This is a genomic window from Streptomyces sp. NPDC056361 (assembly GCF_042262805.1).
Taxonomy (GTDB): Bacteria; Actinomycetota; Actinomycetes; order Streptomycetales; family Streptomycetaceae; genus Streptomyces.
Map to the genome: position 1 here is coordinate 1 of NZ_JBHJQI010000069.1, position 44,293 is coordinate 44,293.

Here is a 44,293-nt window from a genome sequence, read left to right on the forward strand (position 1 = left end):
CACCGGGCTGGAAGACGTGCGCGTTGGCTGCGGCGAGGGTCTTCCAGGGGGCGGACTGGCTGCCGTCACCGTCCGAGGCGGCCGAGCAGTCCAGGAACCAGGCACGACCGGCAGCCGCCTCGGCAGCGCCGGCCTGTGCCGGCACCACCACGGCCAGCGCCGACACCACCGCGATCGACCACACGGCACGCCCGAACACAGGAGAAAGGAACATGGGGGAACTCCAGAAGGTGAGGAGGGGAGAGGTCAGGGGGTACGGACCCAGAACTCGACGGACAGGGGTGGGACGGTCAGGGTGAGGATCGGTCCCTGCTTGGAGGCGAGCGTCCGGTTGTTGACCGAGGGGCCGTACCGGTGCCCCTGGAACGTCGCGGCGGTCTGCGTGTCCACGGTGTAGGTGAACGGCGTCGTCGTGGACCGGTTGGTGATGGCGAACACCGGCTTCCCCGACGGGGTCTTCCAGGCCATGATCCGGTGGTCCCGGTAGGGGCTGCCGTCGGTGTGGACGGGCTCCTCGACGTGGTGGCGCACGGAGTCCCACGGCATGTACTTCACGAACCCGGCGACGGCGTTCCAGTTCTGCGGATTGAAGGTCCAGTGCCCCGCCGGGAGGTCCGGGAAGCGGCTGAAGTCGGTGTCGTGGGGAGGGCGCCAGAAGCCGAGCGAGTACCCGGGGGACTCGCTGTTGGTAGTGGGCTTCAGGGCGTGGAGCCAGAACCAGGTCGGGGCGTCCTGGAACGTCATCCAGTTCATGATGGACTGGGCGGTGTTCAGCGTGCGGGCGTCCGAGGTCTGCTCGTCGAGATACTCGAACTCGTTGTTGAAGACGGGCCTTCCGACGGCGCCCGAGGTGAAGTCCGTCGCGATCTGCTCGTTGCTGTCCTTGCCGATCCGGTGGTACGTCCAGGCGTCGACGTACGAGAGGGCGGCGGGGTCACCCTTGATGGCCTGGCCACGTGCTCCGCTCCAGCCATCGAGGCTGTTGGCGTGGATCATGACCTGTGGGTACTTCGCACGGATCTTGGGGGCCACCGCCTTGAAGGCGGCCAAATACTGAGCTGTGTCATAGGTGCAGGACGAGTAGCTCGTGGCGAACGACGGCTCATTCTGCAGACCCCACATGGAGATCGGCACCCCGGCCGCGCTGAGATAGTCGAGGTCGGCCACCATCGCGTCGCCGAGCGCGTCGAGGTCGGCTGCGGCGAACGAGGCCAGAGCGCCCTTGATGTACGAGCCGTTGCTCTTCCAGCCCGGCGCGGGGGACCAGTACTCCGCCGAGATGCCTTCGATGCCGGCCTGGCCGATCATGTCGGCGAGCAGGGACGACTGCCCGGGGTAGCGATCCACGATCCGTTTGCGGGACGCATCCAGCCCGCGGTGGTAGAGGCCGAGGGCGAGCCGACAGTAGCGAAACCCGCGGTCCGCGCGGCCGGCCATGAGCATCTGCTGGTAGAAGCGGGTGCGCTCGCTCGCCGTCAGGTCGTAGGGGACACCGCTGACCGTGCTCGGCAGTCCGTCGTTGCTGGATCCGATCGAGTCGGACTGGATCTCGAAGCCCAGACCGAGGATGGTCTGCCGGGCGCCGTTGTCGAACCGGATGGTGTAGTCGCCGGTCGTGATGCGGGCGTGCGCAGGGGAGGCGAGAAGGAAGGGTGATATCGCGGCGCTTGTGCCGACGGCGGCGGTGCCCTTCAGCAGCGCCCTTCGGCTGGTCCGCAGTGGCTCGGAATCGTGCATGGCGCATCTCCTGAGGGTTCGGTTCGGGCCTCACTGCCCGACCGCGCGCACCCCGCCGGTGGTCGTCCGCGACCGAGGGGAGGTGAGGGGTGAGGCGGCGCCCGTATCGTCTGGTCACTTTCGGATCGAAGTCAATAAGGCGATCGAGAATCGGTGAGAGTTGATCGTATGATCGGCAGTCGTTCTCGGTGAGGAAGAACCTGGAGGGGCAGAGCCCACCAGGGGGGCGGCCTCTGAGGTGAGAACGGGACGTCGGGACGATCGGCTCAAGCGGACACCGCGCCGCCGGTCGGGGCCTCAGGCCGGACGAGGGCGGCGAGGGCTTCCTTGGCGATGGCTGCAGGCACGGGTGCTCGATGTCGCGTGAGCGACAGCGTCGGGTCTCCGACATGTCGTGCAGGGATGGTCGTGCGTAGGGTGTAGCCCCTCACTCGCACGGACCCCTACCCGGCGTCACCACCGACCAGGGGTCAGACCCGAACGATCGCAGTCCCTCTCCCTCGAGGACGTCGACCTTCACGACCACAAACCGCGTTGTGAAGGTTCGACGTCGCTCGAAGCCCAATGGGGACCGGGTCCTCAACGCACCGTGGTCGTGACTGACGGGGAGCTGCCCTCGACCACTCGCCGGGGTGTGCCCGATCCGTCGGCGGCGATGGCGTAGACGGAGGTGCCCCCGCTAGCAGTCCGGGCGTACGCGACGGTCTTCTCGTCCAGCCAGGCGGGCTGGTCGTCGATGTCAGCGGTCTCGGCGAGCGGCGTGTCCTCCTGTGTCTGCAGATTCAGTACGTGAAGACGCCAACGGTCGCCGTCCACGCGCTTCTTGTACGCGACGCGCGTCCCGTCGGGGGCGAGTGAGGGGCACTCCACGTTCTCCCTGACGGAGATGAGCGAACGGTCCCGCAGATCGCCGCGCACCAGCCAAGTCTTTCCCCGGCTCGCCATCGTCGCGTAGAAGGTACGGTCGTCCGCGGCGAAAGTGATGCCCCAGAAGTTTCTGTCCTCCTCCTGGTACCGGCTGCCGCCGACGACGACCGTGAAGTCCTCCAGCGATCCGACGTGGGTACCGTCACGTAGATCGTAGAGACCTGCCGTTGTGGAGAAACGGCCCTGTTGCAGGTAGGAGTCGCCGGAGCGAAAGACTGTCCAGGCCACCAGGTTCCCGGACGGCGACACCCGTGCCCTGCTGGGTTCGCCCCACAGAGGCACCGTCACCACGGGGGAGTCTCGGCCGGAGTGGTAGACGCGGACCTCCGAGGAGAACGGCCCGGGGAGGCCCCGCAGACAGACCAAGGTGCCGGCGGCCACGGCAGCCCGCATGCAGTCCGGGCCATCGGCCAGGTGCTTGCCGTCCATGGTCGACTGCTCGACGCGAGGCTCATCGGCGGTCACGGTGACAACGGTTCCCGGCCGCCGAAGATCGAGCGTGCCGCTTCCACGGTCGCTCGCGGCACTACGCCAAGCCACGAGCCCTCCTGCCCCAGCGACCAGGGCAGTCGCGAGGACGAGGCCGACAATGCGGCGGCGATTCATCGGGGACTCCGAGTCAGACAAAGGGTGACAACGGCGACCGAGACTGCCATCCCGATGGCGAAGACGGTGAAGGCCGTTGCGAGCCCACTCCACGCGGCGAGGCCGCCAAAGGCCACTGCACCCACAGCGCGGCAGAGAGCCTGGACGGTCTGCACAGCGGCCAGGCCCGTGGCACGGGATGACTTGGGAATGTGCGGAGCCACATACGCCATCAGCACACCATCAGTCATGGCGTAGAACAGACCGTGCAAGGCAAGAACGAGGGCGAGGGCGGGCCAGCCCTCGAACGGAGCGGCCAGCACGAACGCATAAGCGCCGGCCGGCAGTACATGTCCGGCGATGAACAGCCTCCGCCGCCCCATCCGGTCGGCGAGCCGTCCCATCGGCGCCGCCGCGGCCATGAAGACCAACGCGGTGCCGAAAGGCAGCAGCACGAGGGCTTGGACTGGTGCGTCCAGCCGTTGCTGGATGCCGACGAAGAGGGACATGTCGCCGACCGTGAACACGCCGAGCAGCGCTGTGGTGAGAATGCAGCGCCGGACCTCCGGTACCAACAGCGAGGACACGCCGCCCCGTACGCTCCTCAGCTGTTCCCCTGCCGCTGTGATGCCCGGACCGTCGACGAAGCAGACCATGATCACGACCGCCGCCACGGCCAGACAGAAGCTGACCAGGAAGGCGGTGTCATACCCGCCGGGTACGGCGTACAGAACGGCGAAGGCCAGCACTGGGCCGAGTAGTGCGCCGCAACTGTCCATGGCGCGGTGCACACCGAACGCCGTTCCCAGGTCCTTCTCGGACACGGCCGCGGTAATGAGGGCGTCCCTGGGCGCGGTACGTATGCCCTTGCCGGTGCGGTCGGCCGCCACCATGAGGCTCAGGCCCGCGACCGACGTGCCGGCAGCGGGCAGGCCGAGCCTCGTCAAGGCCGACAGAGCATATCCGGCCGTTGCGACGGCCTTCGGCCGCCGCAGTCTGTCGGCCACAAGACCGCCACCGAGCCGGAACAGAGCCGTGGCACCGGTGTACAGCCCGTCGAGTGCGCCGAGTTGGAGGAAGCTGATACCCAGCCCGTACATCAGGTACATAGGCAGGATGGCGGTGACCATCTCCGACGAGAGGTCGGTAACCAGGCTGACGGTGCCGAGCGCCAGCACTGTGGGCGGTACGGCCGACACGGCGCGGCCGGACAGCTTCCGTTCGGAGCCCGCGCCGCCGGCGTGCCGATCGGCGGCGCGGGTGTGGGACAGATACATAGGCTGGCTCTCTGGGGGTTCCGCGGCCGAATGTGATCAGGGGAGCTTGACGAAGCGCCAGGTCTGCGATGCACCGCCGGTGCGGGGCTGCTGGACCAGTCCGGCCCCGCTGGTCTCGGACTCCGCGGTCAGAGCCAGACCACTGGTCTTGTTGACCAGTTCGTAGCCGCTGCCCCTGGGCAGGATCGACCACTGCTGATCGGTGCTGTCGGCGCAGGGCCACTGGATGATCTCTGCTCCGGCGGAGGTGGAGTGGCCCTCGTTGTCGGCGCACATCCCCGAGGCGACGTTCTTGAGCCGGTAGGTCCCGTCGCCGTTACTGCTGATCTTCCACCGCTGGTTGGAGCCGCCGTTGGCCTGCCACGCGACCAGCTGGGTGCCCTGTGCAGTCGAGTACTTCGGATTGTCGATCGCATGGCCATTGGCGAGCCGGGCCTCGTACGTGGCGCCCGACACGATGGGGGCGTTTCCCCAGGGACCGGACTTGGCATGGCAGCTGCCGCTTACGGAATCCGTGTAGGTTCGGCCGGACACGGGCTTGAAGGAGAACGTGTAGCCGGTGGCGGACAGGTCGAAGCGCCCCACGCCGAAGGTGTTGTTGTTGAAGGCCTCCTTCGGGCCGGAGGTGGTGCTCCGCGAGGAGTAGAGCGCCCGACCGCCCGTACCGATGACGAACGTCCGGAGTCCGTTCGCGGTGTCCTTGGTGCCGTCGGCCATTGCAGGGGCGAAGCGCTCGTAGTGGTGGTCGTGGCCGAAGACGGCGATATCGGCCTTGTGGTCGGTCAGGGCCTTGTACAGCGCGCTGACACTGGAGTTGTCACCGTGCTCGCCGGAAGAGAACCTCGGATGGTGCATGTACGCCATGGTGCAAGGCCTGTCGCTCTCCCCGAGGTCCGCCCGCAGCCACTTCTCCTGGGCGCTCCCGGCGCCGTGGCTCACGTTCGAGTTCAGCGCCACCATGTGCCAGTCGCCGAGGTCGTAGCTGTAGTAGCCCTTGCTACGGTCGCCGGTCGGCACACCCTTGCTCGCGAAGTAGTCGAAGTAACCCGCGGCGCCCTCCGTCTCGTACTCGTGATTGCCGGTTGTCGGGTACGCCTTCGTGTTGAACTTGCCCCAGTTGGGGTCGTACTTGGACGTGAATTCCGAGAGGGTGCCCTTCTCGTAGGCGTTGTCGCCCGTCGTGATGACTGCGTCGGGGGCCATCGCGGTGACGACGTCGTCGGTCTGGTTGCAGGCCGCGCCGCAGAGGTCGCCGGCGGCGGCGACAGTGACCGTGGTCCCTGGGCCCGGTGCCGCGGGGCGGGCCGTGGCCGAGGCGGCGCTCGCCGTCCCGTCCGACGCCACCTGCGAGATGGTCAATCCGGCGGCAACAACAGCGAACGCGGCAGCGGGAGCTACCGCGAAGGTGAAACGCCTTCGGTGTCGGGTGACTGGCGACATGGTCCTTTATCTCCTTGCAGGTCGGGAAAGGGGGGGGGGAAGGAAGCTGACTGGCCGAACCCGCACGGCGGGGTGGCCCATAAGAGCAGGGGTGTTGGGGAAACGGTCCGGCATCGGCGGCAGTGGACTTCGGGGCAGCGACCAGGCGAAGCGCCTGACGACGGTGGCGTCACCCCTCGCGGGATTGGTGATCTTGAGGTAACTGACCGTCCAGCAGTCCTGCTTGGTGAGGGAGGCGGCGCCAGATGCCCCGTCAATGTTGAGGACCGACGGAGTCCTGTGCCGTGTTCGTCAGAGCGACCGATTCGCCCCTTGCTGAGGAGTTGTCTTGCCTGCTTTGTCGGCCGAACGCTGGGAGCGGCTAACGAAGGCAGGTCATGCCCTACGTCCACACCTCTCTGTGGGGACGGTGCGGTGGTTAAGGTAGGCGCGGGGTTTTGAGCAAGTCAACAAACTTGGATCAAACAATCTGCTCTGATCGAAACATGCGCAAGTGGTCAATGGTGAGCTCTGTCCGCCGAGGTCCCGCTGTGAGGTATCGGCGGTGCCTACGGGATCGTGTGACCCCTTGCTCCCGCCTCGTCCGCCGCGGCGCCGAGGGCATCCGGGCCGACTGCCGACGGATGGTCGTGCGGTTCTGCGCGGGATCGTCTCCGTCCTGCGCACGGGCGTGACCTGGGCGGACGTGCCGACCGAGACGATTGGTCGCAGCGGGGTGACGTGCCGGCGGCGCCTGCGGGACTGGACCGAGGCCGGTCTGTGGCCTCGCCTGCACGAGATCCTCCTCGTGGAACTCCGCAAGCGGGTCTGCTGGACATGGACGACGCCGCGATCGACGGCTCGCACGTCCGGGCCTTGAAAAGGGGCTCACGCCGGACCTTCGCTGGTCGACCACGGCCGCCTCGGCGGCAAGCGCCACCTGATCGCCGACCGGCACGGGGCACCCCTCGCCATCTCGCTGATCAGTGGAAACAGGCACGGCGTCACCCAGTTCATGCCCCTGCTGGTCGCGATCCCCGCCTTCGGGGACAGGCGGGCCGGTCCCGACGCCGGCCACGCCGGCTGTTCGCTGGTCGTCATGCTGATCCACCTGCGGCGCGATCTCCCGCACTCCGCCCTCGCCCTGCTGTCCGGTGTCGACCGCTCCGGCTGGCACGTCGACAGTTCGATCAACGTGCACATCGTCCCTCGCCTGGGAGCGCGGAAGCTGAACTCGGTCACACCGATGGTGGTCGAACGGTTCCTGGACGAGATGGAGGGCGACGGGGTCGGCCGGGGTAACCAGGTGAACATCTTCCGGGTCCTCGAGACGATCCTGCGGGACGCGTATGCCAAGGGGGCGATGGCGGACGACCCGGTGAAGGGGGTCCAGGAGCCGGAGTACGTGCGTGAGCAGGTGGCGATCCCGTCCCTCGGCTACGTGAAGCAGGCTCTGCTGGTCGCCGACGAGGACCTGGCGCTGGAGATCGTGATGATGGCGGGGTGCGGTCTGCGGAACGGTGAGGCGCGGGCGGTGAACGTCAACAACGTGGTGGCGCAGGATGTGTACCGGGTGCGGGAGTAGGTTCATTCCAACACGCTGAGGCCGGCGAAGCTGAAGCACCGCAAGGCGGCGGAGTTCCGGGAAGTGCCGCTGCCGCGGTCGGTCCGGGAGGCGATCGAGCGGTACGAGGAGAAGCACGGCACCACGCGGGACGGCTATCTGCTGCGCGGTCTGGGCGGCTATTTCACCGAGGGCATGGAGCGGCGGCGGGTGAGGAGGCTCTTCGCGGATCTCCCGCCGGAGGAGGGGGTGGGGATGTACGGCTTCCGGCACTACTTCGCCTCGAACGCTCTCGGCAACGGGATCCCGATCACCGATGTGGCGGAATGGATGGGGCACAAGTCCATCGAGGAGACGTACCGGACCTACCGGCACCTGATGCCTGGGAGTATCACCAAGGCCGCCCGGGTCCTGGACGCCGGCCTCTGGGAAGCGGCCTGAGGAGTGTTTGAAGGACGAAGGATTCTTCGATAGAAGAGAAGATGATCAACATCCTCATGGGTACCTCCTGGCGAGATTAGCAGGTAAGTGGCTGAGCAGGGTCTTCGCAGTTCAGGGCAGGTGGGGCGGGTTGTGGTTCGTGGCGGCGAGGGGTGGTTCTGCGCAGTACGGATGCTGGCTCAATGCCGACTTTCCTGATGCATCATCGGGTCTGGAAGTCGTGCCTGAGCTTTGCGAGTGCGCATAGTGGCGCAATTATCGACACGAGACAGCGAGCGCGTACGGGTACGTGGGACACTCCTGATCGTCTCGCTCGTTCGCGATGCCGACCCGCGGCCTGGGCGCTTCGGCTGGCAGACGTGGGCCGAACCGGTGCTCGGTGGCCCGTTCCTGTGGTGCGCCGGCTTCAGCGCGAGCGTGCCGCATGATCTCGTCAAGGTGTTCGCCTCCTCGCTCGCTTCACCCCATTCCGTCCGGCGTCGAACTCTCCCGCTGTATCTGAGAGGCGGCCGATGACCGGTTTCATCCGGGCAGGCTGTTTGGCCCTTCTGGCATCCCACCCACGCACGCGAGGGTTACTCCACGTCGACGCCGTATCCACGTACGAGGGCCTCCAGGCCGTGGTCGTAGCCCTGACCGACGGCGCGGAAGCGCCACCGTGAGCCCCGGCGGTAGATCTCGGCGAGGAGCAGGGTGCGTTCGCTGGTGGCGGCGTCCAGAGTGGCCTGGGCCGCGGCCGGGGCGTCGACGCCTGGTGCGAGGGTGATCTGGACCGCTCCGATGTCTCCAAAGGTGGCGGCGCCGTCGATGGCGGCGGCGATCGCGATCCTGTGGGCGGCGGGAGGCAGTGCCGCGAGACCGACGGCGATGGTCTGCTCGGTCGGGCCGTCGCAGAGGAGACGGGTGGCTCCGTCGGGGCTTTCCGGCGCACTGTAGAAGACGAAGTCCCCGTCGCAGGAGACCTGCTCGTCCTCGTCGAGGACGAAGGCGACGACGTCGATCTCGCAGTTCGTCTGCTGCGCCCAGGAGGCACCCACGTGCCACTGGCCAGCGGTGGGCAGTGTGGGGAGATCGATGACTCCGCCGCGCGGTAGAACGTCCGTCATCGCGCCGTTCTGGGCGGGGACGTCGGCCGGCTCGGAGGTGGGGGCTCCGAGCCATCCGTGCGCGTGGACCGGAAGCTCCAGCGCGGTGATGCGGGTCATGCGGCGGTCGAGCTCGCCCCCGGGAAAGAGGACGATGTCGGTGACGCTAGCGGAGAGGTTGATCGCGGCGGCCCCGCCCAGTTCGACGACCCTGGCTCGGGCGGCGGATGCCTCCTCGTGGGTGCCGCCCAGAATCAGGACTCGCCGACGGCCGAACGGCTTGGCGGAATGCGTGGACTCGGGCTGCCTGGGTGCCGGTGCGTCCGCGACGGCTGCGGTCGCAGCGGGGGACGGCGTCGGCGTCGTAGGCGGCGTGGCCGGGGTCGCCGCTTCCAGGGTCTTCTTTGGTGTCTGATTCTCGTGCGGTGTTCCGGGACATACCTCTCCCAGAAGCTTGAGGAAGGTGTGCTCGTCGACGATCGTGACGCCTTCGGCGATCGCGCGCCGTGCCTTCGCCGAGCCCGAGGCCGCGTCGTTGGTGACGAGAGCACTGGTGTGCCGGCTGACCGACGACATGATGTTCAGGCCGGCGGCTACGGATCGGGCCACCAGCTCGGCCCGGGGGGTCGCGGTCTCGCCCGTGATGGCGATCTTCATGCCCTGGATGAGCGGGCCGCCGGGCGCCGGGCGGCCCGGGTTCCGGTAGACGCACGGGGTCTTCGGTGGATTCGGCGCGAACTGCGGATCCTGTCGGGGCGGGCAGGGCACCAGCGGCAGCGGGACGTCCAACCGTGCGGCTTCGGAGAGGGAGGAACGGAAGATCCCCGCGAGGACGCGCGTGTCATCCAGTGCGTCATGAGGGCTGGTCTGCGGGACGCCGTAGTGGGCGGCCAGTGACGCCAGGCTGAGGTCGGCGGCGGGCGGTTCCACGCGCCGGTTCAGGGCCAGGGTGCACAGGCGCTGGGTGACGGGGAGGTAGAGCCGGGCGCGGGCGAACTCATGGGCCAGGAAGTCGTAGTCGAACTGTGCGTTGTGGGCCACCATGACGCGGTCCTGCAGGAGCGCTCCGATCCGCCCGGCTACCTGCTCGAAGGTCGGGGCGCCGCTCAGCCGTTCCGCGGTCAGGCCGTGGATGTGCACAGGGCCGGGGTCGCAGCCTGGATTCAGCAGGGTGGAGTACTCGCCGGTCTGGATCCCGTCCGGCCCGAAGGTCAGCACCGCGATCGACAGGATCCGGTCACGGCGGGCAATCAGGCCGGACGTCTCGACGTCGACCAGAGCCCAGTCGTACGCGTAGTCGGGCAGGTGTGACACGTCGAGCGCGGCGGCGAGAGACATGACAGTAAGGATGATCCGGACACGATCGCGGCTTCGACCCGAATGCCGATTTCTCCCCGCAGTCTTACCGAGAGACCGTCCCACAACTTCGGGCCGTTTTCGGGCCGAACGGTCGCCGGAGGCCGCCTCCGGCCGGTTTCAGTCGGACAGATCCAGCCAGGCGCGATCCTCTTCGCTACGCCCCTGCCCTCGACCGAGAACGCCCCTTGACCAGCGAGGCTGTACCACCGCTATCCCTCGCCCTGGGTCACGGCGCTGCTGTCCTCTCGAAGGTGAAGCGCGGAGACGTGTCGGCAGGGGTGAATTCGAGCTGGATCCGGCCGTCGTCGACGTAGGCCGTGGCGCCGATCGCGAGGGCCTGGAGGCCGAGGAGGACGCGGGCACGCCCTCGCTCGGTCAGCGCTGCGACAGCATCGGTGGTGGGCACGATGCAGACCTTGGCACGCGGGTCGCGATAGGTGAGGCGCTTCACCTGTTCCGGCAGGAGAGAGCGGGTGACCACCGCGTGCGTGGTGACCTGCCGACGTCGCATCTGGACGTGCTCCACGGCGATGTGACGCTGAACGGGCAGACCGCCGGGTAAGCCAGTGAGGACCGATCGGGCCGCGTCCGTGGGGCTCTGGGCGTCCTCGACCGTCCCGGTGGGGATGGCCAGGGTGCCGCAGGTTCGCACGAGCACAAGGTGATCCGCGCCAACGGGAACCAGAACCCCGACGCCGACGACCGGCGGCCGCCAGTTCTCATAGAGGGCCCGCGGGCGGACCGGGCCCGGGGCGTACGCAGGGGACATGGCCGTCACCTGCTCCTCGTGAAGGCCACGAGCTCGGCCAGGTGCTCCGGGCGGCTGGTGCCGGGGATCGGGGCGACGTGCGGGCCGAGGGCGAGCAGCCAGGACAGGGCGTTCCTCGCACCGCCGTTCGAGGCGATCTTCCCCGCGTTGAGCGGCCGGTAGGGGACGTAGGGGATGTTCTGGTCCCGGCACACGTCGACCATCGGGTCATCCGGCTCGCTGGAGTTGAGGACGTTCTGCACGGCGGCGATGGGGGCGTGCTTGCTGGCGAGCTGGAAGTCGGCGGGGCTTACCTTGGACAGGCCGATGTGCCCGATCTTCCCCTCGGTCTGGAGCACAGCGAGTGTGCCGATCTGGTCGGCGACTGGCACGTGGGGGTCGATTCGGTGCAGGTAGCAGAGGTCCAGGCGCTCGATGCCGAGGCGGCGCAGGCTCGCTTCGACGCCGGCCCGCAGGTAGGCGGGGTTTCCGAGCGGCACCCACTCGTTGGGGGCCGGACGTACCATGCCGACCTTGGTCGCGAGTAGCACCTGGTCGGGGTAGGGGTGAAGCGCGTCCTTGATCAGGTACTCGACGGTGTAGGGGCCGTAGGCGTCGGCGGTGTCGATATGGGTGATGCCGTGGGTGTGCACAGCCTCGCGCAGTACGCGAACGGCGCGCTCGCGGTCATCGGGGTCGCCCCAGGTGCCGGGGCCGGTAAGGCGCATGGTGCCGAAGCCGAGGCGGGAGACGGTCTTGCCGGCTATGTCGATGGAGCCCGCGGGCGGGTTCGTGTTCACGCACCGACCGCCTTGAGGGCGTTCTCGACGGCGGTCTGGATGGCACCGTTCTGGCTCGTGGCGTCGCTGCCCACCACCAGGTGCTCCAGCTGCTCCTCCTCCAGCAGCTGATGAACGTGCTTGTCCACGAGGGCGCGGTAGCGGGGGTCGTAGGTGTGCTGCTTGTTGACGGGCGCGTCGGGGTCGAGGCGGGTGGCGATGAGCAGGCCGTACTTCGGGGCCTGGGTGGAGGCGAGGAGGCGGAGCCGCTCGACCTCGGCGGAGTCGAACGGCTTGCCGTGGAACTCCAGGGCGGCGGTGTAGTAGGCAAGGGCGTCGTGGACCGCGCGGTCGGCGAGGACGACATCGACGGCGCCGAGCTCAATCTCGCTCGCGATGGTCCGGCCGATGATCCACTCGGTGGACGTCTCGGTGTGCCGCTGCATCTTCGGCAGGCCGAGCTCGGCTGCCTTCCGGCCGAAGTTGCCGGTGCGGCCGGCGGTGATGCCGTGGCCACGCAGCTCCATCTCGATGCGCTTGAGAAGGGTGGTCTTCCCGGTGGAGTGCGTGCCGAGGACGCCGATTCGGAAGGGGGTGTGGGTCACCACAGGGTGGGCTCCTGTTCTGGTTCGGGGGCGCCAGGCAGGCCGGGCGGCACGGCCGCGGCGACGAGCTGGTCCCAGGTCTCGTAGTGGGGGGCCATGGCGAGGAGGAGCTGCGCCGTGGCGAAGGCGTCGAACGTGGCCCGGTGGCGCTGCGCGGGGGCCTCGCTCAGGTCGGGCTGGACGTGCTCGATCAGGGCGTCGAGCGAGTATTTGCGTAGGCCCGGGTAGGTGGCCTTGGCCAGCCGGAGCGTGTCGATGACTCCGGCCGGCTGCCACTTCGGCAGGTGTGCGGAGAGCGCGCGGTAGTCCACGTGCGCGTTGTGGGCGGCGATCCACGCGGTGCCGAGGAACGCGTGGATCTCGTCGGCGATCTCCTCCCAGCCCGGCTTCCCTTCGAGGACCTGGTTGGTCAGGCCGTGTACTCGTGCCGCGAACGGGGTCACGGGGCGGCGCGGCTTGCTGAGCCACGCGCCGGCTGTGCTCTTGTCCGGGCGGCCGCCGTGTACGGGGAGGGCGGCGACCTCGACCAGGTCGGGCGGGTTGGTGCCGTTGCCCTCGACGTCGACGACGAGGAGCTCGGGCCAGGAGGAGAGGTTCATGCCGGTGTGGTTCCGTTCTCCGCCTGCCAGCCGATGGGGGCCCGGCCGTGCTGGCGGTGGTGGTGGGGCTTGTCGCGGTCGTGGCACTGGTAGCCGAAGCCGTGCTGGAGGTAGTAGCGCGGCGGCTCGTCCAGTCCCTCCACGACGATGGCACGCTCGTTGACCTCGATCTGACCGACCGCGCCGAGCCCGCGGGCCTCCTGCGTCACCGCCGTCAGGTCCGGCTTGACCCACGCGCCCGCGCAGCGGGCGATCTGCTCCGGCGGGCAGATGTCGCACAGTTCGCGGACGCCGTAGTGGCCGTTGTAGTCGGCCTCACCGTGGGCGTAGGCGACGCCGCAGGAGGTCTTGCGGAACAGGGGTCCCCACGAGCCGTCGCGCTCGAAGGCGTCGAGGATCCGCTGCTCGGCCGCCTCCGGCATGATCTTGCGCCGGGCCGTCTCGTCGTACGGCATCGGCAGCCCGTGCGCCTCGTAATAGGCAGCGATCTCGCTACGGAAGAACAAGCCGGTGAAGACGGTCGCGTGCGCGTACGGGGACAGCTCCCGGGCGCGCGCGATATCGGCGTCGGAATCGTTCAGACCGGGCACGATGGGCCGCCAGTACAGGACGGTGCGGTAGCTGCCGGCGTTCTCGTAGAGGGTGCGCAGGCTCTGCGCGGCAATGGCGGAGTCGACCGGCTCGATCTTCGGGTTGGCGATGTTCGAGTGCGTCACCAGGACGGTCAGGCGCAGGTTCTTGAAGCTGTTGAGGACGGCGCAGTCCTCCGGGGTGACGCGCCAGCGGGTGATGACGAGCACGTGGTTGGTGAGGCCGCGGTCGTCGAGCTGGCGCAGCACGTTGAACAGGTGCGGCTTCACGACGGGCAGCATCGGGTCGGTGGCGCGGTTGAGGAGCTGGATCGGGGTCCGGTGCTCCCGGAAGTAGGGGTGGCCCACCAGGCGAGTCACCGCGTCCTCGTCGCTCATCAGGCGACGGGGCGCCTTCATCTCGAAGTTGTCGAAGAGATGCCGAACGCAGTACGTGCATTCCAGCGGACAGCCGACGATCCAGTTCAGCGACAGGCCGGACTTGCGGTACTCGATGACGTCCGCGAGCTCCGGCTTCATGGCGCTGATCTTGTCGGCGGGGAGGATCGGCAGCGCTCGGCGGACGAAGGTCGAAGTGCTCATTAGGCTCTCCAGGAGGTCAGGCTTCGGCGGGCGCTATCTGCGCAGGAAGGGACGTTGCGAGGAGCCCGCTGCGGCGGGCGCCGAACCAGGTGCCGAAGTCTCGGCGGGCGGCGTCCGGGTCGTCGGAGGTATGCACGAGGTTGCGCACCAGCCGCCCCTCGGCGGCCGCGGCTGCGAGGCTGTCGGTGCCGAGGTCGCCCCGGATGGTGCCGGGAGCGGCACGAGTGGGGTCGAAGTGGCCGAGGAGGTCACGCAGGCGCGCGTGGAGGCCGGGCTCGCCGTAGGCGAGGGCGACGGCAACCTGGCGGCCGGCGTACTCCGCTTCCAGGCACGTGGGGATGTCTCGGTCCGGGAACCAGTCCGCGTCCACGAGGAGGTCCCAGTAGTGCACGTTGATCTGCCATCGCTCGACCGTGACCAGCTGGCGGTTCGTGACCGTGGCGCCCGTGGCAGCGATCCGGTCCAGAACGTCGTTCACGAGGCCGTGCTCGACCGCGTCGGGCTTGCACAGGACGACGGAGATGTTCTCGAAGTCGGAGACGGGTGCTGGCCGTCCGGTGCCGAACCAGGTGGCGAGGTCGCGGCGGGCGGCGTGCGGGTCGTCGGAGGTGTGCACGAGGTTGCGCACCAGCCGCCTCTCGGCGGCCGCGGCTGCGAGGCTGTCGGTGCCGAGGTCGCCCCGGATGGTGCCCTCGATCGCCTGTGTGGGGTCGGTGTGGCCGATGAGGCGACGCAGTCGCGCGTGGATGTCGGGGCCGCCGTGGGCGAGCGCGACAACGACCGGCCGGCCGACGTACGCCGCTTCGATGTACGCGGGGCGGTTCGCGGGGGAGCGTCCGGGGTCGGCAAGCATGTTCCGGTAGGCCACGTGGACCTGCCAGGGCTCGGCAACGATGTCGGTCCGGGCGCGCACGGAGATGCCAGTGGACGCGATGCGTTCCAGCACGGCGTCCACAAGGCCGCGCTCGACTGCGTCGGGCTTGCACAGGATCACAGCCCACCGCGTGAAGTCGATGCCCTCCCCGACCACGGCGCCGCTCGAGGGCTTCCGGTTCACAGTGCGTCCCCCGGCCTCGTGCAGGCGGCCCAGCGGCGGGCGAGAAGCCAGCGCAGCCCGGGATGCACGGCGTCGAGCACCTCGGTGGTGACGGCTTCGGTCTTGTCGTGCTGGATCTGCCGGTACACCTCGAAGAGCAGGAGCACCTGCTGCCAGTAGAGGGGGATGCCGAGGTTCGCGATCTCGCTGGCGCTGTAGTCCCGCTTGTTGGTGCGCAGGATTTCCTCGTGCTCCAGGACCTTGGCGATCGTATCCGGACCGGTCGTGTCGGACATCTCAGGGAAGGCGAAATGGGGCGGTGCGGAACGCTGCTGCGCCTCGCCCAAGACCCGTTTGACCCGCTCCATGTTGGACTCGTTGACGTGCGCGGATCCGATGGTGTGCGTGTAGGTGCCGAGCTCCAGACCGAGCTGGATGGCCGCGTACTCCTGGATCACCGTGAAGGAGAAGACGTCGGAGAGCAGGCCGCAGTCGAGGTCGTTGGCCCGCATGTGGCACACCATGTGCAGGCGGCGGTCCCGGACGAGGAGGTGCAGGCCCGCCAGACACGCCATGTCGGCGTTGTCAGGGATGGCGTGTTCGTCGGCCGAGAACACGGGGAGGTACCCGCGCTTGCTGTCGATCTCGGTGCGGAGCAGGTCGAGCACTCGCTCGAAGGGGGACAAGGTGTCGCCGTCGGCGGGGTTGAAGAGGGTGTACCCGTAGGCGGAGCCGCCGAGGTTGATGCCGTCGGCCGAGCTGGACCGCATCGACGGGGCGTAGTAGCCGATCATCTCCAGGTCGCGGCGGCCGGCGAGGTACCAGAGCGCTTCGGCGAACTGGAAGACCGGGTTGGCCTTGCGGGAGGCGAGGTACGGAAGCCGCTGGCGGGGGTCGGACAGGCGGAAGCTGACTCCGATGACTTCTCGGGCCACGTTCCCCCGGGCGTCGATGCGATGCTCGGGCGACTGCGAGGCCAGCCGTAGGAGGTCGAGGTAGGCACCCTCGACCGAGCGGTAGGTGAATGGCGTGAGCATGGGTCTCCTCGTGTCTGTTTGGGCCGCGGGTGCAGCCGGCGGGGTGGGACTTCAGCTGATCTCTGGGACGGTGGTCGCGGATACACCCGGTGGTGACATCGGGCTCGGGACCTGTTCGATGAGGGTCCTGCTGTTCTCCGACGAGTCCGGGTGCTCCTGCGGGCGAAGAGGCAGCGAGCCGTTCGACCGTCGTCGGGGAGCGCGGTGCCGGAGGGACTGACGGTCGCCCTTCACAGCGAGGAACCCGATCGCGCCACAGAGCACCGTGGTAAGCGCGGCACCGAAGGTGGTCATGCTGATCTCCTCACGACGGCGTTGGAGCCCGCCCCCTTCCGCGTTTGTGCGCTACGGGAGGGGGCGGGGTCTGGGGGTACCCCCGGTAGCGGCGTGGTGCCTGCTGCGATTGGCCGTACTCATGCGGCGTCCTTCTCGGCGGGGCGACGCGGGGGCACGACCTCGCCGCTGGGCAGGAGTTCTCCGGTGTCCTCGAAGGTCAGGACGCCGTTGCACAGCAAGCTCCAGCCCTGTTCCGGGTGGCGCGCCACAGGGCGGGCGGCTCCGTGGTCGGCGCAGTTGGCGTCGGGGCACGGGGGCTTGTGCGTGCACATATTCATCCTCGTCAGGAAGGGCCCTCCTACGCTGGCCACGGGGGACGGTAGGACCGGCGCAGGAGGGGGTTCGGCTCCGCAGCACGGCTACGGAAGGCGCGGTACTGAAGCGGATCAGCCGTGGGGTCCGCGGAGGACCAGCGCCGTGATGGAGCCGTCCGAGGCGACGTCGTAGCGGTCGTGCTCACGCCAGCCGTACAGGAGAGCGCGAACCCGTTCCTCCGACATGCCGACGTTTCGCCCGTCGCGCATCTTGTCGGTGACCGCCGTAGTGATGTGGAGAACCCCGTCCCTGCGGAGCCACCTGCGGACGTCAACGAGGAAGCGCTGAACGTCCAGGAAATGAAGCGAGTGGCGGCAGGACAGCACGTCCACGGATCCCGCCCGGAGGCTGCGGGGGATCGGTTCGAGGTCGAAGTCGTGCACCACGAAGTCGAGAGCGGCTTTGCGGTGGAGCTCACGGGCGCGGTTGATCGCAACGGGCGAGCAGTCGTATCCGGTGACCCGCATGCCGAGCTGGGCCATCTGGTTGGCCCACTCGCCGAGTCCGGTACCGATGTCCACGGCGGTCTGGCCCGGAGCGGCACCCGTGCGGTCCTGAAAGTGGTAGATCTCGTACGGCGGGATCGGTTCGAAGATGGTGTTGGGCGCCGAATAGATGCGGTCCCAGAACGCGGCGGCCCGGGGCTGGATGTCGACGGTCACGACGCCACCCCCTGGCCTTGGTCGTCGCGCGCGGAGAGTGGGCCACGGACGTGCAGGCGGGCCGGGTCGAAGCGTTGTGCGAAGGTGTCGCCGAGCTTCGCTCCGAAGAGGTTCTGCCCTGCCGACGGCAGAGGGGCGGGAACGATCGCGGCCAAAGCCTGGCCGGGTGTGCGCTGGTCGAGGGTCATAGATGTCCTCATGGGGTCCGGAATTCGTCCAGGTAGAACCAAGCGAAGAAGGCCGCGACGGAGATCACCACGAGGACTTGGCCGGCAATCTGCCGCCATCCCACGCCTCGATCGTCGAGCCACCGGGCAGGAGTCCTTCAAGTCGAGGGCTCCGGGATGAGGAGTGAGGCGAAGCACCGGTACTCGGCGATTTCATCGAGTGCATTGGTGTAGTAGGTCGGGTCGATGCTGATGTGCCGGTAGCTCGGAGTCAGCACGCCCTGGGCGGAGCCGCCACCAAGAATCGTCAGCAGTTCGTGCCACGCCTCGCTCTTGGCGGGCTGGATCCCGCCGGCGTCATCGTGGATTTCGTGGTGCACGGTCCATCCCCGACCGCGGGCCTTGGAGCGCAGCTGCTCGAAGTGCGGCGTGGGGTCTTCGCCCGGAAGGGTCTTCACGTACAGGACCACCCGCGCCCCTGCCCGGCTGATGATGGCATCAGTGTTCAAGGACTTCCGTAACCGTTCCAGGCGCTTCTTGCTCCAGTAGTGGGAGCAGTCCTCACCGCCCATCGGCTGGGTGTGGGTGGTGCTCTGGCTCGTCGTCATGATCTGCCTCGGCGTACTCGGGGGAGGGCTGGGCCCAGAGGTCGGCCCTCGCGATCGGACCGTGCTCGGATGAGCACGCACAGCGAAGGTGGGTGACATCGTTCACCGGCCGCACGTGGCCACACCATGACTTGGCACGTGGCCTCTGCGCTCCTTTCGGGTGACACTGGTGGCCTCGAGGTGGCTTCGAAGTGACCTATTTCCACGCGGAGTTGCCAACGACCGGAGAGGCGGGTTCCCCTTCGGGGGAAGGGATCGACTCGTGCAACGAGGCGCCGCAGGGGGCGGACGGATGAGAAGCACACCAAGGACATTGCTTGCAAAGCTGTGCGAGCAGCACGGCCTTACCTATCGCCGTTTCTCGCAGCAGTTCACCGAGGCCGGCATCCAGCTCTTCGGATCGACACCCAGCAACCCGACGTGCGGCGAAACGCAGTTCCGCCGCTGGACCGGCGGAAAGCTCACCGGTTTACCGGGGCCCGAGACCTGCCAGATCCTTGAGGCGATGTGGCCCGGTCGCACGGCAGAGCAGCTGTTCGCACCACCCCTTGCGGACGATCCCCAGGCACCCTCGTTCGACCTGGAAGAACTAGTTCTCATGACTGCACGTGAAGCCCACGAGAGCGCCGACGCGACCGCCTCGGCGTCCCTCTCCGACAACACCATCGACGAACTGCGCGACCAGGTGGTGAGCCTCGCCCGGCGCTACCAGGCCCTGCCTGCGACGACGGCTTGGAATCTCGGCCACGACCTCCATCGCGAGATTGAGCGTCACCGCGACCGGACGCAGGTGCCGGTCCAACAGCAGGCCCTGATGATTTTGAACGGCCAGGCTGCGGCGCTTCTGGCGGTGGCCGCGTTCGACCTGGGCTACTTCTCCCCAGCGAGGACGCTGGCGCGTACGGCAGCCGTGTTCGGCGAAAGCACGCGCTTCACACCTCTCCAGGCGTACGCCGACGGCACCATGGCCTACATCGCTTATCACTCCGGGGACGCGAACGAGGCGGTGTCCAAGGCCAGCAGGGCGCTGTCGTACGGCGGCCTGGGTGATATCGCGCATCGACGGCTCCAGGCCATTGCAGCCCGCGCGTACGCCCACATCGGCGACACTGAGTCGGCGCGACACGCCATCCGACTCTCCGGTGACCTCGACCGCGCCTCGCGGGACGAGCTGCACGACGAGGTGGGCGGTGAGTTCGGGTTCTCCGAGGAGCGCCTGGCCATGTCGAACAGCACGACGGCACTGCTCATGGGCGATGCAACGCAGGCTGAGACTGACGCCAGCCGTGCTCTCGCGCTCCTCGCGCAGCGCGCTCAGGGCGATCAGTCCACGCATGTCCGGGCGGGCGCGGCCGCCGACCTGGCCTATGCCCGTCTCCAGGGCGGCAACGTCGACGGGGCGGCCGGTGCCCTGGGGCCGATGTGGGAGGTGCCGGCCGAGCAGCGGAACACCGGCATCGTCGTGCGGGCTGCCCGGATCAGCCGGCATCTGGCCCGGCCCCAGTACCACGGCTCCTCGCTCCCTGCGGAGTTGCGGGAGCGGATCGAGGAGTTCACCCGGGTGTCGCCGCCGTACCGGCTCGGCCCGGGTGTTCCCCTGCTGGCGATCGAGGCTTGATCAGAGGGAGGCGAGGATCCGCGACTCCTTCTCCGCGGCAATCCCGTGGTCAGCCCATCGAGGGTGAGCCACGGGTCGTCCGTCTGCGGCCCACCACTTCCAGGTATCGCGGACGGTCTCGACGATCGGTCGACAGCGAAGCCCAGCGTTGACCGCGCGCTGGGAGTCAACCGCCCACACGCCCGCGTGGGTACGCCACAGCGGCAGCTCGGTCCACTGCGCAACGTCGTGCTGGGCGAGCACGGTGGCCTCCGTCCAGACCGGTGTGCCCTCGCCGCCGGTGACCCGCAGGCATGCGCCCAGGAAGTCGGCGAAGGAGATGCCGTCGGGGTGGGTCACGTTGAAGCCTCCACGGTCCGACCCGACAGCCTGGCAGAGGGCGAAGTCCGCGACGTCCCGCACGTCGACGGGCTGGATCCGCTGCTCAGCCGGTCCAGGCGCGAGGATGCGTCCGCCTTTCTTTGCGCGCTCCAGCCACCACGGGAGCCGGCCCACGTACTCGCCGGGCCCCAAAATGACGCCGGGGCGGAGGAAGACCGCTTCATCGCCGAAAACCTCAGCGACGGCCCGCTCACCGCCCGCCTTCTGGAAGCCGTACTTCGTCGGGCTGCCGCTCTCGCCGGTGTAGCCGAACGAGTCTTCGGCGTCGGCCGGACACTGGAGCAGCGCCGAATGCTCCGTCAGCGGCTCGTGAGGCCACCCCTCGTACACCGAAACAGTGGAGATGTGCACCCAGCGACGCGCTCGGTCCGCGAGCGCGTCCGCGGCCAGCAGAACGTCCCTTGGAGGGAGCTCGGAGCTGGATGTGTCGATGACGGCGTCCCACGGGCCGTGCGTGGCGAGCTTCTGCACGTCCTCGCGTACGGTGCGATCACCGTGCACGACTTCGACTTGGGGGATGCCGGGGCCTGACCTACCACGGTTGAAGGTGGTGACCTCCCATCCCCTCGCGAGCGCGCCTTCCACAATGGCCTTGCCCAGGAACCATGTCCCGCCGATGACCAGGATTCTCATGCCTCGATCCTGCCTTGTTCGAGATCATCACGACAGGGCAGGTCAGTGAACCAAGGCACTCATGCAGGCCCCTCAGCGGCCGCGATCCCCCCAGGGGGCTACCTCTCAGTCGGCTGCCCGGTGCCCACCGATGGGCACAGCGTCCATCGGGTTCGTCTCCTCAACGATCTCGGGCTGAAAGTACGCCTCGTCGGCCGTGCGTGACCCGGGCGCCCACCGGCCGCGGCGGTCCCGCTCGGCAAGTGGTGCCTTGGCCAAGGTCATGTCGGTGTTCGGGCCGGCGCACAGGCTGTGGGCGGTGACCTTCTGCCCGGCGATGTACGGGATGCCCGCCTGGTCGGCGAGTAGCTGCACCCGGGCGTTGATCGCGGATCCTTTCATTCGGTCGCCGCGCTTCGCGGCCAGGGTCCGTGGGGCGAGGTTGCCCAGCGGGGTGAGCGCTCGGAAGACAGGTTGGTCCGGCCCGTCCGCCCCAAGCTTGGCGAGCACCTCGAACCAGGCCTTGGCGCGGGCGACAAGCTGGGTGTCGGGGCGGTCCTTCAGGAACTCAGGGGGTGTGCCCTTGCCTTCCTGGTCGGTCTTGGATGAGGCCGTGACGACGAGCAGTCCCGACGACAAGACGCGCACCCGCTTGTTCAGCAGGTCCGTCAGTTCCTGCCGGCGGTGGAGGTTGTGGTAGGCCAGCGCCAGGGCAAGGCGTCCCGGATCCCGATACGCGTGGTCTCGTCGCACTGATCCAGGCACCTGCGCAGGTAGGGGATCGCGAGGGCTGTCGATCGTCTGGCCTCGCCGCCGGCGTCCTTCCACGCCGGAACACCCCCGCTTGCGCGGGGACCACGAGGGAGGTGTCCGACACGACGGAGTCACCTCTGGAGCACCCCCGCTTGCGCGGGGACCACTCTTCGAGTGCCTTGACCTGGCCGCCGGCGAACGGAACACCCCCGCTTGCGCGGGGACCACTCTTGCTGAGCTGGGCGTTCAGGATGCCTTTGCGAGTTTTTACTGGTGGGCGTCCTGTGCGGGCATGTATCCATCCTGGCAGATGAGGTGGCCGATGCACGCCAGATAGTTGGCGAGGCGGTGTACGTCGCCGGCTGGATGAGCTTCGACGCCTCCCACCATGAGGCCGCACGACGCTACTTCAGCCTGGCGCTCAAGCTGGCGGCCGAAGCTGACGATGCCCCGCTGGCGGGACACACCCTGAGAGCGATGGCGCACCAGGCGACCGACCTCGGACACCCGCTAGAGGCCGTGGACCTCGCCACCGCTTCCGTGGAGCGCAAGCGGTACACCCTGGCAACACCCCGAGAGCGGGCTCTGCTCTGCGTGGTGCAGGCGCGAAGCCCGGCTGCGAACGGGCAGAGGCAGGAAGCGATCGCCGCGCTCCTCCGGGCTGAGGACGACCTCGCTGCTGCGGCACCCAGTAACGGAGACCCGCATCGGGTCTGGTTCTTCCAGCGAGCTTCCTTGGCCCACGAGACCGCCCGCACTCTGTGGACGCCGGGCGACCTCGAAGGGGCGCTCAGGGAGTTCGACAACAGCGTCCTGACCAGGAAGGCGGACACCTTCACCCGAACCCACGCCGTGACGCTGGGCTACATGGGAACGGTGCAGGCCCGAAAGGGCAATGTCGAAGCCGCCTGTACCACGTGGGCACAGGCCCTGGACGCAATGGAAGGGGTTCAGTCGGGTCGGGCCGAGCCTGTTCTGACACACCCACCGTCGCCCGGGCACCGAAGGTACTCAAGGCAGGTTCAGATGACCCAGGTACGGCCCAGCGAGCTGGCCGCTGCGGATCACCGTCGACACCACCACCCTGGAGGGCTAGGTGGCGGCCACCGTCTAGGAGACTCGTGAAGATCTTGTTGGAGGGTCGTCCGGCCGTAGGCCGGGCGGCCCTCTCGCTTATGCAGTGGCCTGGGCGAGGTGCCAGGTTCCGCTGGTTCGGGTGAGTCCGAGGTTGATCAGGCGGCGGAGGTTGAGGGCGGCGGCGCGGTTGTGGAGTTAGGTGTTGTTCTTGATGACGCCTCGGTAGGGGACGCAGCGGTTGCCTTTGGCGACGAGCCAGGCAATGGCGCGTTCGACCGGTGGCCGCCGGCGGCGGTACTCGGCCTGCCAGCCGGGGTCGGTGGCGGCTTGCTCGCGGGCGGCTTTGAGGAGGTCGTACTTGGCGTGGACGCTGAAGACGCGTCCGGTCTTGGAGCGGGTGCAGCGGTGTTTGAGCGGGCAGGTGGCGCACAGTTTCTTGAACTGGGCCTGGCGTGTGCCCTTCGCGTCGGGCCTTCCCAGGCGGGTGGTGTGTCCGGCGGGGCAGGTGACCTGGCCGCCAGCAGTGTCGACGGTGAAGTCGTCGGCGTGACCCGCCGAGGATGGCGGGTTTGAGCGGGGGCGGCTTGAGGACCAGGTCGTGGCCTTGAGCCTGGAGGCGTTCGCGCAGGTCACCGGTGCCGTAGGCGGCATCGGGAAGAACCCGGTCCTGGCCGCCATCGCCCACCGCGCGTGGTCCGAGGCCCTCGCCGACCATCCCGGGGCGCTGTGAACTGTGCTGCGCAGAAAGCCGATTCGACTGATGTGACGCGAGGGGAACCGTAGGATCTGCCGAAGGGGACGGACCGGAGAAACGGGGGGATTCCGTGAGCGGCAGGATCGGGCTGACCGAGGTCGTGACGGCGCTCCAGGAGGAGCTCGCCGAGGCGGCGCGGGCCGGTGCCGGACGTGACGTCCGGTTTCCGGTGGAGGGGGTGACCCTGGAGTTCCAGGTGGCCGTCACCGTGGACGCGACGGCCGGCGGGAAGGCCAAGTTCTGGGTCCTCGAACTCGGCGCCGAAGCCGGGCACAGTCGGGAGACCGTGCAGACCGTCACCCTGCAGCTAGGCGCTCCGGTCGGGCGGGACGGCCAGACCGTGCGTATCGCCTCGCAGCCCCGCAGCGAGAGGCCCTGACGGCGGTGCCGGAGAGCCGGTACGCGGTAGAGGTCCTGCACCAGCAGGGAAGCGGATCCTCCGAGACGTGGACGGTGTCGTCCGGGTACTGCGTCGATGGGGAGTACGTGCTGACCGCGGGTCACGCGGTGGGCCCCGGGCGCGTGTCCGTACGGCTCTGGGGCGGCGTCACTCTCCCGGCCGAGGTCGTGGCCGACGGGGGCGGCAAGGCGGACCTGGCGCTCGTGAGGCTGCTCGGCGCTGTCACCCCCAGGCCGCCCAGGGTGCGAGTGGCCCAGGTGGACACGAGCCGGGCGGCGCTCCTGTACTGCCAGGGAGTGGGTTACCCCTGGTGGAAGGAGGGCGACAGGCCGGCGGCCGGCCCGCGGCCCCGTGGGCGGGCCCAGCTGTTCGGGGAGGTGCCCACGGCCGAGGGACCGCCCGGCGGACAGCTGACCTTCCACATGCGTGCGACACCCGGCGAACGCGACGCCCTCGGCGCATCGTTGTGGGAGGGCGCCTCCGGCACGGTCGTGTTCGCCGGGGACGGCGGAGGCGGGGAGTTCGCGATCGGCGTGGTCATCGAGCACCGGCTACGGGACGGAGCCAGCGCGGTCACACTGGAGCCGTTGACGGCGGTCGACCGGATGGATCCGGCGAACCGGGCGGCGTTCCGCGGCGCGCTCTGGCCACAGGGCAGCGGCGCCGGCCCTGGTCGCGGCAGAGCCGGCGACCTCCCCGTGATCGCCGGCACCGCCTACCCCCACCCGGGCCCCCCGGGCCGGCCCGAGCGGATGTCCGTCCGCCGGCTCCTCGTCGCCGCTGTCGCGGCGGTCGTGCTCGTCACCGGGACCCTGTGGTGGAGCGTCCGCCAGGACCCCCTTATCGACGGGCTCACCCCCGGCGAAGGCGTCAAGGTCACCCTCGCCGGGACCACCGACCCCGGTGAGATCGGCGAGTGGTGGGTCCTGAAGGACCCGATGCCGACACCGGGACCGGACACCGAGATCCCCCGGCTGGCCGCGGCGCACGAGAGCGCGCCCATGATGGACCAGGCCATCAGGCTCACCCTGGAGGGCAACCGGCGGAGCACGGTAGTGATCACAGACATCGGCGCGCGGGTCTACGACCGCGGGCCGGCCTACAGCGGCACCGCGTACGAGGAGGCGTCGGGGGGAAGCGTCGACTCCGTGATCGTCGGGCTCGACCTGGAGGAGGGCAGTCCCCGGGCCCGTAGCTTCGACGGCGGGCACGGGGGCGGCGCAACCCTCGGCAAGCACCACTTCGACGGCAGCAGCCTCACACTCGTACGCAAGGAGGTCGCGTCGGTGACGGTCAGCGCCTACGCCAGGCGAAGCCTGGTCCGCTTCTCCCTCGTGGTGTCGTATTCGGTGGACGGCAGGATGGATTCCGTCGAGATCAAGGACAAGGGCGGCAGGCTGTTCGTCGTGTCCGGGGCTCCGGAGCGGCTGGCCGGTGCCTACTCGCGGACGCCCGGGAAGCAAAACTGGACCGCGTCCGGCACAGCCAGGTCGGACTTCGCCGCCCGCATGGTGGAGACGCGGCCCTGATGCGCCGGGACACCAAGGTCATCGTCGGCATCCTCGTACTGGCCCTGGCAGCGGTCGGGGCGATCGTCTGGCGTACGTACCGGCCGACGTCCGGACAGGCAGCCTCGGACGGACCACGCCGGACCTTGCCGAGGGAACCGTGCCAGGCGCTGACGATCGACGACGTGAACGCCGTCGTCGCCATCCCCGAGGACTCGTACTACCGCACGATCCCCGTCGTGGCCTGGAACGTCGTGTGGAACGAGTACGCACTTGGCTACATCGGTCTCGCCTTCCAGACGGATCCCGTGTCCTGCCGGTACGGGCAGAGCACCGTCGACACCCCCGCCGATCCCGTGATCCAGGGCGTCGAGACGCGGTGGGCGGCCGAGTGGCACTACGCGCACGTCGCCGCGCGGGACTGGACGGAGACGAAGCGCAAGCGGCTCTCCGACGGCACGTGCCGGTCCGCAGCCAACACCGCAGGCTCCCAGGACGCCCTGTGGTGCGAGAGCCACGGGCTGATCCTCCTCAAGGACGGAATGGTCTTCGGCTTCCAGGTGGCCGATGAGGTGGTGCCGACCACTCTCGGCAATCCGGTCACCTCGGAGGAGTCGGAGGCGGGCGCGCGGCGGATGGCGGAGAGGATCCTCCGCCGCGTCGAGAACGGCAGCTTCCCTCCGCCACCGCCCACGACAGGCCCGGACTCCGGCGTGAACATGATCATCCGGGAATCGCTCGGCTAGGAAACTGATGAAGATGTTGGGTTCTGGCCCCGCCGTGTCAGCGGCGGGGTCAGGCTCGTTCTCGTGGTGCAAGGGGAGTGGTTCGGGGAGACGATCGGGCCGGATGTGTGGGTCACATGCCGGGAGTTGATCCCGGCAGGGAGTGTGTTCGCGTTTCTGGCCGAGCATCGCGGCGGGCTGTTCCCGGCGGTGACGTTCGCGGACATGTATCCGTCCGGGAACGAACGGCCGAGCATGCCGCCGCAGATCCTGGCCGCGGCGATCACATTGCAGGCCCTGTACGGGCTCTCGGGCTTCGAGACGGTCCAAGAATTACGGTGTGACCTGCGGTGGAAGGCCGCCTGCAGGCTCGGCCTACACGACATGGCGTTCAACCCGTCGCTGCTGGCCTACTTCCGCCGCCGACTGGCCCGCTCCGCCCGCCCGAACCGGGTCTTCGAGGCGGTCCGCGAGGTCGTGAAGGCCACCGTGTCCTCAAAGGCAAGCACCGGCGTGCGCTGGACTCCACCGTTTTGGACGACGCAGTTGCCACTCAGGACACCGTCACCCAGATCATCGCCGCGATCCGGGCGGTGATCAGGGAAGTCCCCACAGCTTGCGAGGTGGCAGCGGTGCAGTGCACCGCCCACGACTACACCGATCCGGGCAAGCCTTCCATCGCCTGGAACGACCCCGGAGCACGGGCCGCGCTGGTCGACGCCCTGGTCGGTGACGCACTCAGGCTGCTGGGCCATCTGCCCGAGCAGCAGCTGGGTGAGAAGGCCGCGAACGCGGTCGGCATCCTGGCCCTGGTCGCAGGTCAGGACGTCGAACCCGCCGAGGACTCCGACGGCCGTGACGGGCGTTGGCGGATCGCCCGGGGAACGGTGCATGACCGCACGGTGTCCACGGTCGATCCCGAGGCGAGGCACATCCACAAGAACCGCACCCGCCACCAGGAGGGCTTCCGCGCCCACGTGGCCTTCGAACCCGAGACCGGGCTGTTCACCGAGGTCGCTCTGACCGCCGGCAGCAGGGCCGACAACCATGAGGCCGCCGTCGCCCAGGATCTCTTCGCTGACGAGGACACTGCGGTCACCGCGTTGGGCGATGCCGCCTACGGCACCGGTGACCTGCGCGAACGCCTCCAGGCTCAAGGCCACGACCTGGTCCTCAAGCCGCCCCCGCTCAAACCCGCCATCCTCGGCGGGTCACGCCGACGACTTCACCGTCGACACCGCTGGCGGCCAGGTCACCTGCCCCGCCGGACACACCACCCGCCTGGGAAGGCCCGACGCGAAGGGCACACGCCAGGCCCAGTTCAAGAAACTGTGCGCCACCTGCCCGCTCAAACACCGCTGCACCCGCTCCAAGACCGGACGCGTCTTCAGCGTCCACGCCAAGTACGACCTCCTCAAAGCCGCCCGCGAGCAAGCCGCCACCGACCCCGGCTGGCAGGCCGAGTACCGCCGCCGGCGGCCACCGGTCGGGGTGCACCAGGTGCTCGGGGAGGCCGAACAGGCCGCCGTGCGGCAGGCGGTCCTCGATCACTGGCCCTGTGACGTGGGGCTTTCCGGTCAGTTGTGGATGCGGCGGCTGATGGGCGAGCTGATCGCGAAGCTGTACCGGCTGCGGCTGACCGAACCGGGGGCGGGCAAGTACCTGAAACGCTGGGGGCTGTCCTTTCAGCGCCCCGCCAAGCGGGCCGTGGCTCTCTGACACCGGGAGACGTGGTCGAAGATCCGCGCGAAGGCGAGGGCCGAGGGTGGTGAGATCCTCTTCGCCGACCAGGTCGGCGTCCGCTCCGACCAGGTCACCGGCCGCACCTGGGGCGAGAAGGGCAGGACACCCGTGGTGCGGCGGAGCGAGAACCGGTTTTCGGTGAACGCGATGTCGGCGATCAGCACAAGGGCCGGATGCACTTCATGATCTTCACCGAGAGCTTCACCGCCGAGGTGATGTGCTGCTTCCTGGACCGGCTCGCCGGCCACTTCGACCACAAGGTCCACCTCGTCGTCGACGGACACTCCGCCCACCGTTCAAGGAAGGTCCGGGCCTGGCTCGCCGCCCACCCCGACGCCATCGAGCTGCACTACCTGCCCCCGTACTCGCCCGAGCTGAAACCCCGACGAGCTGGTCAACGCCGACCTCGAACACGGCCTGCCCAAGCAGCACCGAGCCCGCGATCAGGCCGAACTCGCCGCGGAGACACGTCGCTTCTTCCGCAGACGCCAGCGCCAGCCGCACATCGTCCGCGGCCCGCACGTCCGCTACGTCCTGGACGAGAACCCCATGAGTCTCTGATCAATATCCCTCAGTCCCGGTTCTGGTGAGGGTGATCACGTTGGCGGTGCTGCTGCAGCCGCCGGGCAGGTTCACGCAGCCGTGGGCGTTCTGCTTCAGGGTGAGCACGGGGTCGCTGCCCGTGATCTGGTAGGTGCCCGAGCCCGCCATCGACACACCGCCTCCCGAGCCGGTGTAGGTGTAGGTGCCGCCGGTGCTGCTGGTGGGGGTGTACGAGTAGACGACCGTGAAGCCCTTGCCCTGTCCCGGCAAGGAGAACGGTGCAGTGAGGTCGGCGACGGTGCCGGAGACCTTCACCGCGTTGCCTCCGCTGGCGACATACGCCCCGCGCTTCGTGTTGAAGTCGATGCTTGCCTTGGCGACACCGCGTCGCGACCTGGCCTCGAGGGACACCGTCCCGCTCTTGTCAGGGGCGTTCGGTGCGGTGTAGGTGAAGGTCGCATCGGCCTTCACCTTGCTGCCGTCGGGCTTGACCGAGGCACCACCTGCGGTGAGGGTCGCCTTGACCGACCCGCCGACGGGCCTGCCGTCGATCCTGCTGCGCGGCGCGGCGTTGATCGTCGAGGATGCGCCGGGCTTCATGCCCTTCGGCCCCGGCGAGGCGGAAGACTTGAGGATCACGCAACGGCCCGACTGCCAGCCCTTCTCGGCCGCCTCGCCGACCTGGCTCTTGACCACCACGGTGTAGAGCGCAGCGAGGGTAACCGCGTCTACGTACAGGGAGGTGTTCTGCTTGCCGCCGCTGCGGTCGAGGGTCGCGGATCGCGCCTTCGCGCCGCCGATCGCGCCGGAGACATCCACGAAGCTGCCCTTGCTGTTCGCGAAGTCGGCCCACTGCATGCGGTACTCGGCGTCGGTGGACTCCAGCTTGGCGTCGTCATCGACCTGGCCGGTGATCGCGATGTCCAGGGTGCCCTTCTGGCCGGTGCTGCCACCCGTTTTCGTCACGGCGATGTCGACCTTGGCGCTCGCCTCGAAGCGACCGCTCGCGTCGGGGCACGGGCTGACCCCGACCTTCACGGTCAGCTTGGTGGTCACGCCACCCGACTCGTGCGTGGCGTCTATGGCCAGATCCATGTGCTCGAGTGAGCCCGAGACCTTGGTCTCCCTGGTCGGGTCCGCGGAAGCGCGCTCACCGTCCTTGAGGTCGTTCGAGGCGGACACGATGCCGTCGGCGCCGAGGGTGGCGACGAGGATGCCGCCGAACATGCCCTGCCCGATGGTCGGACCCGAAGGGTTCGCGACGTAAGCCGCCGGCGTTATCACGATCGGCTGCTCGCCGATCGCCCGCGCCTTGTTGGTGAGGGCCTTGCCGTGCGCGGCGAACGCGGCGTCGGCGGCTGCGGGTCCGCCGAGCGCCGATTCCAAGCCCGAATCGGTCCAGAGCTTCCGCTCGAGGATGTCGTCGAGCCTGGCGAGCTCGGCTTCCTGCTGCTCATGCGAGCGCGCTCGTTCGGTGTCGACCAGGTGCTGCAGCGCCGGAAGGTCCACGATCCCGTCGACGACGACCGGGCCGTACTTGGCCGGCTTTCCCTCCGTGCCGCTCGACTTCGGGCCGCAGGCGCCGAGTGCGAGCGCCGCCACCATGGCCAGGGAGAGCGGGCGGGCAAGACCGAGGTGCGACAACGTGGGTCTCCTTCACACGAGCGTCCGGCGGCCGGATGCACAGCTGTCGTTCGGACGGCAGGCCCGGAGTCAGCCGAACACTATCCGTATGGACCAGAAGCCCAAAAGGGTTCTCTTCAAGGATGTAGCGGACATGTGGGTCGTGGAGATAGCCGCGGACGAGGTGGGGCTGGTGCCGGCGGCAGTGGGAGAACCGCCTGGTTTGGCTGGCGAGTTGGGTCTGGGTACGCGCTTTGCCACTGTTTGGGAGGCTCCGTTTGAGTTCGGTGTTGACGAATTCGTCAGGGTTCAGCTCGGGCGAGTACGACGGCAGGAAGTGCGGCTCGATCCGGTCGGCGTGATCGACCAGCCAGTCGCGGACCGTGCGGGACCGGTGGGCCGAGTGCCGGTCCACCACGAGGTGGATCTTGCGGTCGGAGTGGTCGGCGAAGCGCTCAAGGAACCGGCACACCACGCTTGCGTCGAAGCTCCCGGTGAACACCATGAAGGGCTTGCGGCCCTTCGTGTCGATCGTCGACATCGTGTTCACGGAGATCAGGTTCCCGGTCCGCCGGACGATCGGGGTGCGGCCTCGCTCGCCCCAGGTGCGGCCGCTGACCTGGTCGGAGCGGATGCCGACTTGGTCGGCGAACAGAGCCTCTCCGCCCTCGACCTTCACCTTCGCGCGGATCGCCGGCCAGGACCCTGAACACCGCCGCAACCTCTGCACGGTCACGGCCCTTCACCAGCACGGCCACTGACCGCAGCCGCAACGCTGCCCCGACGGCGACAGACGCCGCCCGTCCCCCCACCAGATCGCTCACACCACTGCAGCGGCCTCGAACCCCAAGCGTTTCGGATCAATACGAGCGCCGGCTCGCCCGGCTGATCCACCGCGAGGTCGACGACCTGCTCTACGCGGCACTGATGCGGACCGGCGTCGCACCCATCCCCGTCGAGCAGTATCGCCAGACCGGCCGGGGATGGGACTACGAGTAGTAACCCAAATGACGTCTACGGTGCGGACCGCTGCTGTGCCTTCGGAAGTGAACTAGCCTCAGAAGCGTGTATAAAGATCGATTGGCGTGGCCGTTGCTCAATTTCGATCTTGGAATCCAGGTCATGAGCCTGTCGCGCTTTGGTGACCTTCACAACACGTCCACTCCGCATAGATCACACTTTCCGCCTGTATGATCAGCAGGCAGGGCGTGCCAATCGATCACCGCACGCCCACCAACGCAAGCTCCTCGCTAATAGCGTCCCGAGCGTAACTATCGGGATGGGGCTGGCAGCGAACATCTCAGTGGCATTTCAATGGAGCACCATGCGTTGGCGTAGAGAGACATCACGGCGCGCATTCGTGAAGGAATGCGAGAGGCTGCTCGCCGATCTCCCGATCCCCACCCCCTTTAGTGCCGAGGCGCTGGCGCGAAGTATGGAGATTGCACGGGGGCGTCAGATCCGACTGGTGCCGCTGGATGATCTCAACGGGGGGCTAGGTTCAGCATGTGGCCTTCGCGTCAAAGCATCGGAGTTCACGGTCGTTCTTTACCGGCGCCGTTCGAGCCGCAATCAGACCGAGCATATTATCCTTCACGAACTCGCGCACGAATGGCTGGACCACGGAACCTCTTTGACTCCTGCAGAGGTTGCACAGTATGTACCGAAAAATGTCCGCGAAGATGTTCTGCGACGGTTCCCCAATGCGATAGTCCAAGGGCGGGTCAACTACGACAGTCCCGAGGAAAAGCAGGCTGAATTGTCAGCTTCCTTGATCAAGCGCATGGCGCGGCAGCAGCCATTTTCCGGAGACGACATGGTCAGCCTCTTGGAATCCTCGCTCTCTCACCCCGTAGCCCCGCCTCGACGGAGCGAGACGTAGTGCTTCAGTTCATTGAGTACTTCACCGCAGTGGCGATGACCATCATCTCTGTATGGCGTTTTCCAGCGGTCCGGTACGGTGACGCCCATCGCCGGGCTCTATGGGGTGGCTATGCCGGATTCGCTGTTGCCCTGTGGCTGAGCACATCTGTAGCAATCACTTCGATGACGCGACTCCCTGTCGTCGATTTGAATGCACTGCTTAGGCATTTCTTCAGCGGTATGGCCATCATGGCAGCCTTGACCTACGTATCCACCAGCTACGGCAAAAGTTCGGCGCCGGTTGTGCCTCGTCACGTTGCCGTCTCGCGTTGGATCGCACGCGTCGCCTACCGGGCTGGCGCGGTAGGCATGGCCCTACTGATCATCTTGTTCTTCACCGTGGTCGACCGGGACACGCCGAGCACCGACTTCGTACTTGATCACGCGGGAGAGTGGGGGGCCGCTCTCTATATGAGCGTCTTCTATTTCTTCCCGCTCGTCACCACTGCCGTCTGTGGCTATCAGTGGACGCGGGCGATGCGGGAGGCCGAGATGGCTCTCATGCGGATCGGCCTGCTGCTCATGGCGATCGCGATGTGGATGGGACTGGTCTACACAGCGTCCCGCATCGCGCTGATGTGGGTGGCGGTGGTTCACCCGTTGGCCCCCTCCGTGGTTGACCAAGTCGTTCAAGCCTCGGCGATTTGGATGAACGTGCTGTTCCTGCTTGTGGCAGTGGGTGTGAGCATCCCTACCACCAGGGCGGCGGCCTCCCGGTGGAGGAGATGGCGCACTCTGTACCGGCTCTACCCGCTTTGGTTCGACTTGATGACGGCGTTTCCCGGGACCAGCCTGTACCCACCGGGTTCCCGTTTCCGCGAGCTCCTTCATAGGCACGCCCCGAGCGATGTCCGCGTGGACAGGTGGACCCAGGACATCGCCGATGCCTACGAGAAGATGCGGTACTACGCCCCCGACGACCTGCGGTATGTCGCGGAGGAGGTGACCGTAGCGCACGGCGATCCCGAGCCGGCGGCAGAGGCGTACTGGATCGCGGCCGCCCTTCGGGCCGTGGCCACTCAGCAGCCCTCCAGCCGTCCTGTCAGGCCCCTGCAAGCGAAGCCTTTCGTGGACACGGACAGTGAAGCTGCCTGGCTGACTAGGGTGTGCAAGATCTACTTGGGCGTCCCCGCCTCCCGTGCTGAGGAAGTCCTCGAACACGCTCAAGGTGAATCGGTAGCGCAATCATCAAGCGGTGGTACGTTCCCAGCGAGCGCTGCCCCGCTGTGCATTCAGCCCCTTCAAGGAGCATGCGATCGCTACAACTGATCGATTCGGTTGAATGCGTGTTTGATTAGCAAGTGCCCGCCAGGAGTGCGAATGACCCTCGGACCTGACAGCTTCCCCCGCGGCTTCGCTTGGGGAACGGCAAGCTCGGCCACCCAGAGCCAGGGGGCGACGCCAGCAGATAACTGGTGGGAGTGGGAGCAGGGTGGCAAAGCTCCACTCAGTGGCTCGGGCAACGACTTTGACACGCTGTACGCATCAGATTTCCGCCTCCTGTCCGACTGGGGGTTCAGTGACTATCGAATGTCTTTGGACTGGGCACGGCTGGAGCCGCAGCCGGGCCATCGAAGCCGGCAGGCAGTCGAGCAGTACCAGGAAATCCTTCAGGCAGGCCGCCGAAGCGGGCTAAACATGTGGGTGTGTCTCCTGCACACATCCTTGCCGGCCTGGTTCGCAGCTGAGGGTGGTTTCCTCTCGCCGCAGGCTGCTGATCTGTGGGCCCGGCACGTGGACTACGTCGCCGAGGTGTTTGGTGACCTGGTAGACGGCTGGATGCCTGTCAATAATCCAACAGGGTACGCAGAGAAGGCGTACCTTCGGGGGACGTTTCCTCCCGGGCGCTCCTCGCAGGACGAGTTCCTTAGGGCACTTCATGCCGTTCATAAGGCGGACTTCGAGGCTGCGCTCCGGCTGCGTCAAACCGGAAAGCTTACCTCCACCAATGAGGCCCTAATCTCACTGCATCCGGCGGACGAGAGTGAAGACGCGATGGCGGTGACCGCTCTCGTGGACGCCGTCATTTGGGATTCGTGGCTGAGATTTGCCCGGACGCCCCGGTATGAAAACGCCTTCGATCAGTACGGATTCAGCTACTATTTTTCGGCAGCGGTAAATGCCTCGGGAGAATTCCTCCCCTACCCCGCAGGGAATGCCGCGGGGCCGCAGGGTTACGTTTCCTGGGCACCTGGCCTCGGGGAAGTTCTCGACAGGCTGAACTCAGAGCTCCCGGGTAAGAGACTCCTTGTGTCCGAGATCGGCTACGGCGGCGACGACGACATCGCGCGAGCTGCATATCTGCCGGCCGCCCTGGGTCAGGTGCGCAACGCCATCGCTGCCGGAATGGATATCGCTGGAGTCCACTTCTGGACTGGCGTGGACAATTACGAGTGGATCGAAGGGTTCACCGTCCCCTTCGGATTGTTCGACCGCAACCGTGTCCCGCGACCGAGCGCACACGTCATTCAGTCCATCATCCGCGGATGATCTACGCGTCCGCCAAACATTGGTCGTCACTTCAAACCAGTGATGTGTACTCGATTGATCTTAATTGGGTGGGAAAGGGTGCAGGCGCTCGGCTGGTACCGTGGGACATGCGGACTGAGTAGATGTTTGGCTCCGCCCCCGTAAGTGGACCCTGGCAGGCGCACAGACGTGCCGTCGCCACACGTAGCCGGGTCCGTGACGCTGTCCCGTCTGGATGGGCGTTCGAAATCTCAGCAATGGAGTTCCCGCATGTCCCACCGCCGCGCCGGCCTCATACTCGATTTCGGAGGCGTTCTCACCACCCCCCTGCTACCTGTTGTGCTCGCCTTCGAGCAGCGTGAGGGGCTCCCGCCCGGTGCCTGTATCTCCGCGCTGTACCAGGATGAAGAGGGCGTCCGACTCACCAGCGATCTTGAGCGTGGTGTGGTCAGCCAGACAGAGTGGAACACCATCGCGGGCAAGAAGCTGGGCGTTTCCCCGGACGGCTTGATGGGGCGGATCTTCGGTGATCTGCGTCCTGAGCCGCTGATGATCAACGCGGCTGCCGCAGCGAGGCGAGCCGGGATCAAGGTGGGCATCCTCTCGAACTCCGTGGGCTTGACGCCTTGGAATCTGTACGACGGTTACGAGCTTGAGCGGCTGTACGACGTCGTGGTCATCTCCGAGCAGCACATGCTGCGCAAGCCTGACCCCGAGCTCTTCGAGATCACGCTCAAGCTCATGGACCTGCCGGCTGAGGAGTGCGTCTTCGTAGACGACACCGAGGCTTACGTGCGGGCGGCGGAGCAGCTCGGCCTCGCGGGGGTGCACAACGAGGCCCCTCAGCAGACGGTGGCCACTCTCTCCGAGCTGCTCGGCGTGGACCTTACGGCGCCATAGCCCAGAGTGGGCCGCTCGACGGTCCGGCCGGTCTCGATACCAAGGACTACGGCGATACCCCAGCAAGGGGGATCGCCGTAGTCCTTTCGCTTTCGTCACTGACGCGGCGGCGAGGAGCTCGCACCGGCCTGGTCCGCGCGCGGTCGATGGCTCGCATCGGAGACCAAGTCGGCAGAAGCGGAAACGCCTCAGCCGCCCAAACCTGCGAGGAGAGCTCGCCGCCGGCGTCACTCCCCGTCCTGCACCTCGGGCAGCCGGTGCTTCAGCTCTCCGACGAGCCCGTTGATGTGGGCCATCATCTCGGCAGACAGACCTCTACTGTTGCCGCGGGCAGCCAGGCCAAGGATCTGCCCGCCGTGAATCGAGCCGAGGAAGCGGAGAGCCTCCAGGAATTCGCGGGCCTCAGGGGCGACCTCGGCATCGTCCTGGAAGAGTGCCGCGTCGACCTGGAGGGCATGGGCTAGGCCGCCACGTACTAGGTCGGAAGCCTCGGTTGTGGCACCCGTGCGAAGGGCGGTGATGTCGCCGGCGGTGACGGTCTCCACGCCCGCATGCTCATTGACGAGCCGCGCGATTTGTTCATCAGAGGGCGCTTCCTGGCCGACATACCCGTACCGTAGGAGATAAGTGATCTTCTCTCCGACCATGCGGGGTGCGGACGTTTGCTCGTCACGCGAGGCCCTGGGGCGAACGCCGAACGAGTAGTCCTGGGCGTCCAGGAGCTCCTGCTCGGTCACCGCATATGCCCGCGCGAGCGGCTGCACGTAAGCGTCGCTGAGCCGGCGTCGGCCAGATTCGGCGTTGCTCACCGGCACGCGGCTCGTGCCGATGACCGCAGCGGCCTGCGCCACGCTGAGGCCAGCGTCGCAACGCAAGAGCTGCAGGTCCGCTGGGCCGTCGTGGGGGAAAAGGGCATCGATCGGCTGGCTGAGCGCTGCCGCAATCACGGGGAGCTTCTCGCCCTTGGGGAAGTCCTGGCCGCTCTCCCATCTCGCGACTGTGGGGGCGCTGACACCCACCATCTCGGCCAGTTCCCGCTGGTGGAGGTCTTTGCCTCGCCGGACAGCACGGACGCGGCTGCCGTCGAATTGACGTGGCACATGAACTCCTGCGGGGTGGCTATCGGGCCGGTGGGGGGCGCCCTCTAGGGCAACTCTAGTGCAGGCTTGATACATCGGCGCAACTGACGTACGTTTCCGTATCGCACCTGGTGGTCGGGCTCCGGCTCTATGGTGCCAGCCTCTTGGGACCCCTATGCATGTTGCGTTGGCGTGGTCACCTGTGCAACGCGCCGCCGGATTCGGTACCCAGTCGTTGCCGACCGATCGCGGGAGCACCTTCCTCGACACAGGCCGTCGCGGGCCCTGCGCGACCTGCCACGAGTAGGGGATGGACTGGCTGCAGGTGTCTACGTATGTTCGTCGTCCCCCGCCGGGCAGCCGCCTGGGGCGAGGTCGACCAGAGAAGAGGTGAAACGAAGGCGAGCGCACGGTCAGTGACGTGGCTCGACAACGAAAACCGGCGCCCGGGAGTTAGCGGCTCCCAAGCGCCGGGCCAGCACCCCGAGAGGTGCCCATACGCATCACGCGGTCGGCGGGGCTTCTTGCACGAGAACCGCCACACCGCGCTCCTACGAACAACGGAGTATCGCATGCTCGCCATGCCGAGCGGAATCCCGGCATGCCCGGACACCAGCCGCCAGCACCACCTCACGGCCCAGCTTGCCGACATGATCCCGGGCGCGGCAACCATCCGGGTCAGCATCAACGACCCGAGGCAGAGGTGGCCCCACCTGCACACCATCGTCATGAACGAGTCCGGGAAATCCCTGGAGCCGAATCGTACGACCGTCAGCGTCGCCGCCCGCTGGATCCTGTGGGTCTGGCCGGAGGCGGACTGGTCCCGGCCGCAGGATCTCGACCTCGCTGCCGCCAGCCTCACCCGCAGTGACCTGGTCGCCGTCGGGCGGGGCCGCTGACATGGCACGGATCCGAACCATCAAGCCGGAGGCATTCGTCTCCGAGTCGCTCGCCGAAGTGAGCGTCGAGGCCGAGCGAACCTTCTTCGGGCTCCTCACGCAGTGCGACGACCACGGCCGCCACCGTGACAACGCCGCGATCATCGCCGGGCTTCTCTGGCCCCTCCGTGCCGAGCACACCTCGGTCCACGTCGAGGACGACCTTCACCAGCTCGCGACCGCCGGTCTTGTTTGCCGGTATACCGGCTGCGACGGCCGCCGCTACCTCCACATCGTGACCTGGTCCGAGCACCAAAAGATCGACAAGCCAAGCCAGTCGCGCCTGCCCTCCTGCCCGCAGCACCAGGCTGCCGCCCGGTGCGCCCCCTGCAAGGGCACCTGCACCAAGCGGACCGAGGACTCGACCACGGTTTTCCGAGGAGTCGCTGAGGTTTCGCCGAACACTCCCCGAATCCTCGATCCGGTCGCGCCATTGGCCGAGATCCCTTTCGAGCACGCGGCCGATACCTCAGCCGCCCGACAGGACGCCTTCGATGACATCATCGGCTCCCGCCAGCGTGCAGAAGTGAAAAGCGCAGGTCAGAAAGCATTTGCCGGGGACTCCCCGAACCTTCCCCGAAGCCTCGAGGAGGGGTCGGCGCCTGGATCTAGGATCTTGGATCCTGGATCCCTTGTCCCTACGGGGCGCACGGCGCCCGCAGCCGGGGCCTCGGCCAACCAGCTCGTTGGCGAGTACGTCGCTGCCTGCGACGAGCGCCCGCCCAGCGACGTGATCGGACACCTCGGCCGGATCACCAAGAAGCTCCTGGGCGAAGGCATTGCCCCGGAGCACATCCGGGCCGGGCTGGCGAATTTCGCGGCCAACCCCAAGCACCCGAGCGTGTTGACCAGCATGGTCAACGAAGCCATGAACGCAGGCTCCGGCGGTTTGGCGCGGCCGGTAATCCGGCCTAGCGTGCCCGCCCACCTGGCATGGACGAACCCGACCAACGCCGCTGCCGCCTACGCCGAGGAGCTGTGATGCGCACCCGTCACCGCGAACCGCAGACCCTTGGCGAGGGCACCCTGGACCGGATGGCTCGAATCCTGGCCGCCCGCAACATCCATCCCGCCACTGCCGCGGCATCGGCCGAGGGGTCTGAGTCCTTCTCCCCGCTAGAGGCACTGTCGGCCGGGATGCCCCCGCGCTACCGGGCCGCCGTCGCCGACCACCCCGAGGTCCTGGCCTGGGTCCGGACCGTCGCCGAGGCCGCCGTCGCCCCCAACCAGGGAGCCAGGCGGCAGGTCACCACCGGACCCAGCCTGCTGATGGCCGGCGTCGTCGGCGCGGGCAAGACGCACCAGGCGTACGGCGCTGTCCGGCGGCTGGTGCAGAGCGGGGTCGGCGTGCGCTGGCGCGCGACCACCGCCGCCGACCTGTACGCCGGCCTCCGGCCCCGGCCTGGCGTCGACAGCGAGCGGGATCTGGCCGCCATCAGCCGCTGCCCCCTGCTGATCATCGACGACCTCGGCGCGGCCAAGGCCAGCGACTGGACCGAGGAAGTGACGTACCGGCTGATCAACCGCCGCTACAACTACGAGCTTCCGACCCTGATCACCACCAACCTCGCGATCAGGGACCTCCGGGCCCACCTCGGTGACCGTGTCACCTCTCGGCTCGCACAGATGACCACCCAGGTCACGTTCGAGCAGGTCGACCGCAGACGGCACCGCCTCGCAGCCTGACCTCCCAGGCCACCACACCGGGCCGCGCCCCCTGCGCGCCGCCCGAGCACTTCCCCGACCCAGCGCACCTCTCCGCCGACGCCTTTGCGCGCGGAGAGCGATCGGAGTACCCCGCATGACCAGCACGACGATCCGCCCTGCCCGCCACCGGTCGCTCGGCGACCACACCTGGCAGGCCGATGCCGTCTGCCAGAGCACCGAGTACAACCCGGTGGACCCCGAGACCTTCTTCCCGGCCCCCGACGAGACCGACAAGATCACCACCGCGAAGGCGCTGTGCCGCCAGTGCCCGGTCCGCCGCACCTGCCTGGACGCCGCCCTGGAAGGCAACGACACCGACGGCATCCGAGGCGGACTGACCGAGGAGGAGCGCGAGCCCCTGCACGAGAGGATTGCCCACCGCCTTGACTACAGTCGCGTCAACGACACCATCGCCGGACGCGACGTCCACCTCACCAAGGCCGAGCGCCGGGCGGTCATCCGCGCCGCCTACCGCCACGGAGTGACCGAACAGCGCCTCGCCTGGCTCCTGAAGATCACCGAGGAACACGCCCAGAAGCTCTACCGCGAACACCGCCACGCCCTGAGCCACCGAGAACTGAACCAGCCCGAGACGACCACCACGCCATCGGAGGCCAGCGGCGAGCACCTGGGCCGCGACGACTTCGGGACAGCGGCGTGATGGCTACGGCCGCGCCGAAGACGGCGCACATATCCGGCTGGGACCGAGCGGCCGTCATCGCCCTGGGCGGCGCGGGCTGCGCCCTGTCGTACGACGCCCTCCAACAGATGGCCGTCGCCATCCACATCCGAGGCTTCCTGACCTACCTCTTTCCGCTGGTGATCGATGGGTTCATCGCCTACGGCATCCGAGCTCTCCTCGTCCTCCGCGACGCACCCCTGCGCGCTCGGCTCTACGTCTGGACGCTCTTCGGCACGGCTACCGCCGCCAGCATCTGGGCCAACGCACTCCATGCGGTGCGCCTCAACGAGCAAGCGGTCGCCGACATCGGGCTCCGGCTCGGCGACGCGGTGGTCGCGGTGCTGTCCACCATCGCCCCGCTCGCCCTGGCCGGTGCCGTCCACCTCTACATCCTCATTGCCCGAAAGCCGGTCAATGACGGTGACCACGAGGACCTCGGTCAGACCGGTGACCTCGGTCAGGGCGACCGGCCCGACGGCATCGAGGTCACCCGGGCCGACCGAGTCGGTCAGCGACCGCAGTCCGGGCTGCCGGCCACTGACCCGGCCGGCCGACCGCCGCTGTCCCCGGACAAGTGGACACCCGTGCCCCAGCCGCCGACCGGGGACAGCGCCCCCGCGGACAGCGGTGACCTGTTCACCGGCCTTCCGGTCACTCCGCCGCCGGTCACCGGTCACCCCGGTCACCCGGACAAGGGCTCTGACCAGCCCGGACAGTCGAACACCGAGCCGCCGGTCACCGGCTTCCCGGTCACTGACCGGGAAGCTCGGACATCGGGTGCCCGGCGGTCCGACCCGGACACCGAGGAGCTGCTGCAGATCGCCCGGTCAGCGGTCAGGGCCGAGGACAAGCTGACCCGCAAGGTGGTCGCCCAGGCGATCCGCGGTCAGCAGATCCCCCTGTCCAGTGACACCCTGACCGCCCTGATGGTCCAGCTCCGCGAGCAGTACGGTCAGCCGGTCACTTCTGCCCGGAACTGACCGGACAGCCGGGAGCGGGTGACCGAGCCGGTCACCCGCTCCCGGACACCACACCCGCATGCCCTCGAACGAAGCGGAGAACGCCCCCCCCGTGCGCACCCACCCGGCCACCCCCGCCGAGGTCGACTCCTGGCTGACCGTCCTGCACCAGCGCGGCCGCCTCCGCCACGCCCAGTCTGGCCCCGACGGCACCTGGATCGTGCATCGCGAGCAGCACGGTCGTCCCTGGACCCTCCACCACCCGGTCTTCGCCATGGACTGGATCGAGGAACTCGTCCGAGAAATCCAGCAGCAGAACCCCGAGACGAGCCGGTGACCACCGACGACCCGGCGATGACCACGGCTGGAGAGCAGCGTGACTCCACGTCGGCTCCCGGCGGAGCAAGTTGTCGCATACGACGGTCCTACGGCCCGTCGCACGCACTTGCCCCCGCCCCGGAGGGCGACGGAAGCCCGGCTGGTCCCCGAGCGAGGGCGCACGGGGACCAGCCGGGCACCCGGCACCAGGGGGCGCCGGTCACTGGGGGAGAAGCAGACGACACCGCCGACCGCGAGCAGCCGAGCTCGAGCACGTCCGCCTTCCCCGACCGCAAGCCGCGCCGCCGCAGCCGCAACCCGAGCGAGCGCACCCGTAAGACGACTACCCGTCTCTCCGACACCGAGAAGGCCGAGATCGCTGCCGCCGCCGCGCAGCGCAACGTCACCGTCGCCCGATTCCTTGCCGCCGCCGGCCTCGCAGCCGCCCGCGGTTCGACCGTCCTGCACACCAACGAACAAATCGACACCGCCATCGACGAGCTGGCCGCCTTGCGCACCGCCCTGGCCCGGATCGGCAACAACATCAACCAGATCGCCTACGTCCACAACGCTGGCGGACAGCCCCGCCCCGGCGAACTCGGCCTCGCCCTCACGGCCCTGACCCGGCTCATGGCCCGCGTCGACGACGCAGCCGACGTCCTGGTGAGGAGGCGAAGCTGATGGTCCCCAAGATCCGGCGCGGCTCCCGGACCCACGGCCTGCTCGTCTACCTGTACGGCCCCGGCAAACGCGACGAGCACATCGACCCCCACCTCGTCGGGAGCTGGGACGGCTTCGCCCCCGACCCCGGACGCGACACCAGCCCCGACCCCGACCCGAAGGTCACCCTCGCCCGCCTCGCCGCCGCACTCGACCTGCGCGTCAAACAGGCCGGCGACAAGGCCCCGACCGAACACGTCTGGCACTGCTCGGTCCGAACCGACCCCGGCGACCGGACCCTGACCGACGCCGAGTGGAACACCGTCGCCCGCCGCCTGGTCCACGCCGTCAACCTCGCCCCCGAAGACGACCCGGACGGCTGCCGCTGGGTCGCCGTACGCCACGCCGACAACCACATCCACATCCTGGCCACCATGGTCCGAGGAGACCTGCGCCGCCCCCGGATGAACTACGACTTCAAAAAGGCCCAGGCCGAATGCCGCCGCATCGAGAAGGAGATGGGCCTGCGCCGACTCAAGCCCGGCGACGGCACCGGAGCCAAGACCCCCACCAGCGCCGAACGCTTCAAGGCCGAGCGCACCGGACGGACCGAAGCCCCACGTGAGACCCTCCGCGAAGCCGTCCGTCAGGCCCTCGCCGGCGCCGCCACCGAAGGGGAGTTCTTCACCCGCCTCCGCGATGCGGGCCTCCGCGTGAAGACGCGGACCGCTCCCTCCGGCGACGCCCTCGGTTACAACGTCGCACTCCCCGGCGACCGCAACCGCCACGGCGAACCGATCTGGTACCCCGGCTCCAAGCTGGCCCCCGACCTGTCCCTCCCGAAGATCCGCCAGCGCCTGGTCGACGGCGCCGTCGACCAGGCAACGCCCCCCGCTGCCAAGGGCCTGCCGGGCTGGTCCCCGCCCGCCCGAGCCCGACGCAGCGCCACCGGCACCGCCGAGCAGGCCGCCGTCCTCCTTGACCGCGACGACGACGAAGCCGCCGCCCAACTCGTTGGCGTCGGAGAGCTCCTGGACGCCATCGCCCAGACCTCCCCGGCCGCCACCCGCGCCGAGCTGGCCGCCGCCGCCCGAACCTTCGAACGCGCGACCCGCAGCCACGTCCGAGCCGAGCGCGCCGACAACCGGGCGATCCGCTCCGCCGCCCGAGGCATCATCCAGGCCGGCGGCGCGCTTGGCCGGGGCGAGGACGGCGGCACCACCGCCATGCTCGTCTCCACCCTGGTCCTGGTCACCCTCGCCGCCGCCCGCTGGCACTCCGCTCGCGGTCACGCCCAGCAGGCCCACGCCTCCCGACAGACCGCCGAACACCTCCGCACCGCCTACCACCAAGCCGCCGCCACCCCCATGCGAGCGCTCCACGAGCAAGGCCGTGCCCTGCCCGAGGCCGAACGCCGGAAGTACGAGGCCACCATCCGAACAGCCCTGCCGGAACAGGGCACACGAGCAGACGGCGCTTCGGCAACGACCGACGCTCTGGCCGCCACCCTCGCCCAGGCCGAAGAAGCGGGACACGACCCCGAGACCCTCCTCCAGCAGGCCATTGACATGCGCGAACTCGACACCGCCGCGGACGTCAACGACGTCCTGGTCTGGCGCCTGCGCCGCCTCGCCCACCTTCCCGCACACCCTGGCGAAGCTCCCCGCCGCACGTCGGCCGGCAGCCGTACCGCCAAGACGTCGACCAACCTCACCAGCGAACTCAAGAAGGCGCCCCCGGCGCCCGCTCGCCCCGCCTCCCCGCGCAATCGCCCGCCGCGCCGATGACTGGACTCCAACAGCCTCGTCAGCCGCCAGCCGGAGACCATGAATGCCCTGGACAGCGGCTTCCACCGCCTGTTACGGATGAAAAAGAAAGCCCACGACCGGGAGATGACGCTCGTGCTCAGAACCAACGACCACACCGCAGCGCCCGCACCCGAGCTGCCCGTCCTCCCCGCCGGCACCAACCCCCTGCTGCAACTCGAATACGAGACGCAGCAGCCCAGTGGCCCCAGCGCCACACGCTGCCTCGGCCACCCCGGCGAGGTGACCCTCGGCGGCATCCCAACCAGGTGCTCGGCCTGCCGAGCCCAACGTGACTGGCTGCTCATCAACCACGGCCGCACCGTCTGGGTCCGCTGCCGCTGCAGCCGCCAATGGCCCGAACCCGAGATCAGCCGCGCCGACTTCGACACCCTGATCGGAAGCCCGCAGGGCACGACCTACCCCAGCGTCGAGCAGGGCCTCATCGCACTCGGCTTCGACGGTGTCTTCGCCGGCGCATACCTGGAGTAGGTGAGCGAGGTACGAAAAGCCAAGGAGCGCCTCCGGCATGTCAGAAGTTGGCTTTGTTCACGAGAACGGGTTCTGGCTCACTTTCCGGGCTCTGTCGCTATTTTGGGGGTTGTTGGGCAGCTTTCAGGTGTGATGGGTGGGGCTCAGATTGCGGACCTTCTACTGC

General features: G+C 68.2%; 42 protein-coding genes and 6 pseudogenes. 25 read left to right on the plus strand and 23 right to left on the minus strand.

Annotated features, from left to right (window positions below; all coding sequences use genetic code 11):
* The 5 genes and pseudogenes from ACFCY7_RS22500 to ACFCY7_RS22520 all read right to left on the minus strand — a co-directional run.
* Positions 1–214, minus strand: a pseudogene (locus tag ACFCY7_RS22500) (hypothetical protein); the annotation flags it as partial.
* Positions 215–246: 32 nt separating this feature from the next.
* Complete coding sequence (locus tag ACFCY7_RS22505; RefSeq protein WP_376487700.1) at positions 247–1,737, minus strand: twin-arginine translocation signal domain-containing protein; 1,491 nt, start codon at positions 1,735–1,737, stop codon at positions 247–249.
* Between the two features lie 579 nt (positions 1,738–2,316).
* Positions 2,317–3,129, minus strand: a complete 813-nt coding sequence (locus tag ACFCY7_RS22510; protein ID WP_376487702.1) for a TolB-like translocation protein — start codon at positions 3,127–3,129, stop codon at positions 2,317–2,319.
* A 137-nt stretch (positions 3,130–3,266) separates the two neighbouring features.
* Positions 3,267–4,526, minus strand: a complete 1,260-nt coding sequence (locus tag ACFCY7_RS22515; RefSeq protein ID WP_376487704.1) for an MFS transporter — start codon at positions 4,524–4,526, stop codon at positions 3,267–3,269.
* A 36-nt stretch (positions 4,527–4,562) separates the two neighbouring features.
* Positions 4,563–5,870, minus strand: coding sequence for an RICIN domain-containing protein (locus ACFCY7_RS22520; protein WP_376487706.1), 1,308 nt, complete (start codon positions 5,868–5,870; stop codon positions 4,563–4,565).
* A gap of 640 nt (positions 5,871–6,510) precedes the next feature.
* On the opposite strand from ACFCY7_RS22520, the pseudogene ACFCY7_RS22525 reads away from it, so the two are divergent.
* The 3 genes and pseudogenes from ACFCY7_RS22525 to ACFCY7_RS22535 all read left to right on the plus strand — a co-directional run.
* Positions 6,511–7,052: pseudogene (locus tag ACFCY7_RS22525) on the plus strand (transposase); the annotation flags it as partial.
* Positions 7,036–7,950: pseudogene (locus ACFCY7_RS22530) on the plus strand (tyrosine-type recombinase/integrase); the annotation flags it as partial. The pseudogenes ACFCY7_RS22525 and ACFCY7_RS22530, both read left to right, overlap by 17 nt.
* Before the next feature lie 246 nt (positions 7,951–8,196).
* Positions 8,197–8,466 carry a DUF317 domain-containing protein gene (locus ACFCY7_RS22535; RefSeq protein ID WP_376487763.1) on the plus strand — a complete coding sequence of 90 codons (270 nt, stop codon included), beginning with the start codon at positions 8,197–8,199 and terminating at the stop codon, positions 8,464–8,466.
* 59 nt (positions 8,467–8,525) lie between these two features.
* Here the strand turns inward: ACFCY7_RS22535 and ACFCY7_RS22540 are convergent, their stop codons facing one another.
* The 12 genes from ACFCY7_RS22540 to ACFCY7_RS22595 form a co-directional block, all read right to left on the minus strand.
* On the minus strand, positions 8,526–10,373 hold the full coding sequence (locus ACFCY7_RS22540; protein WP_376487708.1) for a TerD family protein: 1,848 nt from the start codon (positions 10,371–10,373) through the stop codon (positions 8,526–8,528).
* A 247-nt stretch (positions 10,374–10,620) separates the two neighbouring features.
* The gene (locus ACFCY7_RS22545; RefSeq protein ID WP_376487710.1) at positions 10,621–11,163 is read right to left on the minus strand and encodes a hypothetical protein; all 543 of its coding nucleotides are present in this window, start codon (positions 11,161–11,163) and stop codon (positions 10,621–10,623) included.
* Positions 11,164–11,168: 5 nt separating this feature from the next.
* The gene (locus tag ACFCY7_RS22550; protein ID WP_376487712.1) at positions 11,169–11,942 is read right to left on the minus strand and encodes an aldo/keto reductase; all 774 of its coding nucleotides are present in this window, start codon (positions 11,940–11,942) and stop codon (positions 11,169–11,171) included.
* Positions 11,939–12,526, minus strand: coding sequence for an AAA family ATPase (locus tag ACFCY7_RS22555; RefSeq protein WP_376487714.1), 588 nt, complete (start codon positions 12,524–12,526; stop codon positions 11,939–11,941). Before ACFCY7_RS22555 ends, ACFCY7_RS22550 begins: the two co-directional genes overlap by 4 nt.
* Positions 12,523–13,125 (minus strand): exonuclease domain-containing protein, encoded by a 603-nt coding sequence (locus ACFCY7_RS22560; protein WP_376487716.1) that lies wholly within the window; start codon positions 13,123–13,125, stop codon positions 12,523–12,525. The genes ACFCY7_RS22555 and ACFCY7_RS22560 overlap by 4 nt, the downstream gene beginning before the upstream one ends.
* The gene (locus ACFCY7_RS22565) at positions 13,122–14,297 is read right to left on the minus strand and encodes a radical SAM protein (RefSeq protein WP_376487718.1); all 1,176 of its coding nucleotides are present in this window, start codon (positions 14,295–14,297) and stop codon (positions 13,122–13,124) included. Before ACFCY7_RS22565 ends, ACFCY7_RS22560 begins: the two co-directional genes overlap by 4 nt.
* A 16-nt stretch (positions 14,298–14,313) precedes the next feature.
* Positions 14,314–15,354 carry a nucleoside-diphosphate kinase gene (locus tag ACFCY7_RS22570; protein WP_376487720.1) on the minus strand — a complete coding sequence of 347 codons (1,041 nt, stop codon included), beginning with the start codon at positions 15,352–15,354 and terminating at the stop codon, positions 14,314–14,316.
* Positions 15,351–16,370, minus strand: a complete 1,020-nt coding sequence (locus tag ACFCY7_RS22575) for a thymidylate synthase (protein ID WP_376487722.1) — start codon at positions 16,368–16,370, stop codon at positions 15,351–15,353. The genes ACFCY7_RS22570 and ACFCY7_RS22575 overlap by 4 nt, the downstream gene beginning before the upstream one ends.
* A 413-nt stretch (positions 16,371–16,783) precedes the next feature.
* A complete protein-coding gene (locus ACFCY7_RS22580) occupies positions 16,784–16,978 on the minus strand; it encodes a DUF5999 family protein (protein WP_376487724.1) in 195 nt (64 codons plus the stop codon).
* 114 nt (positions 16,979–17,092) lie between these two features.
* Complete coding sequence (locus ACFCY7_RS22585; RefSeq protein WP_376487726.1) at positions 17,093–17,683, minus strand: class I SAM-dependent methyltransferase; 591 nt, start codon at positions 17,681–17,683, stop codon at positions 17,093–17,095.
* On the minus strand, positions 17,680–17,871 hold the full coding sequence (locus ACFCY7_RS22590) for a hypothetical protein (RefSeq protein WP_376487728.1): 192 nt from the start codon (positions 17,869–17,871) through the stop codon (positions 17,680–17,682). Before ACFCY7_RS22590 ends, ACFCY7_RS22585 begins: the two co-directional genes overlap by 4 nt.
* A 137-nt stretch (positions 17,872–18,008) precedes the next feature.
* Entirely contained in the window at positions 18,009–18,458 is a 450-nt protein-coding gene (locus ACFCY7_RS22595; protein ID WP_376487729.1) for a hypothetical protein, read from the minus strand.
* A 313-nt stretch (positions 18,459–18,771) separates the two neighbouring features.
* On the opposite strand from ACFCY7_RS22595, the gene ACFCY7_RS22600 reads away from it, so the two are divergent.
* Positions 18,772–20,076 carry a DNA-binding protein gene (locus tag ACFCY7_RS22600; protein WP_376487730.1) on the plus strand — a complete coding sequence of 435 codons (1,305 nt, stop codon included), beginning with the start codon at positions 18,772–18,774 and terminating at the stop codon, positions 20,074–20,076.
* Here the strand turns inward: ACFCY7_RS22600 and ACFCY7_RS22605 are convergent, their stop codons facing one another.
* Together ACFCY7_RS22605 and ACFCY7_RS22610 are read right to left on the minus strand one after the other, a co-directional pair.
* Entirely contained in the window at positions 20,077–21,090 is a 1,014-nt protein-coding gene (locus tag ACFCY7_RS22605; protein ID WP_376487731.1) for an NAD-dependent epimerase/dehydratase family protein, read from the minus strand.
* 105 nt (positions 21,091–21,195) lie between these two features.
* Positions 21,196–21,822, minus strand: coding sequence for a hypothetical protein (locus tag ACFCY7_RS22610; protein WP_376487733.1), 627 nt, complete (start codon positions 21,820–21,822; stop codon positions 21,196–21,198).
* A 273-nt stretch (positions 21,823–22,095) separates the two neighbouring features.
* Here ACFCY7_RS22610 and ACFCY7_RS22615 point away from each other — a divergent pair, with 273 nt between their 5' ends.
* Positions 22,096–22,947: a hypothetical protein gene (locus ACFCY7_RS22615; protein WP_376487734.1), complete on the plus strand. Its 852-nt coding sequence runs from the start codon at positions 22,096–22,098 to the stop codon at positions 22,945–22,947.
* 147 nt (positions 22,948–23,094) lie between these two features.
* On the opposite strand, the gene ACFCY7_RS22620 is transcribed toward ACFCY7_RS22615, so the two are convergent.
* A complete protein-coding gene (locus tag ACFCY7_RS22620) occupies positions 23,095–23,532 on the minus strand; it encodes a transposase (RefSeq protein WP_376487735.1) in 438 nt (145 codons plus the stop codon).
* Between ACFCY7_RS22620 and ACFCY7_RS22625 the strand changes: the two genes are divergently transcribed.
* The 7 genes and pseudogenes from ACFCY7_RS22625 to ACFCY7_RS22655 all read left to right on the plus strand — a co-directional run bounded on the left by ACFCY7_RS22625 (position 23,498) and on the right by ACFCY7_RS22655 (position 28,619).
* Positions 23,498–23,629: a hypothetical protein gene (locus tag ACFCY7_RS22625; RefSeq protein ID WP_376487737.1), complete on the plus strand. Its 132-nt coding sequence runs from the start codon at positions 23,498–23,500 to the stop codon at positions 23,627–23,629. The genes ACFCY7_RS22620 and ACFCY7_RS22625 overlap by 35 nt on opposite strands.
* Before the next feature lie 94 nt (positions 23,630–23,723).
* A complete protein-coding gene (locus tag ACFCY7_RS22630) occupies positions 23,724–24,032 on the plus strand; it encodes a trypco2 family protein (protein WP_376487738.1) in 309 nt (102 codons plus the stop codon).
* A gap of 5 nt (positions 24,033–24,037) precedes the next feature.
* Positions 24,038–25,582, plus strand: a complete 1,545-nt coding sequence (locus ACFCY7_RS22635) for a hypothetical protein (RefSeq protein WP_376487739.1) — start codon at positions 24,038–24,040, stop codon at positions 25,580–25,582.
* Complete coding sequence (locus ACFCY7_RS22640) at positions 25,582–26,307, plus strand: hypothetical protein (RefSeq protein ID WP_376487740.1); 726 nt, start codon at positions 25,582–25,584, stop codon at positions 26,305–26,307. Before ACFCY7_RS22635 ends, ACFCY7_RS22640 begins: the two co-directional genes overlap by 1 nt.
* A gap of 66 nt (positions 26,308–26,373) precedes the next feature.
* Positions 26,374–27,476: pseudogene (locus ACFCY7_RS22645) on the plus strand (transposase); the annotation flags it as partial.
* A complete protein-coding gene (locus ACFCY7_RS22650) occupies positions 27,397–28,005 on the plus strand; it encodes a transposase (RefSeq protein WP_376487764.1) in 609 nt (202 codons plus the stop codon). The pseudogene ACFCY7_RS22645 and the gene ACFCY7_RS22650, both read left to right, overlap by 80 nt.
* A 54-nt stretch (positions 28,006–28,059) precedes the next feature.
* Positions 28,060–28,619: pseudogene (locus ACFCY7_RS22655) on the plus strand (IS630 family transposase).
* Here the strand turns inward: ACFCY7_RS22655 and ACFCY7_RS22660 are convergent.
* Both ACFCY7_RS22660 and ACFCY7_RS22665 read right to left on the minus strand, forming a co-directional pair.
* On the minus strand, positions 28,591–30,216 hold the full coding sequence (locus ACFCY7_RS22660) for a hypothetical protein (RefSeq protein ID WP_376487741.1): 1,626 nt from the start codon (positions 30,214–30,216) through the stop codon (positions 28,591–28,593). The pseudogene ACFCY7_RS22655 and the gene ACFCY7_RS22660 overlap by 29 nt on opposite strands.
* A 250-nt stretch (positions 30,217–30,466) precedes the next feature.
* Positions 30,467–30,931 (minus strand): annotated as a pseudogene (locus ACFCY7_RS22665) (IS630 family transposase); the annotation flags it as partial.
* 624 nt (positions 30,932–31,555) lie between these two features.
* On the opposite strand from ACFCY7_RS22665, the gene ACFCY7_RS22670 reads away from it, so the two are divergent.
* The 4 genes from ACFCY7_RS22670 to ACFCY7_RS22685 all read left to right on the plus strand — a co-directional run bounded on the left by ACFCY7_RS22670 (position 31,556) and on the right by ACFCY7_RS22685 (position 35,487).
* Positions 31,556–32,077: a hypothetical protein gene (locus tag ACFCY7_RS22670; protein ID WP_376487742.1), complete on the plus strand. Its 522-nt coding sequence runs from the start codon at positions 31,556–31,558 to the stop codon at positions 32,075–32,077.
* A complete protein-coding gene (locus tag ACFCY7_RS22675) occupies positions 32,077–33,387 on the plus strand; it encodes an MAB_1171c family putative transporter (RefSeq protein ID WP_376487743.1) in 1,311 nt (436 codons plus the stop codon). The genes ACFCY7_RS22670 and ACFCY7_RS22675 overlap by 1 nt, the downstream gene beginning before the upstream one ends.
* A gap of 51 nt (positions 33,388–33,438) precedes the next feature.
* Entirely contained in the window at positions 33,439–34,608 is a 1,170-nt protein-coding gene (locus ACFCY7_RS22680; protein ID WP_376487745.1) for a family 1 glycosylhydrolase, read from the plus strand.
* Between the two features lie 249 nt (positions 34,609–34,857).
* Positions 34,858–35,487 (plus strand): HAD-IA family hydrolase, encoded by a 630-nt coding sequence (locus ACFCY7_RS22685; protein WP_376487746.1) that lies wholly within the window; start codon positions 34,858–34,860, stop codon positions 35,485–35,487.
* Between the two features lie 227 nt (positions 35,488–35,714).
* Here the strand turns inward: ACFCY7_RS22685 and ACFCY7_RS22690 are convergent, their stop codons facing one another.
* Positions 35,715–36,587, minus strand: a complete 873-nt coding sequence (locus ACFCY7_RS22690; protein WP_376487747.1) for a helix-turn-helix domain-containing protein — start codon at positions 36,585–36,587, stop codon at positions 35,715–35,717.
* 551 nt (positions 36,588–37,138) lie between these two features.
* Between ACFCY7_RS22690 and ACFCY7_RS22695 the strand changes: the two genes are divergently transcribed.
* The 9 genes from ACFCY7_RS22695 (at position 37,139) to ACFCY7_RS22735 (ending at position 44,127) form a co-directional block, all read left to right on the plus strand.
* Positions 37,139–37,465, plus strand: coding sequence for a transcriptional regulator (locus ACFCY7_RS22695; protein ID WP_376487748.1), 327 nt, complete (start codon positions 37,139–37,141; stop codon positions 37,463–37,465).
* Position 37,466: 1 nt separating this feature from the next.
* Entirely contained in the window at positions 37,467–38,486 is a 1,020-nt protein-coding gene (locus tag ACFCY7_RS22700; RefSeq protein WP_376487750.1) for a hypothetical protein, read from the plus strand.
* The gene (locus ACFCY7_RS22705; RefSeq protein ID WP_376487751.1) at positions 38,486–39,190 is read left to right on the plus strand and encodes an ATP-binding protein; all 705 of its coding nucleotides are present in this window, start codon (positions 38,486–38,488) and stop codon (positions 39,188–39,190) included. The genes ACFCY7_RS22700 and ACFCY7_RS22705 overlap by 1 nt, the downstream gene beginning before the upstream one ends.
* Before the next feature lie 115 nt (positions 39,191–39,305).
* Positions 39,306–39,872, plus strand: a complete 567-nt coding sequence (locus ACFCY7_RS22710; RefSeq protein WP_376487753.1) for a WhiB family transcriptional regulator — start codon at positions 39,306–39,308, stop codon at positions 39,870–39,872.
* Positions 39,872–40,873 (plus strand): DUF2637 domain-containing protein, encoded by a 1,002-nt coding sequence (locus ACFCY7_RS22715; protein WP_376487755.1) that lies wholly within the window; start codon positions 39,872–39,874, stop codon positions 40,871–40,873. The genes ACFCY7_RS22710 and ACFCY7_RS22715 overlap by 1 nt, the downstream gene beginning before the upstream one ends.
* A 58-nt stretch (positions 40,874–40,931) precedes the next feature.
* Positions 40,932–41,189 carry a hypothetical protein gene (locus tag ACFCY7_RS22720; RefSeq protein WP_376487757.1) on the plus strand — a complete coding sequence of 86 codons (258 nt, stop codon included), beginning with the start codon at positions 40,932–40,934 and terminating at the stop codon, positions 41,187–41,189.
* 17 nt (positions 41,190–41,206) lie between these two features.
* Positions 41,207–41,851 (plus strand): plasmid mobilization relaxosome protein MobC, encoded by a 645-nt coding sequence (gene mobC / locus ACFCY7_RS22725; protein WP_376487759.1) that lies wholly within the window; start codon positions 41,207–41,209, stop codon positions 41,849–41,851.
* On the plus strand, positions 41,851–43,617 hold the full coding sequence (locus tag ACFCY7_RS22730) for a relaxase/mobilization nuclease domain-containing protein (RefSeq protein ID WP_376487760.1): 1,767 nt from the start codon (positions 41,851–41,853) through the stop codon (positions 43,615–43,617). The genes mobC and ACFCY7_RS22730 overlap by 1 nt, the downstream gene beginning before the upstream one ends.
* A 78-nt stretch (positions 43,618–43,695) precedes the next feature.
* Entirely contained in the window at positions 43,696–44,127 is a 432-nt protein-coding gene (locus tag ACFCY7_RS22735; protein ID WP_376487761.1) for a hypothetical protein, read from the plus strand.
* Positions 44,128–44,293 lie beyond the last annotated feature (166 nt).

What these genes read in the sequence shown, in the direction of transcription:
- ACFCY7_RS22590 (WP_376487728.1), bottom strand. Translation starts at nt 17,871, where the DNA reads ATGACCCTCGACCAGCGCACACCCGGCCAGGCTTTGGCCGCGATCGTT.
- ACFCY7_RS22650 (WP_376487764.1), top strand. Translation starts at nt 27,397, where the DNA reads ATGCCGCCTACGGCACCGGTGACCTGCGCGAACGCCTCCAGGCTCAAG.
- ACFCY7_RS22640 (WP_376487740.1), top strand. Translation starts at nt 25,582, where the DNA reads ATGCGCCGGGACACCAAGGTCATCGTCGGCATCCTCGTACTGGCCCTG.
- ACFCY7_RS22575 (WP_376487722.1), bottom strand. Translation starts at nt 16,370, where the DNA reads ATGCTCACGCCATTCACCTACCGCTCGGTCGAGGGTGCCTACCTCGAC.
- mobC (WP_376487759.1), top strand. Translation starts at nt 41,207, where the DNA reads ATGACCACGGCTGGAGAGCAGCGTGACTCCACGTCGGCTCCCGGCGGA.
- ACFCY7_RS22700 (WP_376487750.1), top strand. Translation starts at nt 37,467, where the DNA reads ATGGCACGGATCCGAACCATCAAGCCGGAGGCATTCGTCTCCGAGTCG.
- ACFCY7_RS22730 (WP_376487760.1), top strand. Translation starts at nt 41,851, where the DNA reads ATGGTCCCCAAGATCCGGCGCGGCTCCCGGACCCACGGCCTGCTCGTC.
- ACFCY7_RS22680 (WP_376487745.1), top strand. Translation starts at nt 33,439, where the DNA reads ATGACCCTCGGACCTGACAGCTTCCCCCGCGGCTTCGCTTGGGGAACG.
- ACFCY7_RS22710 (WP_376487753.1), top strand. Translation starts at nt 39,306, where the DNA reads ATGACCAGCACGACGATCCGCCCTGCCCGCCACCGGTCGCTCGGCGAC.
- ACFCY7_RS22505 (WP_376487700.1), bottom strand. Translation starts at nt 1,737, where the DNA reads ATGCACGATTCCGAGCCACTGCGGACCAGCCGAAGGGCGCTGCTGAAG.
- ACFCY7_RS22580 (WP_376487724.1), bottom strand. Translation starts at nt 16,978, where the DNA reads ATGTGCACGCACAAGCCCCCGTGCCCCGACGCCAACTGCGCCGACCAC.
- ACFCY7_RS22565 (WP_376487718.1), bottom strand. Translation starts at nt 14,297, where the DNA reads ATGAGCACTTCGACCTTCGTCCGCCGAGCGCTGCCGATCCTCCCCGCC.
- ACFCY7_RS22540 (WP_376487708.1), bottom strand. Translation starts at nt 10,373, where the DNA reads ATGTCTCTCGCCGCCGCGCTCGACGTGTCACACCTGCCCGACTACGCG.
- ACFCY7_RS22605 (WP_376487731.1), bottom strand. Translation starts at nt 21,090, where the DNA reads ATGAGAATCCTGGTCATCGGCGGGACATGGTTCCTGGGCAAGGCCATT.
- ACFCY7_RS22545 (WP_376487710.1), bottom strand. Translation starts at nt 11,163, where the DNA reads ATGTCCCCTGCGTACGCCCCGGGCCCGGTCCGCCCGCGGGCCCTCTAT.
- ACFCY7_RS22685 (WP_376487746.1), top strand. Translation starts at nt 34,858, where the DNA reads ATGTCCCACCGCCGCGCCGGCCTCATACTCGATTTCGGAGGCGTTCTC.
- ACFCY7_RS22515 (WP_376487704.1), bottom strand. Translation starts at nt 4,526, where the DNA reads ATGTATCTGTCCCACACCCGCGCCGCCGATCGGCACGCCGGCGGCGCG.
- ACFCY7_RS22560 (WP_376487716.1), bottom strand. Translation starts at nt 13,125, where the DNA reads ATGAACCTCTCCTCCTGGCCCGAGCTCCTCGTCGTCGACGTCGAGGGC.
- ACFCY7_RS22695 (WP_376487748.1), top strand. Translation starts at nt 37,139, where the DNA reads ATGCTCGCCATGCCGAGCGGAATCCCGGCATGCCCGGACACCAGCCGC.
- ACFCY7_RS22595 (WP_376487729.1), bottom strand. Translation starts at nt 18,458, where the DNA reads ATGACGACGAGCCAGAGCACCACCCACACCCAGCCGATGGGCGGTGAG.
- ACFCY7_RS22705 (WP_376487751.1), top strand. Translation starts at nt 38,486, where the DNA reads ATGCGCACCCGTCACCGCGAACCGCAGACCCTTGGCGAGGGCACCCTG.
- ACFCY7_RS22715 (WP_376487755.1), top strand. Translation starts at nt 39,872, where the DNA reads ATGGCTACGGCCGCGCCGAAGACGGCGCACATATCCGGCTGGGACCGA.
- ACFCY7_RS22720 (WP_376487757.1), top strand. Translation starts at nt 40,932, where the DNA reads ATGCCCTCGAACGAAGCGGAGAACGCCCCCCCCGTGCGCACCCACCCG.
- ACFCY7_RS22735 (WP_376487761.1), top strand. Translation starts at nt 43,696, where the DNA reads ATGAAAAAGAAAGCCCACGACCGGGAGATGACGCTCGTGCTCAGAACC.